We start from the raw sequence: 57,671 nt of genomic DNA on the forward strand, positions 1-57,671 counted from the left end.
CATCTGGCCTGAGTGCGAAGCCATCGTCACTCAACCGCCCACAGGCCGAACGCGGTTGTACTGCTCGAGTGCGTGTCGACAGAAGGCATACAGAAGACGCCGAAGTGGGAAGGAGGCGCCGTCACTTCCCGCCCCGCCGAAGGCTCGTAGGCGCTTCACGGTCCGGGATCCTTGGGCCGATGTACCGGAACTCCCTGCGCCGTTCGCAGCGCTTCAGCACCCGGTGTTCAGGCAGCACATTGTGCCCCGCCTCGCGGCCTGGTCTCGTGGGATCAATCCCTCGCCGATGGGGGCACGCGTTCTGGGGGCGAGGCCCGGTTCTCTGGGCGTGGTGTGGAGCCTTGTCTCGCCTGAACTCGCCACCCACGGAGGATCTATAAGTGATTCCTATCGAATGCTGATCGACGGTTCTCATCGTGCACGTGCCATAGCGCTAAGTTCCGTGGAGTCATTGCGTAGCGCGGCTCTTCGGGGGTATTGGCGCACACTGGCCGGCCTCGGAGCGAACTCCTGGGGGCGCTTCGGACAGCAGGCTTTGCCGTTGAGCTCGATGGCCCCTTCTGCGGCCCGCCATGGCGCAGCTAGAACTCTGACCAGTCCGATGTTTCTTGGGATACCTGCAATGAGCGGCCATGCTCGGCAACCTCACCGCGGGCTCCGAGGATGGATCCCGCTGCCATCGAGGACGACAGGAACTGCCTGGGCCATGCCGAGAGCGGATAGACCGCATTGGCCGCAGTCCAATCCGGTCGGCTGGCAACGTGGCCGGACTCAGGCTCGCACGCGGGGGAGGAAGGGTATGGGGGGTCACCGGAAGGCGTCGGTGCGCAAGCGGTCAGGGAGGAAGGGGAGGCAGTCCGGGTGACCCTCCACCTGACATGGCTGAGTACCGAGTACGGGTGCCCGTTCATGATCCGAATCGCCAGGGAAGTGAGGAGCACGAGCAGCCGTTCTGCCCAGCGCGTTTGCGACTGCCCAGCTTTCGCGCTTGCCGAGCTTCGGCGTGACTGGCTGAGAGCGAGCGTCATCCGGGAGACCCCGACCAAGATCTTCTCCCAGACTTCTCCCAAACGATCACCAGAGATACAGGAAGGGCCTGATCCTCACTGAGGATCAGGCCCTTGACCTGGTACTTCCCTGTCGGGGTGGCGGGATTTGAACCCACGACCTCTTCGTCCCGAACGAAGCGCGCTACCAAGCTGCGCTACACCCCGATGTCGCTGCTTGTCCTGCTTGTCGCGGCGACGTCGTTTACTTTAGCCCACTGGTGGCTGGAGACGAAATCCGGTTTTCGCGCGGTGGCGGGTGGGGTTCGGGCGGGTGTGGTCGAGGGCTACGAGCAGGATGGCGAGGGCGTAGAAGGCGAGGCCGAGCAGGAGGGCGTTGCCCAGGACGCCCCTGTAGCCGTGGAGGTCCACGTCCAGGAAGGGGTAGGGATAGCGGGCCGGAGTGCCGGGTGGCAGCAGTGCGCCGCGGGTCAGGGAGAACGCGAGGTAGGCCAGGGGGTAGAGGAGCCAAGGGGCGGCCTGGCGGAAATGCAGGCGGCCGGGGGACGTGAGGAGGAGCCAGTCCAGGAGGGCGGCGGCGGGGACCGCCGTGTGCAGGATCTGGTCGGAGAGGGTGAGCCAGCCCGTGGGAGCGGCGGTCCCGGTGGTGACGGAGCCTGTCATCGTGAACGGGCTCGCCTCGTTCGCCAGTAGCAGGTGGTACACCAGGCCCATGATCGTCACGTAGAGCAGTGCTGACCCGGTCAGCGCCGACGGCAGGGGGCGGCGAGCGCTCCACGCCCGGCGGGCCGAGAAGATCATGACCAGTGCCAGCAGGACGCTGCTCTGGATCGTGAAGTAGCTCAGGACCCGGGCCGGGCTACCGAGGCGCAGGTCGATCATCACGCCCGCGGCCGCCGCCAGGGCGACCAACAGGCGGTAGGCGGCGGCCAGGGGGCGGCGTACTGGGGTCACCACCGCCGTGGCGGGGACGGGCGAGGGCAGCAGCGGGTGCATACCGGGGAGGGCGGGCAGGTCCGGGATGTCCCTGGGTATCGGGGCGGTCATGCCCTCACGCTAAGCAGGACCGCCAAAAGGGGCGATACGGGCGGTCCGTGCGGGTTACTTCCTGCGCGGGCGCAGGGTTGGCCTGCGGGGTGGCACCCGGTTAAGGCCGGCGGAGTGCCACCCGGTTGGCCTGCGGGTGGCGACCGGGATGGCCGCCAGCTCGGTCAGTGTGATGGCGACCGGGTTGGCCGACGGGGGCGGCGACCGGGGAGGGCCGACGGGGCGGCGACCGGGGAGGGCCGGCGGGGCGGCGACCGGGTTGGCCGACAAGTCGGCGACCACGCCGCCCCCCGCGCTCACTCCCGTGGCGTCAGCGTCAGCAGCGTCGCCTCCGGTGGGCACGCGAACCGGACCGGGGTGTAGCGGTTCGTGCCGCAGCCCGCCGACACGTGGAGGTACGACGTACGCCCCTCTGCCGTGTGCGTGGACAGGCCCTTCACCCGGTCCGTGTCCAGGTCGCAGTTGGTGACGAAGGCACCGTAGAAGGGGAGGCACAGCTGCCCGCCGTGGGTGTGGCCGGCCAGGATGAGCGGATAGTCGTCCGCCGTGAAGGAGTCCAGGACCCGCAGGTACGGGGCATGGACGACGCCCATCGAGAAGTCGGCGCCGCCCGACGGGCCGCCGGCCACCTCCGCGTAGCGGTCCCGCTTGATGTGCGGGTCGTCCAGGCCCGTCAGCTCGATCGACATTCCCTCGATCTTCAGCGCGTTCCGGGTGTTCGTCAGGTTCAGCCAGCCTGCCGCGTCGAAGGAGTCCCGCAGGTCCTCCCACGGGTTGTGGATCGCGTTCACGGCGGGTGCGTTGCCGTTCAGGCCGTGGCTGCCCTGGGCTTTCTCGAACAGGTAGCGGGCTGGGTTACGGAGTTTGGGACCGTAGTAGTCGTTGGAGCCGAAGACGTACGCCCCCGGGAACTCCATCAGTGGTCCGAGCGCGTCCAGGACCTCCGGGACGCCCTCCGGGTCGGAGAGGTTGTCCCCGGTGTTGATCACGAAGTCCGGGCGCAGGCCCGCCAGCGAACGCAGCCAGCGCTGCTTCTTGCGCTGGCCGCCGACCATGTGGATGTCGGAGACCTGGAGCACGCGCAGCGGGCGCATTCCGGAAGGGAGGACGGGGACCGTCACTCGTCGGAGGCGGAAGGAGCGGGCTTCAAAACCCGCCGCGTACACCAGACCGGCGGCGCCAGCCGCCGCGATGGACAGAGGTACTCCGTATCGCGCGCGCATCCGTCCATCGTGTCAGACCCCGGAGGGGACCCGTCCCCACCGCCCCTTAAATGAAGGGGCGTCCGGACTCCGGCACCTGCGACAATCAAGCCATGACCACGCTCAAGTCGAAGCTGCAGGAAGACCTCAACGCCGCCATCAAGGAACGCGACGAGCTCCGCTCCTCGACGCTCCGGCTGACGCTCACCGCGATCACCATGGAGGAGGTCGCGGGCAAGCAGAAGCGCGAGCTCTCCGACGACGAGGTGCAGAAGGTGCTCACGCGTGAGGCGAAGAAGCGCCGCGAGGCCGCGGACGCTTTCGCGCAGGGTGGTCGCGCCGAGAGTGCCGAGCGGGAGAAGGCGGAGGGCGAGGTGCTCGCCGCCTACCTGCCCGAGCAGCTGTCCGACGAGGAGCTGCACCAGATCGTCGCCGAGGCCGTCGGGGAGGCGAAGGCGGCGGGCGCCGAGGGGCCGCGGGCCATGGGCGCGGTCATGAAGATCGTGAACCCCAAGGTGGCCGGCCGGGCCGAGGGCGGTCGCGTCGCTGCTGTGGTCAAGAAGCTGCTCGCGGGCTGAGAGACCTGTGTGCCGTCCGTACGGTTTATACGGACGGCTTATACCCACGGCTTATACGGATACGGACGACACGGACGACACGGACGGCTTAACGCCTGGCTTGTACGCCTGGCTTGTACGGCGGTGGGGGCGCCCCCTGTTGGATGACAAGGGGCGCCCCCACCGCCGTACAAGAACGCTGAACCCTCGGTCTACGGCCCGTTCCCGCCGTTGCCGTTGCCGCTGTTCCCGCCGTTCACGTTGCCCTGGAACCAGCCCTCCGGGAGGGAGAACGAGGGTGCCGGCCTGGTGCCGCCGTTGGTGCCGCCGTCGGCCAGACCGCCGAAGCCGCCGTTGGCGCCGGCGTTGTTCCCGTCGCCGTTCCCGTCGCTGTTCCCGTTCCCGTCGCCGTTGCCGTCACCTTTGCCTTTGCCGGGGTCCTTCTTCTTCTCGTCGGGGATGTTGACGAGGGTGAAGGTCTCCACGCTCTTGCCCTCCAGGGCGCCGGACATGGCGTCCCGCCAGATCGGGCCGGGAGTGTCACCGCCGAAGACCTTCTCGTGGTAGACACCGCCGATGGTGATCCCGGTCATCTTGAGCTTCTGGGTGGCGCTGCCGACCCAGACGGCGCCCGACATGTTCGGCGTGTAGCCGACGAACCAGGCGTTCTTCCGCTCGTCCGTCGTACCCGTCTTACCGGCGCTCTGGCGGCCCGACAGACCGGCCTCCTTACCCGTACCGGAGTCGACCACGCCGCGCAGCAGCGTGTTGACGGTGTCCGCGGTCTTCTCGCTCATCGCGCGCGAGCACGTCGACTTCGGCACCGCCAGCGACTTCTTCACGCCGCCGACGGTCCTGGTGATCGACTCGATCGCGATCGGCGTGCAGTACGTGCCCCGGCTGGCGAAGGCCGCGTACGCGCTCGCCATCGTCAGAGGGGAGAGGCCGGTGGAGCCGAGCGTCATCGACGAGGGAACTTCGGGAACCTTGGTGCCGTTGCCCTGGACCACGCCCAGCGCGTTGGTCATCTTCACCACCGGGCACATGCCGATGTCGGAAAGCATCTGCACGAAGTAGGTGTTGACCGACTTGGCCATGGCCTTCTTGAGCGGGTAGGGCCCGACCTCGGACTCGCTCTCGTTCTCCAGCTTGTACTTCGGCGTGCCGTCGTTGACCCACGGCTTGCCACTGCAGGTCTGGACCGTGTCCGGGTACTGCATCTCGTACGGCGCCGGGTACACCTGCGTCGGGGGCTTGCCCTCCTCCAGCGCCGCCGCGGCCAGGAACGGCTTGAACGTCGAACCCGTCGGGAAGCCGAAGTTCGAGCCGCCCATCGCATTGTCGACCGAGAAGTTGTACTCCGTCTCGTTCTTGCCGTAGCCGAACGGCTTCGACTGGCCCATCGCGAGGACCTTGCCGGTGCCGGGCTCGACCAGCGTGGAGGCCGCGGCGACCTTGTCGCTCTTGTAGACGTGGGCCTTGAGGGAATCCTGGACCGAGTTCTGCGACTGCGGGTCGAGCGTCGTACGTATGGTCAGGCCGCCCTGGTTCCAGAGCTTGACCCGGGCTTCCTTGGTCTTACCGAAGACCGGGCTGTTGACGAAGACCTTCCCGACGTACTTGCAGAAGAAGCTGGCGCCCCGGACGGCCGTGATGCAGCCGTTCTTGGGCCGGCTGACCTTCAGGGCCAGTGGCTGCTCCATCGCCTTGTCGGCCTCGGCCCGGGAGACGTCACCGACCTCGGCCATGCGCCGCAGTACGGTGTTGCGCCGCTTGGTGGCCTCGGCCTCGTCGTTGACCGGGTCGTACCGGCTGGGGGACTGCACGATGCCGGCCAGCAGGGCCGACTCGGACAGCGTCAGGTCCTTGGCGTGCTTGGAGAAGTAGCGCTGGGCCGCGGCTTCGACGCCGTATGCCTGCTGGCCGAAGAACGTGATGTTCAGGTAGTTCTCGAGGATCTTCTTCTTCCCGAGCTCCTCCTCGACCTGGATCGCGTACTTCAGTTCCTTGATCTTGCGGCCGAGGGTCTGCTGGGTGGCCTGCGCGACCTTCGTCGGGTCGTCGCCGGCCTCCTCCACGAAGACGTTCTTCACGTACTGCTGGGTGAGCGTCGAGGCGCCCTGCGAGACGCCGCCGCTCCGCGCGTTCTTGTTGAGCGCGCGCAGCACGCCCTTCAGGTCGACCGCCCCGTGCTGATAGAAGCGCGAGTCCTCGATCGCGACGAGCGCCTTCTGCATGTACGGCGAGACGTCCTTGAGGCCGACCACCGTGCGGTCGCGCGAGTAGACCGTGGCGATCTGGCCGCCGTTGGCGTCGAGGATCGTGGTGCGCTGGCTCAACGGGGGCGTCTTCAGGTTGACCGGGAGCTCGTCGAAGCTCTCCACCGACCCCTTGGCCGCGAGACCCAGCGCGCCGGCCGCGGGCAACGCGATACCGGCCAACACGGCTCCCGAGAGCACACTGATACCGAGGAACTTGGCGGCCTGCTGCGCGGAGGACAGCCCCCCGCCCGAGCGCTTGTTTGGCATGGGGGCAGCCTACGTTCTCATTTGCCGGACACACGTATAGGCATTGGCCTAAGCTGCTCTCAACTGTCACAGCTGTAGGGCTACGTATCAATACGTCCGGCGACCCCGAATCGTTCCGGAGATTCCTCAACTTTTTTGGTGAGGATGTGTCCGAATCCGCCTGGTGTGTCACCTGGCGCCCGTTGTGACGCAACATAACTGTCCTGGTTTGCCGGGATGGTCACGTATGTCGTCAGGTCACTCCCCCGGGTGATCTGCCGCTTACCCATAGTCCGTTCGGGCCATGCAAGATTGGGCACGAAGGGGCTGTTGCGCTGTGCCCGCCTTCCGTAACGTCCTCAACTGGCTGCGGTGAATATGCCGCTGCCGCCGTGGGGGAGCCTCGATTCGGGAGAGGACGGCGCCGGTATGGGCTGGGTAGTCGACTGGAGTGCGCAGGCGGCCTGCCGCACTACCGATCCAGATGAACTGTTCGTGCAGGGAGCTGCGCAGAACAGGGCCAAGGCGGTGTGCACCGGATGTCCGGTGCGCACGGAGTGCCTGGCCGACGCGCTCGACAACCGCGTCGAGTTCGGCGTGTGGGGAGGAATGACGGAGCGGGAACGCCGCGCACTGCTGCGCCGACGGCCGACCGTGACCTCTTGGCGCCGACTGCTGGAGACGGCGCGTACGGAGTACGAGCAGGGGGCGGGCATCCTGCCTCTCGATGACGACGAGGTCTACGAGAACTACGCGGCGGTGAGCTGATGGGGGACGGCGTGGGCTGAGCGGGCTGAGGGCTGAGGAGGGTTTCCTCAGACGCCGGCCTCAGTCAGGCGTCGGCCTCGATCCGTAGGGACTGGGTCTGTAGGGGACTCGGTCTGCAGGGGACTCCAGTCAGGCGCCGACCTCGGTGTCGGGCAGCTCCGGTCGTTTGGCGGCGAGCCGGTTTCCGATGTCCCGCAGCCCCGCGAGGTCGTGTACGTCGCCGGGCAGCGCGGCCACCTCTGCGACCGCCACCTCGGGGTGGCGCGCCGTGAAGCGGTCACGCGTGCGCTGCTCGCGGGAGAGCAGCTGCATGCGATCGGCGTGCAGCCTCAGCAGGCTTGCGGTGAGTTGTTCTACGGTCCGTTCCCGCTGTTCCTGCTGGACCTGCCGATCCTGCCGTCCTTGCTGCTCGGCGCCCTGGTCCAGGGCGGTGGCTTGCGTGGTGCCGGGGGACTCTGAACTGTCGTACGTGTCGGGAGAGTTACGAAGTACTGCTTTCCCGTCCACCTGATCGACAATGCGGGACTCGTCAAGATTTTCTGCGGCGGCTTCGGCGTCGATGGGTTCCGCCTCGATGAGTTCGGCGTCGGCGGGTTCCGCGTCGGCGGGGACATCGAGGTTCTCCGCGGCGGCGAGGGCCCGCTCGGCCGACAGCTGGGCGGCGCCGCTGCCATGGACACGGTTGAGCACCAGGCCGGCCAGCGGCATGTCCTCGGCGGCCAGCCGTTCCACGAAGTACGTGGCCTCCCGCAGCGCGTCCCGCTCCGGCGCCGCGACCACGAGGAACGCCGTGCCGGGCGCCTGGAGCAGCTTGTACGTGGCGTCCGCGCGCGTGCGGAAGCCGCCGAAGGTGGTGTCCATCGCGGCCACGAACGTCTGGACGTCCTTGAGCAGCTGACCGCCGAGCAGCTTGCCGAGGGTGCCGGTCATCATCGACATCCCGACGTTCAGGAACTTCATCCCGGCCCGGCCGCCGAGCTTCGCCGGGGCCGTCAGCAGCCGGATCAGCCGTCCGTCCAGGAAGGACCCCAGCCGCTTCGGCGCGTCCAGGAAGTCCAGCGCCGAACGGGACGGGGGCGTGTCGACGATGATGAGGTCCCACTGGTCCCTCGACCGGAGCTGTCCCAGCTTCTCCATCGCCATGTACTCCTGCGTGCCCGCGAAGCCCGCCGAAAGCGACTGGTAGAAGGGGTTGTTCAGGATCGTGGCCGCCCGCTCCTGATCCGCGTGCGCCTCGACGATCTCGTCGAAGGTGCGCTTCATGTCGAGCATCATCGCGTGCAGCTCACCGTTCGCGGAGTCGTCCACGCCCTTCACCCGGCGGGGGACGTTGTCGAGCGAGTCGATGCCCATCGACTGGGCGAGCCGGCGGGCCGGGTCGATGGTGAGCACGACGACCTTTCGGCCGCGTTCTGCCGCCCTGAGGCCGAGGGCGGCCGCGGTGGTGGTCTTGCCCACGCCGCCCGAGCCGCAGCACACGACGATGCGGGTCTCGGGGTCGTCGAGCAGGGGGTCGAGGTCCAGCAGGCGGGCGGGGGTGAGGCGGTGGCGGGCGGCTTGGTCTTGGGGATGGGGAGTGGGAGCGGAGTTGGGGGCGGGGTCGGGAGTGTCGTGGGGTTGCGTTCGGTTGGGTGTGGTGGCCGGGCTCATGACATCCCCTGTTCCCGCAGCTCGGTGGCCAGTTCGTACAGGCCCGCCAGGTCCATCCCGTCGGCGAGCAGCGGCAGTTCGTGCAGCGGCAGGCCCAGTTCGCCCAGTACGGCCCGCTGTTCGTGCTCCAGCGTGTACCGCTCGGTGTACTCACCGGCCTGGGTGACCAGCGGGTCGACCAGCCGCTCGGCGTTTCCGCCGCGTCGAGCTCCGCCCAGTCCCGCCGCCGACAAGGCGCGTGCGAACGCGGTGCGCGGGACCGTGCGTACGAGTTCCAGGTCGGCCGCGTCCAACACCTCGGGCCGCACCATGTTCACCATGATCCGTCCCACCGGCAGCCGGGCCGACCGCAGCTCGGCGATGCCGTCCACGGTCTCCTGGACGGGCATCTCCTCCAGCAGCGTCACCAGGTGAACGGAGGTTTCGGCCGACTTCAGTACCCGCATCACGGCCTGCGCCTGATTGTGTATCGGGCCGATCTTGGCGAGACCCGCGACCTCGTCGTTGACATTGAGGAAGCGGGCGATGCGGCCGGTGGGGGGTGCGTCCATGATGACGTAGTCGTAGGCGAACCGGCCGTTCTTGTCCTTGCGGCGGACCGCTTCGCAGGCCTTGCCCGTGAGGAGTACGTCTCTCAACCCGGGTGCGATGGTGGTCGCGAAGTCGATCGCGCCGAGCTTCTTCAGGGCTCGGCCCGCGCTGCCCAGTTTGTAGAACATCTGGAGGTAGTCCAGAAGGGCCAGTTCGGGGTCTATGGCGAGGGCGTACACCTCCCCGCCCCCGGGAGCGACGGCGATCTTTCGCTCCTCATAAGGCAGCGCTTCCGTCTCGAAGAGCTGCGCGATGCCCTGCCGGCCCTCGACCTCGACGAGAAGCGTCCGCTTCCCCTCGGTGGCGAGGGCCAACGCGAGGGCGGCGGCGACCGTGGTCTTTCCGGTCCCGCCCTTGCCGCTGACGACCTGGAGCCTGCTCACGTATTCGAGCCTAACCAGTCCGCGCGCGGGCTACGCCGGAGGCTGTGGACAACGTGGCTGCGGATGGGGGTGGGGCAGCGGCTAAAGTCGGCCGCATGACGAAATGGGAATACTCGACCGTGCCGCTGCTCGTCCACGCCACGAAGCAGATTCTGGACACCTGGGGTGAGGACGGCTGGGAGCTGGTCCAGGTCGTGCCCGGACCGAACAATCCCGAGCAGCTGGTGGCCTACCTGAAGCGGGAGAAGGCGTGAGCGCGGTCGAGGCGCGGTTGGCCGAGCTGGGCCTGAGCCTGCCGTCGGTCGTACCGCCGCTGGCCGCGTACCAGCCGGCCGTGCAGTCGGGGGTGTACGTGTACACGTCCGGGCAGCTGCCGATGGTGGACGGCAAGCTTCCGGTGACCGGGAAGGTGGGGGCGGAGGTCACGGCGGAGGAGGCCAAGGAGCTGGCGCGTACGTGTGCGCTGAACGCTCTCGCCGCGGTGAAGTCCGTGGCCGGTGATCTGGACCGTGTGGCGCGTGTGGTGAAGGTCGTCGGGTTCGTGGCCTCGGCGTCGGACTTCACGGGGCAGCCGGGCGTGGTGAACGGCGCGAGCGAGTTGCTCGGCGAGGTGCTGGGCGACAAGGGTGTGCACGCGCGGAGCGCGGTGGGGGTGGCGGTGCTGCCGCTGGACGCGCCGGTGGAGATCGAGATTCAGGTGGAGCTGACGGGGGCGGTGTAGGCCGGACGGGGACGGGGGCGGGGGCGGGGACGGGGGCGGTGTACGTCGGGTGCGGACGGGGCGGGGCCTGGGCGGTCTGTGCGGGATCGGGGCTCCGGTGATTCGGTCCCTCTCGAACATCTGGTCGCCACGAGATAGCCTCCGGCCATGGCAAACGGGCAGTGGTATCCCCGGGAATGGCCGGATCTCATCCGAGCCCTTGCGGACGGCACGCTCACTCCGGTCACCCCCAGACGCGCGGCCACCGTCATGCTCCTGAAGGACACCGGCACCGGCCCCGTCGTCCACATGCTGCGCAGACGCACCTCCATGGCTTTCGCCGGCGGCGCGTACGCCTATCCGGGCGGTGGTGTGGACCCGCGCGACGACGACCACCATGTTCACTGGGCGGGCCCCACGCGCGCGTGGTGGGCGAGCAGGCTCGGCGTGGGCGAGACCGAGGCTCAGGCGATCGTCTGCGCGGCCGTACGGGAGACGTACGAGGAGGCAGGCGTCCTTCTCGCGGGCCCGGCCCCCGATGCGGTGGTCGGAGACACGACGGGTCCGGAGTGGGAGGCCGACCGGGCCGCCCTGGTCGCGCGGGACCTGTCCTTCGCGGAGTTCCTGGAGCGCCGTGGTCTGGTCCTCCGGTCGGACCTGCTGGGTGCCTGGACCCGCTGGATCACCCCGGAGTTCGAGCCCCGTCGCTACGACACCTGGTTCTTCGTGGCCGCGCTCCCGAACGGACAGCGCACCCGGAACGCCTCCACGGAGGCGGACCGTACGGTGTGGATCCGGCCGGCCGAGGCGGCGTCGTCGTACGACAACGGCGAGCTGTTGATGATGCCGCCCACCATCGCGACCCTGCGCCAGCTGACGCCGTACGCCACGGCCGCCGAGGCGCTCGTCGCGGCGCCCGACCGTGACCTGACCCCCGTACTGGCCCAGGCCCGTCTGGAGGACGACGAGATCGTGCTGTCCTGGCCGGGGTACGACGAGTTCACCAAACACATCCCGACCGGTGGAGCCCCCGCATGACGGACGCAGCAGCCCTTCCCGGCCGGCCACGGGGCGGGATCCTGTCGGGCCCCGCCACCTTGCGGGCCGTCAACGTTCTGGCGCCCAACGCCTCCGCGATGACGCTGGACGGGACGAACACGTGGGTCGTGTCCGAGCCCGACTCCCGGTCGGCCGTGGTGATCGACCCCGGGCCGCTGGACGAAGGACATCTGCGCGCCGTCGTCGACGCCGCCGCGAAGGCCGGCAAGCGGGTCGCCCTCACCCTCCTCACCCACGGCCACCCGGACCACGCCGAGGGCGCCGCCCGCTTCGCCGAGCTGACCGGCACGAAGGTGCGGGCCCTGGACCCGGCGCTGCGGCTGGGGGACGAAGGGCTGGGCGCCGGGGACGTGGTCGAGGTCGGCGGACTGGAGCTGAGGGTCGTACCGACTCCGGGGCACACCGCGGACTCCCTGTGCTTCCATCTGCCGGCCGACCGGGCCGTTCTGACCGGCGACACGGTCCTGGGGCGGGGCACGAGTGTCGTGGCGCATCCGGACGGTCGCCTGGGGGACTATCTGGACTCCCTGCGGCGGCTGAGGTCGCTCACTGTGGACGACGGCGTGCACACCGTGCTCCCGGGCCACGGGCCGGTCCTGGAGGACGCCCAGGGTGCCGTCGAGTTCTATCTCGCCCACCGGGCCCACCGGCTCGCCCAGGTGGAGACGGCCGTGGAGGACGGCTATCGGACGCCTGGGGAGGTCGTGGGCCATGTGTACGCCGACGTGGACCGGTCCCTGTGGCCGGCGGCCGAGTTGTCCGTACGGGCCCAGCTGGAGTACCTGGAGGAGCACGGGCTCATCTAGGGCCTGGGTGCTTTGACGCCGTGCACGCGCGCGTACTCCCTGGCGAGCCAGGGGCCGAGATCGTCGACGTACGTCAGGAGGACGGCGCGGTCGGCGGTCGGCTGGTATCCGAGGACGGCTGCGGACCGTAGCTGCTCGGCCCGTTCGGGGTAGTACGCGGCGAACGCTTCGGCCATCTCCCGCAGGTCGCTCGTCCAGCCGTTCCAGCGGGGCATGACGAGCGTGAACGCCGCGCGGACGAGATGCCGGGACATGAAGCGGACGAGAGGGCGCAGGGCCGTCTCGGTGTCGTCGGCGGCCGCGATCCGTTCCCGCCAGCGGGGGAGGAGGAGGGCCAGGTCCCCGTTGGTCTCGCGGGCGAGGAGCGTGTCGGGGCGGTAGCGGGGGAGGTACTCGGCCAGGTCCTCGCCGAGGAGTGGGGTGCACAGGCAGGCGACGAACCAGCCCAGGTCGTGTCGCTCCGGTTCGCTCAGCAGGCGTGCCCGGCCGAACAGCAGTGGTGCGGCCCCGTCGATCTGCGGGAACTCCTGGTCCAGCGTCCGAGCGAGGGTCCGGGTGCCTTCGCGGTCCGCCTACGCCGGTTCCTCGTTGAGGGCCACCAGCAGGTCCAGGTCGCTGCGGCCCACGCGCGCGGTGCCGCGCGGAATCGACCCGTAGAGGTACGCGCTGTGCAGCCGTGACCCGAAGAGGTCGAGCACTCGGTCGCGGGCGGCGGCGACGACCGGGCGGAAGGCGTGCGGGATGCGTCCGAGGGAGCCCTCACGCGCGATGCAGCCCTGTGCGTCGAGTCCCTTGGACGGGGCGGTTTCGGCCATGGGGTCACTGTGCCCCGAGGGCACGGCACAGCGCCCGTGTTTTTCCTGGCCGGGCGGCCTCATTGGGTCTGTTCGGGCTGAGGACGGCGGTTGTCGGGGTGGTACTCCGAGGGGCGCCGGGTTGTCGGGGTGGTACTCCGAGGGGCGCGGCGACACGGATCAGGGCGCCCGCCTCCAAGAGACGGATCAGTGCCCCCGCCTCCAAGAGACGGGGGCCCACGAGACGTACGGGCATTCCAGTGTCAGCGCGACGCCAAGTCAGTGTCAGCGCGACGCCAAGTCCCAGTGTCAGCGCGACCGCTTCGCCAGTCGCTCCACGTCCAGCAGGATCACGGCCCGCGCCTCCAGGCGCAGCCACCCGCGCTGGGCGAAGTCGGCGAGCGCCTTGTTCACCGTCTCGCGGGACGCGCCGACCAGTTGGGCCAGTTCCTCCTGCGTGAGGTCGTGGACGACGTGGATGCCCTCCTCGGACTGCACGCCGAAGCGCCGGGAGAGGTCGAGCAGCGCGCGGGCCACGCGGCCGGGGACGTCCGAGAAGACCAGGTCGGACATCGCGTCGTTGGTGCGGCGCAGTCGGCGGGCCACGGCGCGCAGGAGGGCGCCGGCCACCTCGGGGCGCACGTTCAGCCAGGGCTGGAGGTCGCCGTGACCGAGACCCAGCAGCTTGACCTCGGTCAGCGCGGTGGCGGTCGCCGTGCGCGGGCCCGGGTCGAAGAGGGACAGTTCGCCGATGAGCTCGCCGGGTCCGACGACGGCCAGCATGTTCTCGCGGCCGTCGGGGGAAGTGCGGTGGAGCTTGACCTTGCCCTCGGTGACGACGTAGAGCCGGTCTCCGGGGTCGCCTTCGTGGAAGAGCGAGTCGCCGCGGGCGAGGGTCACCTCACTCATGGAGGCGCGGAGCTCGGCGGCCTGCTCGTCGTCGAGAGCCGCGAAGAGCGGGTTGCGCCGCAGAACGTCGTCCACGAGTTCTCTCCTTGTCGCCTGCTCGGGGGATCTTGCTCCCCCTTGGTACCAGGGGACCGTGTTCCCCATTCTGCCGGACAGTCCAAACAGTGTGATCTGTCACAAGAATGCAGCACGCGTGTCCCGGGATAAGCGGCAGGGGTCCAATTGGGGGCCGATCTTCGAGGTCGGGGGCGGATGTCAGTGTCGGGCTTTAGGCTGGCCGGGTGTCCAAAACGCGGTGAGAACACAGGCCAAGGGGGCTGGACGGGTGGCTGTACGTCGGGATTCCGCTGTGGGCGAACAGGACTCCGGCGACGGAAAGAAAACGGCAAAAGCGACAGAGAAGGCTCCGGTGAAGAAGGCGACGTCCAAGAAGGCTGCCCCGGCGAGGAAGGCTGCCCCGGCGAAGACGGCTGACCTGACGGAGGGTGCCGGTCTCGCGGAGGAGGGTGCTCCGGCGGAGGGTCGCGATCCGGCGCAGGGTGGCGATCCGGCGGAGAACGCCGCCGCCCCGGTGAAGGAAGCGGCTCCCCTGAAGAAGGCGACCGTCGCGCCCCGGAAGGCCGCCGTCGCCGTCAAGAGCGCTGCTCCCACGAAGGCCACCGCTCCCGTCACAAGCGCCGCTCCCGCGAAGGCCGTCGCGTCCCGGCCGCCGAAGAACGAGTCGCACACCGCCCTCGTTCGCCGCGCCCGCCGTGTCAACCGCGCGCTCGCCGAGGTCTATCCGTATGCCCACCCCGAACTGGACTTCGAGAACCCCTTCCAGCTGATCGTCGCCACGGTCCTGTCCGCCCAGACCACCGATCTGAGGGTCAATCAGACGACGCCCGGCCTCTTCGCCAAGTACCCCACCCCGGAGGACCTGGCCGCCGCCAACCCGGAGGAGGTCGAGGAGATCCTGCGGCCCACCGGGTTCTTCCGGGCCAAGACCAAGTCCGTCATAGGGCTGTCCAAGACCCTGGTGGAGGAGTTCGGGGGCGAGGTCCCCGGGCGACTGGAGGATCTCGTCAAGCTGCCCGGTGTGGGCCGTAAGACCGCCTTCGTGGTGTTGGGTAATGCCTTTGGGCGGCCCGGTATCACCGTGGACACGCACTTCCAGCGGCTGGTCCGGCGCTGGCAGTGGACCGCCGAGACCGACCCCGACAAGATCGAGGCCGCCGTCGGTGCGCTCTTCCCCAAGAGCGAGTGGACGATGCTCTCGCATCACGTGATCTTCCACGGCCGCCGCATCTGCCACGCCCGCAAGCCCGCCTGTGGCGCCTGTCCCATCGCCCCGCTCTGCCCGGCGTACGGCGAGGGCGAGACGGATCCGGAGAAGGCGGAGAAGCTGCTCAAGTACGAGAAGGGCGGCTTCCCGGGCCAGCGCCTGAAGCCCCCGCAGGCCTATCTGGATGCGGGCGGCACGCCCGCGCCGCCGTTGGGGGCCGGGTGACCCGCCGTACGACACCTCCTTGGGCACGTTCCCAGGAACGATCTCGGGGCCGGCGGGCGTTGGATCGATCAGGACGACGGGGGTGGCGATGACGCGCGCGAGCAACACACAAGGCGGTCCGGTGGCACTCAGCGGGGAGGGCCTGCCGAAATGGCTGGACCCGGTGGTGCACGCGGTGGAGACGGTCGAGCCGTTGCAGCTCAGCCGCTTCCTGCCGCCGGCGGACGGCGCGGGGCGGCAGTCCGCCGTCCTGGTCCTGTTCGGCGAGGGTGAGCGCGGGCCCGAACTGCTCCTCATGGAGCGGGCGAGCTCGCTGCGGTCGCACGCCGGACAACCGTCCTTCCCAGGAGGTGCGCTGGATCCGCAGGACGGCGATCCGAAGGGCGACGGGCCACTCAGGGCCGCCCTGCGCGAGGCCGAGGAGGAGACGGGACTCGATCCGACCGGCGTCCAGCTCTTCGGCGTGCTGCCCAGGGTGTACATCCCGGTCAGCAGCTTCGTCGTGACGCCCGTAGTGGGCTGGTGGCGCGAGCCGTCCCCGGTGGGAGTGGTCGACCCGAACGAGACGGCGAGGGTTTTCACCGTCCCCGTGGCGGATCTCACGGACCCCGGCAACCGCGCCACCACCGTTCACCCCAGGGGCCACATCGGTCCGGCATTTCTGGTCGAATCAACCCTGGTGTGGGGCTTCACCGCTGGGATCATCGACCGTCTGCTCCACTACTCGGGCTGGGAGCGCCCCTGGGACCGGGACAAGCAGGTCCCTCTCGACTGGCGTGCATGACACAGTGTCTGCCGTGTTGTGCAAAGTGATGAGGCGAGGCCTGAACCGGTGAACGTGCTGGACATCCTGTTGCTGGTCGCCGCGCTGTGGTTCGCGGTCGTCGGCTACCGCCAGGGCTTCGTCGTCGGCATCCTGTCAGTGATCGGGTTCCTGGGCGGCGGTCTCGTCGCGGTCTACCTGCTGCCCGTCATCTGGGACGCGCTGACCGACAACTCCGAGGTGAGCACCACCGCCGCCGTCGTCGCGGTCGTCGTCGTCATCGTCTGCGCCTCCGTCGGCCAGGCGCTGACCACCCACCTCGGCAACAAACTGCGCCGGTACATCACCTGGTCCCCGGCCCGCGCCCTGGACGCCACCGGCGGCGCCCTGGTCAACGTCGTCGCGATGCTCCTGGTGGCCTGGCTGATCGGCTCGGCCCTCGCCGGCACCACCCTGCCGACACTCGGCAAGGAGGTCCGCAGCTCCAATGTGCTCCTCGGTGTCTCCAGGGCGCTGCCCGACCAGGCCGACACCTGGTTCGCGGACTTCTCCTCGGTCCTCGCGCAGAACGGCTTCCCGCAGGTCTTCAGCCCCTTCGCGAACGAGCCGATCACCAACGTCCGTCCCCCCGACCCGGCCCTCGCCACCAGCCCGGTCACCACCCGCGCCCAGCGCTCCATCGTCAAGGTCATGGGTACCGCCCAGAGTTGCGGCAAGGTCCTGGAGGGTTCGGGCTTCGTCTTCGGCGACCGTCGCGTCATGACCAACGCGCACGTGGTCGGGGGCGTCGACGAGCCCACGGTCCAGATAGGCGGCGAGGGCAGGAAGTACGACGCCACGGTCGTCCTCTACGACTGGCAGCGTGACATCGCCGTACTGGACGTACCGGACCTGAGCGCGCCCGCGCTGAAGTTCACCTCGCAGGACGCGGCCGGCGGGGAGGGTGCGATCGTCGCGGGCTTCCCGGAGAACGGGGCGTACGACGTCCGCGCCGCGCGCGTGCGCGGGCGCATCACGGCCAACGGCCCGGACATCTACCACCGGGGCACCGTCCGCCGCGATGTCTACTCCCTGTACGCGATGGTCCGCCAGGGCAACTCCGGCGGCCCCCTGCTCACCCCTCAAGGGAAGGTGTACGGCGTGGTCTTCGCGAAGTCCCTCGACGACGCCGACACCGGGTACGCGCTCACCGCGGACGAGATCCAGGAGGACATCGCCCAGGGACGTGCCGCGAACCAGCAGGTGGACAGCGACAGCTGCGCACTGTGAGCCGGAGTTCGAAGAGCTCGGGGCGGAGAAAGGGTGTGCGTCAGCTTCGCGGGTGACGGAGTCGGACCGAGACCCAGCGGGCCCGGCGGCGCAGGATGTGCGGGATGCCCACCCGGAGGTCCGTGCCGCCCGGCATGTCGGGGGCACCGCCTCGCTGGTGGGAGCTCAGGCCAAAGGCCGAGCGGCGATTGCGTGCTACGTCACTGTAGTCGTGCGTCCAGCCCATACCCGGACGTGTGCCCCGCCCCAAGGTCGATAACCGCCCCCGGGCCCTCCAATCGGCCTATGCGCCAGGCAAATGGCCGTTCGTAGGACAGGTGTTCAGCGTCCGGATGCCGGGCCCATCGGCTCGGTCACCGATCACTCACCGATCACTCACCGATCACTCACCGATGAGACACCGATGAGTCACCGATCGGGTTCGGAGTCCTTCAGCCAGTTGACCAGTTCGGTGGAGAAGGCGGCCGGATCCTCTTCGTGCGGGAAGTGCCCCAGCCCGTCGAACAGCCGCCAGCGGTACGGCGCTTCGACGTACTCCCCGGAACCGGCCGCGCTCCGGGTGCGCATCACGGGATCGAGGGATCCGTGCAGATGCAGCGTCGGCACCCGCACCGGCCGCTTCATGCGCCGGTTGAACTGGATGCCGTCCGGGCGGGCCAGGGAACGGACCATCCAGCGGTACGGCTCGATCGAACAGTGCGCGGTCGACGGGATGCAGATCGCGCGACGGTACGTCTCCACCGCCTCGTCGTCCGGCAGCCGCGGGCCCGACCAGTCCCGGATGAGCCGGCCGACGAGCGCGGCGTCGTCCGCGGTCAGCTGTCTCTCGGGCACCCAGGGGCGCTGGAACCCCCAGATGTAGGAACCGGCGCGCGTCTGCTTGACGTCGGAGAGCATCGCCGAGCGCCAGCGCCGGGGGTGCGGCATCGAGGTGACCACGAGCCGCCGTACGAGCTTGGGGCGCATCGTGGCCGCCGTCCATGCCAGATAGCCGCCCAGGTCGTGGCCGACCAGCGCGGCGTCCGGTTCGCCGAGGGAGCGGATCACGCCGGTGATGTCGAGAGCGAGGTTGGCGGGGTCGTAGCCGCGCGGGGTGCGGTCGCTGCCGCCGACGCCCCTGAGGTCCATGGCGACGGCCCGGTAGCCCGCGTCGGCCAGCGCGGTGAGCTGGTGCCGCCAGGTCCACCAGAACTGGGGGAAGCCGTGCAGCAGCAGCACCAGGGGCCCGTCACCCAGCTCGGCGATGTGGAAGCGCGCGCCATTGGCAGCCACGTCCCGGTGCGTCACCTTTGCCCCGCCGGGAACGCCGACGCGTACGAGGGAAGCGGGTTGCGCCCAAGGGGCGGCGGGGTCCGTCATGACGATGAGCGTGCCACAGCCTCGATGGCCTTCGCGTCCGTAACCCCGCCCTCCAGCGTCGGCCGGGGGTGCGGCTTGGCGTTCTGCAGGACGCCCGCCGTCTCCTTCATCGACGCCGCGACCTTCTGCGGGCCCTTGCCCTTCTTGGCCTTCTTCGCGAACACCACGCCGATCAGGGCGAGGACACCGGCCACGAGCATGTTGGCCGCGAAGGACAGCACGAAACAGATCGCGAGGTTCCAGTCGCTCCAGGTCCGGATGCCGTACGCCAGCGCGAAGTTCAGCATCGGCAGCGAGAACACCGCCACCACGCCGGCCGCCATGAGTGCGCCGCCGCTGGTCGCGCCGCGCTTGACGTCGTGTTTGAGCTGCGCCTTCGCCAGCGCGATCTCGTCGTGCACCAACGCGGACATCTCAGTGGTCGCCGAGGCGAACAACTGGCCGATGCTGCGTTCGGCGCCGACCGGGCTGCCGTCGGGTGCGCTCATCGCGGTCTCCCTCTTCCTTCTGCGTACGGTTCCGTCTTCTGCCTGAGTGCGTACGGTTCCGTCATTTGTACCGTCTCGTCAGATCATGCCGGACGGCCGTTCTCCTCGCCTGCCCCGCCCGTCACTTCGGCAAGTCCGCGTCGTTCGGCGGCCGTCGTTCGGCGGCCTTCTGCTCGGCGATCCGGCGGTGCTCGGCGGCCTTGCGGTCGTAGATCCCGGCCATCCGCAGGTGGTAGGCCGGATCGTCCTCCTCGTAGATGTCGGGGATGCCGTCGAGGTCGTCGTCGCGCTCCTCGGCCTCCCACAACCTGCGGTGCTTGGCGTTCCGTATCTTCAGCAGCACCGTCGCGAGGCCCGCCGCGATGAGGGAGCCGGTCAGTACGGAGGCCTTGACCTCGTCCGTCATCGTCGCGTCGCCGGCGAAGGCCAGCTCGCCGATGAGCAGCGACACGGTGAAGCCGATGCCGGCCAGCGTCGCCACCGCGAACACGTCCGCCCACTCCAGGTCGTCGCTGAGCGAGGCGCGGGTGAAGCGGGCGGTCAGCCAGGTCCCGCCGAAGATGCCGATCGCCTTGCCGAGGACCAGCCCGAGAACGACACCGAGGGTCTCCGGCTGGGTGACGACCTCGCCGAGTGCCCCGCCGGAGATGGCGACACCAGCACTGAACAACGCGAACAGCGGCACGGCCAGGCCCGCCGACAACGGACGGACGAGATGTTCGATGCGCTCACCGGGCGAGCGCGCCTCGCCCTCACGCCGCGCGCAGCGCAGCATCAGGCCCATCGCTACGCCCGCGATGGTGGCGTGGACGCCGCTGTTGTACATCAGCGCCCAGATGACGAGCGCGAGCGGGATGTACACGTACCACCCGCGTACGCCCTTCCGCAGCAGCAGCCAGAAGACGGCGAGGCCGACGGCCGCGCCGCCGAGCGCGGCGAGGTTGATGTCCGCCGTGAAGAAGACCGCGATGATCAGGATCGCGAAGAGGTCGTCGACGACGGCGAGTGTCAGCAGGAAGGCGCGCAGGGCGCTCGGCAGGGACGTACCGATGACGGCGAGGACCGCCAGCGCGAAGGCGATGTCGGTGGCGGTGGGGACGGCCCAGCCCTGGAGCGAGCCGCCGCCGGTGACGGCGGTGAGCGTGTAGACCAGCGCCGGTACGGCCATCCCGCACAGGGCCGCGACCACGGGCAGCGCGGCCGCCTTGGGGTCTCGGAGGTCGCCGGCGACAAGTTCGCGTTTGAGTTCGATGCCGGCGACGAAGAAGAAGATCGCGAGCAGTCCGTCGGCGGCCCAGTGGGCGATCGACAGGTTCAGGCCGAGAGCCTCGGGGCCGAGGTGGAAATGGCTGACGCTCTCATAGCTGTCATGTAGGGCCGGGGTGTTCACCCAGATCAGCGCGGCTACGGCGGCGATCAGAAGCAGGACACCACCGACGGTCTCGGTGCGCAGCGCGTCCGCCACGAAGTTCCGCTCGGGCAGGGAGAGCCGTCCGAGGACCTTGCGGGCGGGGTCGGTGCGGGGCGCGGACACGGGGAGACCTCCGGTCGGTGGGCAGGACGGAGCACTTGCCGACCAGACTTCCCGGCGCACCTATGTGGTTAGTTTACCTAAGATGCGCGAGGAGGAATACGGTGATCCTCACATTAGGAGCGAAAGGGGCACCCGGCGCACTTGTGCCCGGGTGCCCCTCACTGCCGTACGTACTCTCAGTCCTCGTTCGGCGCCGCGGGGAGCTTGGCCTGGATGAGGTCCATGACCGACGAGTCGGTCAGCGTGGTCACGTCACCGAGTTGGCGGTTCTCGGCGACGTCCCGCAGCAGACGGCGCATGATCTTGCCGGAGCGGGTCTTCGGCAGTTCGGCCACCGGCAGGATCCGCTTCGGTTTGGCGATCGGGCCGAGCGTGGTGCCGACGTGGTTGCGCAGGTCGGAGACGAGGCCCTCGTCCTCGGCGTTCGCCGTGCTGCGCAGGATGACGAAGGCGACGATCGCCTGCCCGGTCGTCTCGTCCGCGGCGCCGACCACGGCCGCCTCGGCGACCGACGGGTGGGAGACGAGCGCCGACTCGACCTCGGTGGTGGAGATGTTGTGCCCGGACACGAGCATCACGTCGTCGACGCGGCCCAGCAGCCAGATGTCGCCGTCGTCGTCCTTCTTCGCGCCGTCACCGGCGAAGTACTTGCCCTCGAAGCGCGACCAGTACGTGTCGAGGAACCGCTGGTCGTCGCCCCAGATGGTGCGCAGCATCGACGGCCACGGCTCGGTGAGGACCAGGTAGCCACCGCCGCCGTTCGGCACCTCGTGCGCCTCGTCGTCGACGACGGTCGCGGAGATGCCGGGCAGCGCTGTCTGCGCGGAGCCGGGCTTGGCCGCGGTGACACCGGGCAGCGGCGAGATCATCATCGCGCCGGTCTCGGTCTGCCACCAGGTGTCGACGACCGGCGCGCGGTCGGCCCCGATGTGCTTGCGGTACCAGATCCACGCCTCGGGGTTGATGGGTTCACCGACCGAGCCCAGAACACGCAGGCTGCTGAGGTCGAACTTCGCGGGGATGTCGTCGCCCCACTTCATGAACGTACGGATCGCGGTGGGCGCGGTGTACAGGATGGTGACCCCGTACTTCTGCACGATCTCCCAGAAGCGGCCCTGGTGCGGGGTGTCCGGAGTGCCCTCGTACATGACCTGCGTCGCGCCGTTCGCCAGCGGCCCGTAGACGATGTACGAGTGACCGGTGACCCAGCCGACGTCGGCGGTGCACCAGTAGACGTCGGTCTCCGGCTTGAGGTCGAAGACGGCGTGGTGGGTGTACGCGGTCTGCGTGAGGTATCCGCCGGAGGTGTGCAGGATGCCCTTCGGCTTACCCGTCGTACCCGACGTGTACAGGATGAACAGCGGCTGCTCGGCGTCGAACGCCTCGGGAGCGTGCTCGGCGGACTGGCGCTCGACGATCTCGTGCCACCAGACGTCGTGGCTGTCGTCCCAGGCGACCTCCTGGCCGGTACGGCGGACCACCAGCACGTGCTCGACATTGCCCGCGCGTTCGACCGCCTCGTCGACGGCCGGCTTCAGCGCGGACGGCTTGCCGCGGCGCCAGCCGCCGTCGGAGGTGATGACGACCTTGGCGTCGGCGTCCTGGATCCGGGTCGCGAGAGCGTCCGCCGAGAAGCCGCCGAACACGACGGAGTGCGCGGCACCGATCCGGGCGCATGCGAGCATCGCGATCGCGGTCTCGGGAATCATCGGCATGTACACCGCGACCCGGTCGCCCTGCTGGACCCCCAGCTCCAGCAGGGCGTTGGCGGCCTTGGAGACCTCGTCCTTGAGCTCGGCGTAGGTGATGGCCCGGCTGTCCCCCGGCTCGCCCTCGAAGTGGATGGCGACCCGGTCGCCGTGCCCGGCCTCCACATGCCGGTCCACGCAGTTGTACGCCACATTGAGCTTGCCGTCCTTGAACCACTTGGCGAACGGCGGGTTCGACCAGTCCAGCGTCTCGGTGGGCTCCTTGGCCCAGGTCAGTCGGCGGGCCTGCTCGGCCCAGAAGCCGAGCCTGTCAGCCTTGGCCTGTTCATACGCCTCCGCGGTGACGTTGGCGTTGGCGGCCAGGTCGGCGGGGGGTGTGAACCTACGCTCTTCCTTCAACAGGTTGGAGAGGGAGGAAGTCTCGCTCATCGTCCCGTCTCCCCCTTCGTCAGGGTGGCCAGGCTTTCGTTGCTCACGGCATCTGCCTTTCCCAGGGTGTCCGTTGTGTCCCAGGCCACAGCTCATCAGACCCGAGGGGCCGGTGACAAGGTCGACGGGAAAAGTGGTTTAGACCTGTCTTCCGTCCTGGCCGTGCGGGGCCCCCGGGTCTCTTCGACGGCTCTGGCCGGGTCATTCGTACCCACGGACGCCGACCGGGGGTAGTGCAGCGGCTGTAACGCCTTTCACACGTGGCCCACTCGGCCTGTGGGGGGCGGGTCTCGGGGTGGCGGGAGGGGTGGGGTGGGGTGGGGCTTCGGGGGTGGGGGCGCGTCGGGCAGGAGCCGCGCAGCGGGCCGGGCCGAGGGGTGGATCCATGGATCGGGGCTGGGGCTGGGGCTGGGGCTGGGGCTGGGCGCGAGCCGGGAGCTGAGGGGCGGGCCGGGGTCGGGGCTCGAGGCGGATCGTGAGCCGGGGCGGGGCGGGGCGGGGCGGGAGCCGAGGTCCTGGGCCCGGACCCTGGGCCCGGACCCTGGGCCCGGACCCTGGCCCGGACCCAGGCCCGGACAGCTCACGCCGACAGGTCGGCCGCTCGTACGTGGTCGAAGACGTCGTCCCCGTCTGCTCCGGTGAGCAGGTACGCCTGGGCCTCGCCCACGTGGAAGTACATGCCGTGCAGCTCCAGCGCCCCTTCCCGCAGGGCCCGGGTTACCGACTCGTGGGCGCGCAGATGCTCCAGCTGTTGGACCACGTTGGTCAGGCAGAGCTGTTCCACCGCGTCGGCGGGTGTCCGAAGGGCCAGCCGGGCCCACGGCCGGCTGCCCTCGGACATGCGCTGCAGACTGGGCAGCCCGTGTCGCAGCCACCGCGTGAGCGGGGTCTGGGCGCCCTCAGGTTCGGCGTTGAGGAGCGCCTGCATGGCCCCGCACCCGGAGTGCCCGCACACCGTGATGGAGCGCACCTGCAGCACCTCCACCGCGTACTCGATCGCGGCAGCCACCGAGTCGTCCCCGCTCTCCTGGCCGGGCAGCGGAACGAGGTTGCCCACGTTGCGCACCACGAACAGATCACCGGGACCACTGGAAGTGATCATCGAGGTGACCAGCCGTGAGTCGGCGCAGGTGAGGAACAGCTGGGAGGGCCGCTGCCCCTCGCGCGCCAGCCGGGCCAGCTCACCCCGCACGAGCGGTGCCGTGTGACGCTGGAACGCGCTGATGCCACGCGCCAGTTCGTGCCCGCTCGGCACACCGGACGCGCCCGCCGCTCCCGGCTGTCCGTCGGAGGCCGGTGCGGCCGTGGACTGCGGGCCGTCGCACTGGTGGTTGCGCCAGGGCGTCCACGGGCTGCAACGGCAGCCCGCGGTGCCGGAAGCCGCCCCGGCGTTCGTGTCCCCGGCCGGGTGGTCGGCCGCGCTCCCGGGCTCGCCGATCCGGATCCCGGCGCGGCGACCGGTGAGTTCGACGGAGCCGCCCTGTGCGGTGTGCGTCTTCTGCCAGTCCTGCAGGGCCTCGTATGTCGCGTGGTCCATGAACGAACCGTCCAACTCCACGACGGCATGGGTGCCCTGGGGCACAAGATGCAGGGATCGGCTGAGCCGGGGCACCGCCAGGAACGTCAACTGGCCGCGTACATGGACGTGATGGACCCCCTCCTTCTCGTCGTGCGTGATGCGGGTGCGGGTGAGGCGGTGCAGGGCGACCGCTACGGCGACGGCGATGCCGAGCGACACGCCCTCCAGGACACCCAGCAGGACGACACCGAGTGTGGTGACGGCGTACACCAGCACTTCTCGGTGGCGCGTCACCGTGCGGATGTGGTGGAGGGACACCATCTGGATGCCGACGGCCATCACCAGGGTGGCGAGCGAGGAGAGCGGGATGAGCTCCAGGATCGGGACCATCAGCAGCGCGGCGACTACTACGAGAACGCCGTGCAGCATCGTGGAGTTCCGGCTGACGGCACCGGCCCGGACATTCGACGAACTGCGTACGGCCACACCGGCGACGGGCAGCCCGCCGAGCGAACCGGAGACGATGTTGGCGGCGCCCTGGCCGAGCAACTCGCGGTCCAGACGGGAGCGTCCGACACGGGCGGAAAGGCCCGGCCGGCCGGCCACCAGCTTGTCCACGGCGACCGCGCCGAGCAGCGACTGAACGCTGCATACCAACGTGGTGGTGAGGACGGCGGCGACCAGACCGACTGCCGGGCCCTCGGGAAGTCCGGCCAGGGCGTGGCTGCTCCAGGACGGCAGGTCGACCTTGGGCAGGGTCAGTCCGGCGAGCGAGGCGGTCACGGTGGCCCCGGCGACGGCGACGAGCGCGGCGGGAAGCTTGCGCAGCAGACGCCCCGCCCGGCCGGGAATCCGCGGCCAGAGCAGCAGCAGGGTCAGGGTCAGCGCGCTCACCGACACCGCGGCCGGGTGCAGGCCCGCCAACTGGGCCGGCAGGGCACGGAGGTTGTCGAGGACGGCGCTCTGCGGGGTGCCGCCGAGGACGATGCGCAGCTGGGCAACGGCGATGGTGACACCGATGCCGGCGAGCATGCCGTGCACGATGGCGGGGCTGACGGCGAGCGCCGTGCGGGCCACGCGCAGGCAGCCGAGGGCCAGTTGCGCGAGACCGGCCAGAACGGTGATGGCGCAGGTCGTCCGCCAGCCGTAGCGGTGGATGAGGTCGGCGGTGACGACGGTGAGTCCGGCGGCGGGCCCGCTGACCTGGAGCGGGGAGCCGCCGAGCCGTCCGGCGACGAGACCGCCGACCGCGGCGGCGACGAGGCCGGCCTGGAGCGGCGCGCCGGTGGCGAGTGCGATGCCGAGGGACAGGGGGAGGGCGATCAGGAAGACCGCGATGGAAGCCGACACATCGGCTCCCGCGATACGGAAGCGGCGGGGCTCGGTCGGCGGGGGGCTGTGGGGCGGGTGGACGTGCTGGGCCCGACTCGGGTCGGTGGTGCGGGTGGGGACGCAGGCTGACATGTTCCCGTCTCCTCCGGGGCAGCGCGGTCGCGGAATGGCGGCCGTGGGTCACGGCGTACAGCGGCGGGATGGATCAACTCTCGGTAAATGAATCGTAATGCAAAGTAAAGCCTCAGCATGGACTTTACCGGCAAATGGGCGATCAAGTCACTCCGATGAGTGAACTGAGCTTTTTATCGGCTTGTCGTATTAATTCATTCCCGGTCCCATGCGACCTTGGCGGCGCATTACCCGCACACGCCGTCATCGGCGTCGTCCGAGAGAAGGAAGAAGGTGGGCGGACATGGCCGCCACCCAGAGGGTCATCGCGGGCACCGTGGCTGCCGCGGCGTGCGCCGTGTCGCTCGCCGGCTGCTCGATCGGTGCCGACGGTGCCGAGGCAGGGGCCCTGGGCCCGCAGAAGGCGAAGCCGGCTGAGGCGCCGGCCAAGAGCGTGGTCCGTCTGATCGGCGACGGCTCCACCGCGTACACCGGAGCGCAGCCGCACCTGCGCAGCCCCGAACGCCTCAAGCCGGGCCAGAAGCCCCCGCAGTTCGTGGTCTTCTCCTGGGACGGCGCGGGTGAGGACGGCCAGAAGCTGTTCTCCCACTTCCGCAAGGTCGCCAAGGCGAACAACGCGACGATGACGTACTTCCTGAGCGGCGTGTACATGCTGCCGGAGGACAAGCGTGACCTCTACCGGCCACCGCAGCACTCTCCGGGCCGCTCGGACATCGGCTTCAACGACGAGCAGGGCATCGCCGACACCGTGAAGCAGCTGCGTCTGGCGTGGCTGGAGGGCAACGAGATCGGCACCCACTTCAACGGCCACTTCTGCGGCAGCGGCGGCGGGGTCGGCGAGTGGACGGTCGAAGATTGGAAGGACGAGATCGCCCAGGCGAAGGAGTTCGTGAAGTCCTGGAAGACCAACAGCGGCATGAAGAACGCCTCCTCGCTGCCCTTCGACTACGACAAGGAACTCGTCGGCGCCCGCACACCCTGCCTGGAGGGCCAGGAGAACTTCATGAGGGCGGCCGGTGAACTGGGCTTCCGCTATGACAGCAGCGGCGTCAACGACCAGGTCTGGCCGAGGAAGAGGGAGGGTCTGTGGGACCTGTCGATGCAGCTCGTGCCCTTCCCTGGACACTCCTACGAGCAGCTCACCATGGACTACAACTTCATGGTCAACCAGTCCGGCACCAAGACCCAGGGCAACCCCGCCAAGTACGACTTCTGGGGTGACCAGATGCGCGACGGCCTGCTCACGGGCTTCCGTCGGGCCTACGACGGCAACCGCGCGCCCCTGATCATCGGCAACCACTTCGAGTCCTGGAACGGCGGCACCTACATGCGAGCCGTCCAGGACGTCGTCGAGGAAGTCTGCAACAAGCCGGACGTGCGCTGTGTGTCCTTCCGGCAGCTCGCCGACTGGCTGGACGCCCAGGATCCGAAGACCCTGCACAAGCTGCGTGACCTGGCCGTCGGTGAGGCCCCGAAGCAGGGCTGGGAGTCCCTCCTGTCGGGACGCCCGGCCCCGGCCCCGAAGGGTGTGCCCGGGACGCCGACGGCCAAGCGGTAGCCGAGGCTGACCGGTGGCTCCGGTAGTCCCGGCAGCCCCGGCAGTCCCGGTAGTCCCGGTAGTCCCGGTAGTCCCGGTAGTCCCGGTAGTCCCGGCAGTCCCGGCAGTCCCGGTCAGGCGGGGGCGGTGACGCCCTCACCGAGCACGAAGGAGGGGTCGACCTGTGCCGCCAGGTCGGCTCCGGTGCGCTCGTTGCCCCAGGACTGGGCGTTCTTCAGGTGGAAGTGCACCATCTGGCGCATGTAGCGCTCCCGGTCACGCGATGCGTACGTCGCGTCGGCGGTCGTCCCCAGCCGGTGCAGGGCGCGGCGGTTGGCGTCCTCCAGGAGCTCGAACCGGGGCGGGCGGCCCTTCTCCAGTGCACGCACCCAGTCGGAGTGTCCGACCGTCACGAGCAGGTCGTCCCCGACCTCGGCGCGGAGGAAGTCGAGGTCGTCCTGCCCTTGCACCTTGTTGCCGACGACCTTCAGGGCGACGCCGAAGTCGCGGGCGTACTCCTTGTACTGGCGATAGACGGAGACCCCCTTCCGGGTCGGCTCGGCGACGAGGAACGTGATGTCGAAACGGGTGAACATGCCGGAGGCGAAGGAGTCCGAGCCGGCTGTCATGTCGACCACGACGTACTCGTCGGGGCCGTCCACCAGGTGGTTCAGGTACAGCTCCACCGCTCCCGTCTTGGAGTGGTAGCAGGCGACCCCCAGGTCGGCGTCCGTGAAGGGGCCCGTGACCATCAAACGGACGGCGCCACCGTCGAGTTCCACCGGCCGGGCGCAGGCGTCGTACACCGGGTTGTCCTCGCGCACCCGCAGCAGCCGGGATCCCTCGCCGGGCGGGGTCGTCTTGATCATCGTGTCGGCGGAGGCGATGCGGGGGTTCGAGCCGCGCAGGTAGTCCTTGATCAGCGGCAGCCGCTCGCCCATCGCGGGCAGCGCGGCCGCCTCCGCCTCGTGCAGACCGAGGGCCGGACCCAGGTGCTGGTTGATGTCGGCGTCGACGGCGACGACCGGCGCGCCGACGGCCGCGAGGTGTCGGACGAAGAGGGAGGACAGCGTGGTCTTGCCGCTGCCGCCCTTCCCGACGAAAGCAATTTTCATGTTCACCAAGCGTAGTGGTGTCATGGCTGTACGTGGCAGGTGCGCGTGAAGAAGACCACTCCTTCGTGGGGTGTGCGCCCGGGCTGCGTAGGGTTCGTACTTATGAGTACGACAGGCGCGAACGCCGATCCGCTCGCGGCCCTGGGCTCTCTGCCCGGTGTGGCCGAGTCCGTGGAATCCGTCCGCAAGTCCGTGGACCGGGTCTACGGACACCGCGTCATGCGGCGTCGCAGCAACGAGATCACTTCCGAGGCGGCCCTGCGCGGCGCTCGCGGCTCGGGGGCGCTGTCCGGTGCGGACTGGGCCCTTGAGGAAGTGCGTCGGCGCTCCGACTTCAGCGGCGACGAAGAGGCGCGCGTCATCGGTGCGGCCCTGCGGCTGACCGCCGAGGCGGGCCAACTGCTGTCCGTCTGGCGGCAGTCGCCGCTGCGGGTGCTGGCCCGGCTGCACCTGGTGGCGGCCGCGACCAGCGGTGACGAGGTCGGGCGTCCGCGTCAGGAGGGCGAGCCGGTCGACGAGCCGCTCATCGAACTGCCGCTGCCCAGCGCGGCGGAGGTCTCCGGCCGCCTCGAAGGGCTCGCCGAACTGATCATCGCGGGCAGTTCGGCCCCCGCGCTGGTCACGGCAGCCGTGGTGCACGGGGAACTCCTCGCCCTACGGCCCTTCGCTTCCCGCAACGGCCTCATCGCGCGCGCGGCCGAGCGCATCGTCCTGGTCGGCAGCGGGCTGGACCCCAAGTCCGTCTGTCCGGCGGAGGTGGGTCACGCCGAACTGGGCCGCGCGTCCTGTCTGGCGGCCCTGGACGGCTACGTCTCCGGTACCCCCGAGGGCATGGCCGCCTGGATCGGCCACTGCGGCCGGGCGATCGAGCTGGGCGCACGCGAGTCCACGGCGGTGTGTGAGGCGTTGCAGCGCGGGGCGGCGTAGCGAACCTCGCGTAGCGACCTCGGCGCGGGAAGACTCGCACCGGGAGCTTGGCGCTGGGCGGAGTCGTGGGTTCCGGAAAAGGGTTGCGGCGGTACGAGGATTCGTACCGCCGCTGGCATGTTCACCGGGGTACCAAGCGTCCTCGAAATATTGCCCATCAGGTCGGGAACGTTGCCCGTCTCCTGGTGCGGCTGGCCCGTAATCGACGGGTCGACGTCGCGTGGGTGCCCGGTGTTCATGCTCGGTCCGTGGGGCCAAATGCGTTTCTAAGGTGATCCTCTCGGATGTCCTTGGTCTCGCGGGCCGTTAACCCCTTTGTACTCCAGGATCAGAGTAAGCGGAAGCCCTGCTTGCACTTCTTTGCTTTTGGGGTAAATGGGGTCCAGGCGGGCGTCGGGATGTCGGATCCGCCCCGTTCCGTGGCGAAGGGGCAGGTCAGGCGGGAGCCGAGCGGTGGCGGTTCGCGTACCAGACGAGGCCCGCGGTGGCCGCCGCGGCACCTATGGCGGCGAACGCGACGAGCGCTGGGCGGGGCGGTACGGAGAACGCGGGGATCCGCTGCTTGAGTCGAACAGGCCGATGGAAATCGAGAATCGGCCACCCGCGCCCGAGGGCCTCGCGGCGCAGCGCACGGTCCGGGTTCACGGCATGGGGGTGGCCGACGACCTCCAGCATCGGCAGGTCGGTCGCCGAGTCGCTGTAGGCGTAGCAGCGCTCGAGGTCGTAACCCTCGGACTGGGCCAGCTCCTTGACCGCCTCGGCCTTGGTCGGGCCGTACGCGTAGTACTCCACCTCGCCGGTGAAGCAGCCGTCCTCGCCCACCACCATGCGGGTCGCCACCACGCGGTCCGCGCCGAGCAGTTCACCGATCGGCTCGACCACCTCGGCGCCCGACGTGGACACGATCACGACGTCCCGGCCGGCCGTGTGGTGCTCCTCGATGAGGGAAGCAGCCTCGTCGTAGATGATCGGGTCGATGAGGTCGTGCAGGGTCTCGGCGACGATCTCCTTGACCTGCTGGACGTTCCAGCCGCGCACGAGCGCGGACAGGTACTCGCGGGTGCGCTCCATCTGGTCGTGGTCCAAGCCGCCCACGAGGAAGACGAACTGGGCGTAGGCCGTGCGCAAGGCGGCCCTGCGGTTGATCAGCCCCCCTTGGTAGAACGACTTGCTGAAGGTGAGCGTGCTCGACTTCGCAATGACCGTCTTGTCCAGGTCAAAGAAGGCCGCTGTGCGGGGCAACGAGTGGTTTTCCACAAGCCCGAGCATAGGCGCAGCCCATTCGGCGTAAGGTCGGCGTGTGGGTTTGCCTGAGAGGGCTGTCGGGTACACCATGGAAGTCACGGATCGTTCGCGACCGTGCTAACGCGGCCCGACTCCTCCCCCCCCCGAGTCGGCCGTGAAGGCGACCCCCGCTCTCCCCCCCGGCGGGGGTCGTCGCATGTCCGGACGGGTTTTTCGTCTTCTCTCCTTTTCTCCCCCTGGCCATGAGGCCGGACCGAGGCGGCTGCGGCCGCCTCTTTCGCATGCCCATGATCCGTCACCGTGTGTAGCTGACGCGGTGCTCTGAGGAAGTTGCACCGGGGGTGGCGCACGGGTCACCGGTATGGCTGAAGGCGATATCCACAACCACCGAGTTGTCCACAGTTTTCCACCAAGATCCACACGAATTCCGGGATCACTGCACCTTGATTCCAACGCGTCCCGCTCGCGCCGAGTTCATGGCCGGATCCGGTGGGACGGGCGGGTTCGGCCGGTTCGTATCGGCCGTTCACATGGAGGCCGCTTGCCGGTTCTCCACACGTTTGGGAATCGCGGAGCCGTAGGGGCTGCGCGACAGAGGTGGCTCCCGGGTCCTCGACGGTCGCGGGAGACGCAGTGAAGGGGGATGGAGACCGTGGCCGCAGCCGTCACACATGATCCACCGCCCACCGCCGGAGGGCGGCAGGGCAAACCGTTGATCGTCACGGAGGACGCCGATCTTCTCGATGACCTGCTGCGCCTGTGCGCGGCGGCCGGTGCCACACCGGAGGTCCATCACGGGGTACCGGGGGGCCGAGGCGGCTGGGAGTCCGCGCCACTGGTCCTGGTCGGCGACGACGCCGTACGGCGGGTGCGTGGGGCCGCCCGCAGAAACGGCGTGGTGCTGGTCGGCCGCGACCAGGACGACTCCGGGGTCTGGCGGCGGGCCGTCGAGATCGGCGCCGATCACGTCCTGATGCTGCCCGACGGCGAGCAGTGGCTGGTCGACCGCATCGCCGACGTGGCCGAAGGGGTCGGCCGGCCCGCCCTCACCGTCGGCGTCATCGGCGGCCGGGGCGGGGCGGGAGCGTCCACGCTCGCGTGCGCCCTCGCCGTCACCTCCGCGCGTGAGGGACTGCGCACGCTCCTGGTGGACGCCGATCCGCTGGGCGGCGGACTCGACGTCCTCCTCGGAGGCGAGACGGCCGAGGGGCTGCGCTGGCCCGCGTTCGCCGCCTCACGCGGGCGGGTCGGCGGCGGCGCCCTGGAGGAGTCGCTGCCCGAACTGCACTCGCTACGGGTGCTCAGCTGGGACCGCGGTGACTGCGTCGCCGTTCCGCCTCCGGCAGTACGGGCGGTGCTCGCCGCGGCCCGGCGCAGGGGCGGCACGGTAGTCGTGGATCTGCCCCGCCGTATGGACAACGGGGTCGCCGAGGTCCTCGCCCAGCTCGACATGGGGCTCCTCGTGGTTCCCGCCGAACTGCGGGCCGTCGCTGCGGCCGGACGGGTGACTGCCGCCGTCGGCATGGTCCTGCACGACCTCAGGGTCGCCGTACGCGGCCCGTACGCCCCCGGACTCGACGACCGCGAGGTGGCCCGACTGCTGGGGCTCCCCCTGGCCGGAGAGGTGCCGGTGGAGTCCCAGCTGCTGCGCCCGCACGGAGGCAGGACGCCTCCCGGCGCGGCCGGACGGGGGCCGCTGGCCCGCTTCTGCAAGGAGTTCTGGGAGCGGGTATTGCTGGAAACGGGGGCGGCATGAGTACGCCGCTGGAGCTTGCGGAAGGTCGTGGGGCTTCCTGGGCGGGGTCGCTCGGCGGCGCGCGGGGGGCGGTGCCCTCGGGGTTGTCGGATGGTGCGCGGGGGGCAGGGCCGTCGGGGTTGTCGGATGGTGCGCGGCAGTCGATTCCGCTGGGGTCGCGGGGTGACGTGCGGGGGGCGATGCCCTTGGGGTTGCACGGTGGCGTGCCCGGGGCGATGCCGCCGGGGTTGCACGATGGCGTGCCCAGGCCGACGCCGCCGGGGCTGCTCGACGGTGTCCGGCAGTGGCTTGCCGAAAGTGGGGGCGAACCGACGCCCGCGCGCGTGGCGCAGGCGCTGCGTGAGCAGGGGCGGGTGCTCGGGGACGCCGAAGTGCTGGGCGCGGCCGAGCAGTTGCGTTCCGAGCTGATCGGCAGCGGGCCGCTGGAACCACTGCTCGCGGACCCGTCGGTGACCGATGTGCTGGTGTCCGCCCCGGACCGGGTCTGGGTGGACCGGGGCGGCGGACTGGAGCTGACCGCCGTCTCCTTCCCGGACGCCGCCGCCGTGCGACGGCTTGCGCAGCGTCTGGCCGCGGTGGCCGGACGCCGGCTCGACGATGCACGGCCCTGGGTGGATGCCCGGCTGCCTGATGGGACCCGGCTGCACGCGGTGCTGTCCCCGGTGGCCGTCGGCTGTGCCTGTCTGTCCCTGCGGGTCGTACGGCCACGCGCGTTCACACTCGACGAGCTGGTGGCGGCGGGCACGGTGCCACCGGGCGGGGACCTGGTGCTGCGTGCGCTGATCGAGGCGCGGCTGTCCTTCCTCATCAGCGGCGGTACGGGCAGCGGGAAGACGACTTTGCTGAGCGCCCTGTTGGGGCGCGTGGGCCCGGACGAGCGGATCGTGCTCGCCGAGGACTCCGCGGAGCTCAGGCCGGACCATCCGCACGTCGTACGGCTGGAGAGCCGCCCCGCCAACCAGGAGGGCGCCGGACTCGTCACCCTTCAGGACCTGGTGCGACAGACGCTGCGGATGCGGCCGGACCGGCTGGTCGTGGGTGAGGTGCGCGGGCCCGAAGTGGTCCATCTGCTGGCCGCGTTGAACACCGGCCACGCCGGTTGCGGAACGGTGCACGCGAACGCGGCGGCCGACGTGCCGGCCCGGCTGGAGGCGCTGGGCACGGCTGCGGGTCTGGACCGGGCTGCCCTGCACAGTCAGGTGGCGGCTGCCCTGTCGGTCGTCCTCCACCTCGTCCGCGACCGGGCCGGACGACGCCGGATCGCCGAGGTACATGTGCTGGAACGGGACCCGTCGGGCCTGGTGCGGACGGTGCCTGCGCTGCGGTGGGGCGCGGAGGCCTTCGCGTACGAGCGGGGGTGGGAGCGGCTGCGTGGGTTGCTTCGCTCCGAGGCTTTTGGAGAAGGGGCGGGGCGGTGATCGGGCGCGTGAGGTGCTGGTGGGGGTGGCGTGGTGATCAGGGTGAGGGTGATGTCGACGGGGGTGGCGTGGTGATCGGGGTGAGGGTGATGTCGACGGGGGCGGCGTGGTGACCGGGAGGAGTGCGGTGTCTGTAGTGGCGGCTGCAGGGTGTGTGGGGGCGGCTGTGTGGCTGTTGGTTGGGCGGCACTGCGGGGCGCGGCGAGCGCAGTTGTTGCTTGCCAGTGGGGCAGTGGTGGGGGGCGGGCCGCCCTCCTGGCGGCAACGGGCGGTCGAGCTGCGGCGGATCCGTGAGCGGCTGCGGGCCGAGTGGTGGTCGGCGGTCGGCGGGCTGACGCTGGCGGTGCTGGGTGTCTCGGTGTTGCCGGCCGTCGCGGGGCTGGCCGGGGTGCCCCTGCTCCGGCGGATCCGGCTGGTCAGGGAGGAGAGGCGCGCCCGGGAGCGACGGGGAGACGCGGTGATCGCGCTGTGCGGGGCGCTCGCCGGGGAGGTCCGCTCGGGGCGTCAGCCGGGTGAGGCGCTGTTGCGGGCCGCCCACGACTCCGGTGGGCTCGGTGACAGGCAGGCGGCGGTGCTGGCGGCGGCACGGTTCGGCGGAGACGTTCCGGACGCGCTCGCGTCGGCGGCCCGGCAACCGGGTGCCGAGGGGCTGCGGGGGCTGGCCGCGTGCTGGCGGGTGGCCGTGGACCAGGGCGCCGGTCTCGCGGCCGGACTTGACCGGCTCGAAGCGGCATTGCGTGCCGATCGAGACCAACGAGCGGACCTGCGCGCCCAGCTGGCCGGTGCCCGGTCGACAGCGATGATGCTCGCCGGTCTGCCCGCCCTGGGTCTCCTCCTCGGCGCCGCTCTCGGGGCTGACCCCCTCCATGTGCTGCTGCACACCGGGGCCGGCCTGGGGTGCCTGTTCGTCGGGGCTGTGCTGGAGGGACTGGGGATGTGGTGGGCGACCCGGATCGTGCGGGGAGCGGAGGCGACGTGAGCGCGGAAGTTGTCCACAGGTTGGGGGTTGTCATGGGGGCGGCACTCGCCCTGGAGTGCCTGCTGCGGTGGGCGGGGGCGTTACGGCGCGAACGACGGATGCGCCGACGGCTGACTGCGATGCTGCCCGTCGCCCAGGAGACCTCCGTCGGATCACGTTTCGACGTGCGGGAGTTCGCACGGCGCTGGCTTCCGGCGACGGGCATGGCGTGCGCCGCGTGGCTGCTGGTCGGCGGTGTGGTTGGTGCCGTGGCCGGGCTGGTTGTGGGAGCCGGGCTGTGGTGGTGGCGTCGTCGGCAGGTGTCCGGGACCGTTGCCGGCGCCGGTACCAGGTTGGTTGTCGCCGGTACCGGGCCGGACGCCGACATCCGGGCGGCGGCACGACAACTACCGCTAGCTGCTGATCTGTTGGCGGCCTGCATCGCGGCGGGTGCTGGGCCGGTGATCGCGGCGCAGGCCGTGGGCGAGGCTCTCGGCGGTCCGGTCGGGGAGGTGTTGGGGCGTGGCGCGGCGGAGGTACGGCTCGGCGGTGAACCGGGCGAGGCCTGGAGACGGCTCGCCGGGATGCCGGGCGCGGGCGCCCTGGCGCGGCTGTTGGAACGGGCCGATGTCTCCGGGCTTCCTGCGGCTGCACCGGTCGCCAGGCTCGCCGCCGACGCCCGCGCAGACTGGACGCGCACCGCCACGGCACGGGCACGCCGGGCGGGAGTGCTGGTCACCGCGCCGGTCGGGCTGTGTTTCCTGCCCGCGTTCATCACGGTCGGCGTCCTGCCCGTGGTGATCGGGCTGGCGGGCGGGGCTCTGGGAGGGGGTGGTGAGTGACGGGACATGGGAGTGCCGGCGGGCAGCCGGCGACGAGCAGCAAGCAGCGGTCAGAGCCAAGAGGCGGCAGTTAGCGATCGTAGGCGGACAGCGGACAGCGGACAGCGGACAGCAGACAGCAGACAACAGACAACAGACAACAGACAACAGACAACGAAGCGGATCCTCACGGGGGTTGAGATGTGCAAGGTGGTACGGGCGCGGCTGCGTGTCCTGGTGTGCAGGGCGCGTGCGGCGCGGAGCGACGCGGGAATGGTCACGTCGGAGTACGCGATGGGCATCGTGGCGGCGGTGGCGTTCGCGGTGGTTCTCTACAAGGTGCTTTCCAGCGGAGAGGTCAGTGCGGAGTTGCAAGGCATCGTGAAGCGGGCTCTCGATGCACGGATGTGAGCAGGAGCCGGACAGGAAGGCGACGAGCACGTCGACGAGCGGGTCGACGAAGGCATCGACGAATAAGTCCGCCAGGGGCTCGGACCATGGGTTCGTCACCGCAGAGGCGGCCGTGGTGCTGCCCGTGCTGGTGATGTTCGCGATGGCGCTGGTGTGGGCGCTGCTGGTCGTGGCCGCGCAGATCCAGTGCGTGGACGCGGCCCGCACCGGCGCCCGCGCGGCGGCCCGCCAGGACCCGGCCGACGCGGTCGTCGAGGTGGCCCGAGGAGCGGCACCGCGAGACGCGAAGATCACGGTCAGCAGGCAGGGCGATCAGGTCCGTGTCTCTGTCGTGGCGGAGCCGCCGGTACTGCGCGGCCTGCCCTTCGAAGTACGGGAGGAGGCCGTGGCATCGGTGGAGGGGACCGCGGGGGAGGGGAGGTGAACGGCGGCTGCTCGGACCGCCTTCGAGCGGCGGTCCGGCATACGGCTGACAAGCCTGCGGCGGCTTGTCGTGCGGTTGCCCGGCATACGGCGGTCCGGCGGTTGGTCGGCCGCAGCGGGGACCGGGGCTCCGCCACCGTCTGGAGCCTCGCCGGGATCGCCGTCCTGTGTGTCGTGTTCGGTGTGGTGTTGGCCATGGGGCAGGCCATGGTGGCCCGGCACCGCGCCGCCGGCAGCGCGGATCTCGCGGCCCTCGCGGCGGCGGACCACTGGGCGGACGGCGGCACGGCGGCCTGCGCCCGGGCCGGCCGCGTGGCGCGGGCCCAGAGCGCGCGGCTGGTGCGGTGCGTGCTCGTGGGCGAGATCTCGGACGTGACGGCGGCGTCCGGACAGGGGCCGTTCGAGGCGGAGGTCAGGGCGCGGGCCGGCCCCGCGGAGCAGGACCAGGGCCAGGACCAGGGCCAGGCGCAGGAGCATGCGCAGGACCAGGCCTCGGAGCCGGTTCCGGTTCCGGTGGCGCCCCCTGCGGATGCATCACGGCCGCCCCCTCCTTCCGCTCCGCCGGCGCCTCCCGCAACAGCACGGTGAGCAGCCGTACCGCACCCTTCTTGTGCAGCGGATCGTTGCCGTTGCCGCACTTGGGGGACTGGACGCATGAGGGGCAGCCGGCCTCGCACTCGCAGGAGGCGATGGCCTGGCGGGTGGCGGTGAGCCAGGCCCGGGCGGTGTGGAAGGCGCGCTCCGCGAAGCCCGCGCCGCCGGGGTGGCCGTCGTAGACGAAGACGGTCGGCAGGAGCGTGTCGGGGTGCAGGGGGATCGACACGCCGCCGATGTCCCAGCGGTCGCAGGTCGCGAAGAGGGGCAGCATGCCGATCGACGCGTGCTCGGCGGCGTGCAGGGCGCCGCCGAGGATCTCCGGGTTGATCCGGGCCTCGTCCAGCTGGTCCTCGGTGACCGTCCACCACACCGCGCGCGTGCGCAGCGTACGAGGAGGGAGGTCGAGTTTCGTCTCGCCGAGTACTTCACCGGTGATGAGCCGTCGACGCAGGAAGGAGACCACTTGGTTGGTGACCTCGACGGAGCCGTAGCACAGGCGTCCGTCGCCCCAGGGGACCTCGGTGTCGGTCTCCAGGACGGAGATGGACGTGGTGTCGCGGGCGACCGTCGCGTACGGAGGGTTGGCCTGCTCGACCAGAGCGACCGAGTCCTCCAGGGACAGGGAGCGGACGAGGTAGGTGCGGCCCTGGTGCAGGTGGACCGCGCCCTCGTGCACGGTCGAGTGCGCGGCGCCCTCGTCGACCGTGCCCAGCAGGCGGCCCGTCCCGGCCTCGACGACCTGGACCGGTCGGCCGCCTTCGCCGCGGATGTCGGTGAGGTCGGCGGCCCGCTCCCGGCGGGTCCAGTGCCAGGCCTTCGTACGGCGACGCAGCAGCTTCGCGGCCTCCAACTGCGGAAGCAGGTCCTCGCACGCCGGACCGAACAGCTCCAGGTCCTCGTCCGTCAACGGGAGTTCCGCGGCGGCCGCGCACAGGTGCGGGGCGAGGACGTAGGGGTTGTCGGGATCGAGGACGGTGGACTCCACCGGCTGGTCGAACAGGGCCTCGGGGTGGTGGACGAGGAAAGTGTCCAGGGGATCGTCGCGGGCGACCAGGATGGCGAGGGCGCCCTGGCCGGAGCGGCCGGCGCGGCCCGCCTGCTGCCACAGGGAAGCCCGCGTGCCGGGGTAGCCGGCGATCAGCACGGCGTCGAGGCCGGAGACGTCGATGCCGAGTTCCAGGGCTGTCGTCGCGGCGAGCCCGAGAAGCTCGCCGGAGTGGAGCGCCTGTTCGAGGGCGCGGCGCTCCTCGGGGAGGTAACCGCCGCGGTACGCCGCGACACGCCGGGCCAGGGAGCGGTCGACCTGGGCAAGACGTTCCTGGGCGATCACCGCGATCAGCTCGGCGCCACGCCGGGAGCGTACGAAGGCGACCGTACGGATGCCCTGGACGGCGAGGTCGGTCAGCAGGTCGGCCGTCTCGGCGGTGGCCGTGCGGCGGACCGGTGCGCCCTTCTCGCCCTGCATCTCCGTGAGCGGGGGCTCCCAGAGGGCGAACACCAGTTCGCCTCGTGGGGAGGCGTCGTCGGCGACCTCGACCACGGGGAGGCCGGTGAGGCGGCCGGCGGCCACCGAGGGCTCCGCGGCGGTCGCCGAGGCCAGCAGGAACACGGGAGAGGCGCCGTAGCGGGCGCAGAGGCGGCGCAGGCGACGCAGTACCTGGGCGACGTGCGAGCCGAACACGCCCCGGTAGGTGTGGCACTCGTCGATGACGACGTACTTCAGGGACCGCAGGAAGGAGGACCAGCGGGGGTGGGACGGGAGTATGCCCCGGTGCAGCATGTCCGGGTTGGTCAGCACGTAGTTGGCGTACTGACGGACCCATTCGCGTTCTTCCACCGGCGTGTCGCCGTCGTAGACCGCGGGGCGGACCGAATGGCCCAAGGATTGTGAAAATTCCTTCACCGATCGGCACTGATCCGCTGCGAGCGCCTTCGTGGGGGCCAGGTAGAGGGCGGTGGCGCCGCGCCCGTTCGGGGCCTCGGAGCCGTCCAGGAGGGTCGACATGACCGGCACGAGGTAGGCCAGGGACTTGCCGGAGGCCGTCCCGGTGGCGACGACCACCGACTCGCCGTCCAGGGCGTGCTCGGCCGCACGGGCCTGGTGGGCCCAGGGATGCGCGATGCCGCAGGCCTGCACGGCGGCGATGACCTCGGAACGGATCCGATCCGGCCAGATGGCATGCCGGCCCTCGCGAGGGGGCAAGTGCTCCGTATGAGTGATGCGCGAAGCCCGGCTCGGCCCCGCGGCGAGCCGGTCCAGGATGGTGCCCGGCGGGAGCCGGGAGGCGGGCTGCGCCGAGGGTCGATCGGATCGGTGATTCTTGGCCATCGGCACCGAGTGTGTCACTGGCGTGACGGACAATGGGACCAAGGCGTCGTACACGCCTGCCGGTAAGTGATTGAATGCCATCGCGGCTGGCGAACCGTTCTGGGGGCCTCAAGCCGAGGTGTCCCGACGGGCGACCGCTCGATAGCAAGGTGCTGGAGGATCCGTGGACCTGTCCCTGTCGACCGAGACCATCGGCGATCGCACGATCGTCAGGGTCGGTGGCGAAATCGACGTATATACCGCGCCCAAGCTGCGCGAGCAGCTGGTCGAGCTGGTGAATGACGGCAGTTTCCACCTTGTCGTCGACATGGAGGGCGTGGACTTCCTCGACTCCACCGGTCTCGGCGTGCTGGTCGGCGGACTGAAGCGGGTGCGGGCTCATGAGGGCTCGCTGCGCCTGGTCTGCAACCAGGAGCGCATTCTCAAGATTTTCCGTATCACCGGCCTCACCAAGGTGTTCCCGATCCACACCTCGGTCGAGGAAGCGGTGGCGGCGACCGACTGACCACCGGACCGGGCGCGGCACAAGTGACCGCGCCCGGGACGGCCGACGTTGAAACCCGGGTCCGGGCTGTTGGCAGCCCGGACCCACCGCACGCCCGTAGTTCCGAGGGGGATGCATGGCCACCGTTGAACTCCGCTTCAGCGCGCTGCCCGAGCACGTCAGGACCGCCCGACTGGTGGCGGCAGCGGTGGCGCGCAGGTCCGGGGTGGACGAGGCCGTTCTCGACGAGGTCAGACTCGCCGTCGGCGAGGCCTGCTCCCGTGCCGTCGGACTGCACCAGAACGGCGGTATCACGGCGCCGGTCAAGGTGCTGCTGATCGAGGAGGAGAAACAGTTCTCCATCGAGGTCGGCGACGAGGCGCCGCACCACGCTCCCGGTGACCGGGCGTCCGGTGCCGTCGGCGAGGATCTCGACGCCGAGGCGGAGGAGGACGAGATGGGCCTCGCGGTCATCAGCGGCCTCGTCGACGACGTGGAGGTCACCGCCGGAGAAAACGGCGGCTCGATCCGTATGACCTGGCCGACCGTCCTGCCCGACGCGGTGCTTCCCTGACACCACACGTCAGCCGACGTCACTGACGCACCTCGAATCTCTTCGGAGGGCCCTGCTGAGCAGGGCCCTCCGCTGTTTTTTCAAGAGCGTTCCGAATTCGTGAAGCAATTCACGAGCAATTTCCGATCATTGGATCGGCTGAAAATGCTTTCGGCGCATTACCGGGGTGTTGGCAGGGTGCAGCAGATTCCGGTTGCCGCATACTGTTTTGATCAGGAACAGATCTCTAGAATCCGTCCACATCTTGAGCTCAGCCCAAGCGTCAAGGAGGACGAATGGCGGGGCTTTCTTCCCCAGATCAGCTGGACCACTCAACCGCCCTCGCGGCAGCGGTCCTGACCGACAGCAATCGAGTCCTGGTGTCGGTCATCGGCGCCGTGGCCCTCGCCGCCCTCGTGGTGGCGGGCGTCCTGGTGCGCCAGGTACTCGCGGCGGGCGAGGGAACCGACAGCATGAAGGAGATCGCAACCGCGATCCAGGAGGGCGCGAACGCCTATCTGGCCCGCCAGTTGCGCACGCTCGGCGTATTCGCCGTCGTCGTGTTCTTCCTGCTCATGCTGCTGCCCGCGGACGACTGGAATCAGCGTGCCGGACGGTCGGTGTTCTTCTTGATCGGCGCGGCGTTCTCGGCGGTCACCGGCTATATCGGTATGTGGCTCGCCGTACGGAGCAATGTGCGCGTCGCGGCCGCCGCGCGCGAGGCCACCCCGGCGGAGGGCGAACCGGAAAAGGATCTCACTGCCGTCTCTCACAAAGCCATGAAGATCGCTTTCCGTACGGGCGGCGTCGTCGGCATGTTCACGGTGGGGCTCGGCCTGCTGGGTGCCTCCTGTGTGGTGCTGGTGTACGCGGCCGACGCGCCGAAGGTCCTCGAGGGCTTCGGTCTCGGCGCGGCCCTCATCGCCATGTTCATGAGGGTCGGCGGCGGCATCTTCACCAAGGCCGCCGATGTCGGCGCCGACCTGGTCGGCAAGGTCGAGCAGGGCATTCCGGAGGACGACCCGCGCAATGCCGCGACCATCGCCGACAACGTGGGCGACAACGTCGGCGACTGCGCGGGCATGGCGGCCGACCTCTTCGAGTCGTACGCCGTGACCCTGGTCGCCGCGCTGATCCTCGGCAAGGCGGCCTTCGGCGACGCCGGGCTCGCGTTCCCGCTGCTCGTCCCCGCGATCGGTGTGATCACCGCGATGATCGGCATCTTCGCCGTGGCCCCGCGGCGCACCGACCGCAGTGGCATGTCCGCTATCAACCGCGGCTTCTTCATCTCCGCGGTGATCTCCCTGGTGTTGGTGGCGGTGGCCGTCTTCGTCTACCTCCCCGGCACGTACGCCGACCTCGACGGCGTCACCGACGCGGCGGTCCAGGGCCGGGGCGGCGACCCGCGGATCTTCGCGCTGGTCGCGGTGGCGATCGGCATCCTGCTCGCGGCCGTGATCCAGCAGCTGACGGGCTACTTCACCGAGACCAGCCGCCGCCCCGTCAAGGACATCGGCAAGTCCGCACTGACCGGCCCGGCCACCGTCGTCCTCGCCGGCATCTCGGTCGGCCTCGAATCGGCCGTCTATACCGCCCTGCTGATCGGCCTCGGCGTCTACGGGGCTTTCCTGCTCGGCGGTACGTCCATCACGCTGGCGCTGTTCGCGGTGGCGCTGGCCGGCACCGGCCTGCTCACCACGGTCGGCGTGATCGTCGCCATGGACACCTTCGGGCCGGTCTCCGACAACGCCCAGGGCATCGCCGAGATGTCCGGCGACGTCCAAGGGGCCGGCGCCCAGGTGCTCACCAACCTGGACGCGGTCGGCAACACCACCAAGGCCATCACCAAGGGCATCGCCATCGCCACCGCGGTCCTGGCGGCGTCGGCGCTCTTCGGGTCGTACCGCGACGCCATCACCACCGGCGCGCAGGACGTGGGAGAGAAGCTGTCCGGTGAGGGCGCGCCGATGAGCCTGATGATGGACATCTCCCAGCCCAACAACCTCGTCGGCCTCATCGCCGGCGCGGCGGTCGTCTTCCTCTTCTCGGGGCTGGCGATCAACGCCGTGTCGCGGTCGGCGGGTTCCGTGGTCTACGAGGTGCGGCGGCAGTTCCGCGAGCATCCCGGGATCATGGACTACAGCGAGAAACCGGAGTACGGCAAGGTCGTCGACATCTGCACCAGGGACGCCCTGCGCGAACTCACCACGCCCGGGCTGCTCGCCGTGCTGGCGCCCGTCTTCATCGGGTTCACACTCGGCGTCGGCGCTCTCGGCTCGTTCCTGGCGGGCGCGATCGGGACGGGCACACTGATGGCGGTGTTCCTCGCCAACTCCGGTGGCGCGTGGGACAACGCCAAGAAACTCGTCGAGGACGGCCACCACGGCGGCAAGGGCAGCGAGGCCCACGCCGCCACGGTGATCGGCGACACGGTCGGCGATCCCTTCAAGGACACCGCCGGCCCGGCGATCAACCCCCTGCTGAAGGTGATGAACCTGGTGGCGCTGCTCATCGCACCGGCGGTCATCAAGTTCGGCTACGGCGAGGACAAGAGCATCGGCGTACGGATCGTGGTCGCGGTCCTGGCGTTCCTGGTGATCGCGGGCGCGGTCTATGTCTCCAAGCGGCGCGGGATCGCCGTGGGTGACGAAGACAGCGCCGATCAGGAGTCCAAGTCGGCTGATCCGGCGGTGGTTTCCTAGCAGGGCCGGCCGGGGCCCAGATCACAGGGCGGGTGGGAGGCGCGTTGAGTCGCGCCTCCCGCCCGCCCTGTTGTGTTCACGCCCTCATCGTGAGCCTTCTCTCGCCTGACACAAATCACTACAAGACATGACGAATGCGTCAGTAGACATGCGGATGCCGTTCGCATGCCGTGTATGTTCCGGGGCCGAGAGCCATGGAAGGGACCAATCCGGTGAACAAGAAGCTCGCGGCCGCACTGTCCGGCGGTGCGGTACTGGTACTCGCGCTGACGGGATGCAGTAGCGACGAGGGGAACAAGGAACTGGACGCCTGGGCCAAGAAGGTCTGCGACCCGGTACCGGCTCAGAACACGAAGATCTCCGCGGCCTACGCCGCGATCACGAAGGCGGCCAAGGACACCACCAGCACGCCCGAGGAGCTTCAGAAGGCCGACTCCCAGGCCTTCCAGGACCTCGCCGACGGCCACAAGGCGCGTGCGGACGTCATCGACACGGCCGGGGCGCCTCCGGGCGTCGAGGGCGGCGCGACGAGGCAGCAGGACGTCGTCAAGAAGCTCAGCACGCTCTCCACGGCGTATGCCGACCTGAAGAAGCAGGTGGACGAGCTCGACACCAAGAACCAGGGGAAGTTCGCGACCGGTCTGAAGACGGTGTCGGCCGAGATGAAGAAGATGGAGAGCCAGCGCAAGAGCGCGCTCACCGCGTTGAAGAACCTGGAGAAGGGCGACACCAAGCAGGCGCTGACCAAGCAGACGGGCTGCAAGGCGGCCTCGTCGGCCCCGGCCAGCAACAGCTGAGTCACTCCGAACGGGGGCGTGCGGGTCACAATGGGGTCGTGAGTACCTCCAGCCTGCCCGCGTCCGACCGTTCCGACGTCACCGCCCGGTTGCGGGACGCCCTGCTCGGGGCCTCCTTCACCGCCGATGGGCTGCTCGAACTCCTCGGTGCGCCCGCGTACGTGGCGCTCGCCCGCAGCGAGACCGTGCCCGCACTCCGGGCGACACGCGGCGACACGCCGCTGGATACGCTCGTACGGCTGTTCCTGTTGCAGCAGCCCGTGCCGCACTCGCGCGTGGCGGACGTTCTGCCCGTGGCCGCGTGCCTTGAGAGCGGGTGGCTGGTTCCCGTCGGCGCTGACCCCGAGGGCGACCTCGCCGCCACCGTGGACGTACGGCCGTACGGCGGACCCGGTGGCGAGGACTGGTTCATCGTGTCCGATCTGGGGCGCGCGGTCGGCGGGGCCGGCGGCATCGGCAGCCGAGGCCGCCAGGCGGACACAGCCGTCGTCCTCGGCGTGGGCGGCGCGTCCACGACTCTGGCGGGCATCACCGTCCGTACGCCCGTCTCCGCCGCCCTCGACCTCGGCACCGGCTCCGGGATCCAGGCGCTGCACGCCGTACAGCACGCCACGCGCGTGACGGCGACCGACCTCAACCCGCGCGCGCTGCACATCACCGCTCTCACGCTGGCCCTGTCCGGAGCCCCGGCGGCCGAACTGCGCGAGGGCTCGCTGTTCGAGCCGGTCCGGGGCGACGAGACCTTCGACCTGATCGTCTCCAACCCGCCCTTCGTGATCTCACCGGGCGCCCGGCTGACGTACCGCGACGGCGGGATGGGCGGGGACGATCTGTGCCGATCGCTCGTTCAAGGGGCGGGGGAACGGCTGAACCAGGGCGGGTTCGCGCAGTTCCTCGCCAACTGGCAGCACGTGGAGGGGGAGGACTGGCAGGACAGGCTCAGGGCGTGGGTGCCGCGCGGGTGCGATGCCTGGATCGTGCAGCGCGAGGTGCAGGACGTCACGCAGTACGCCGAGTTGTGGCTCAGGGACGCCGGTGACCACCAAGGCGACGCGTCCGCGTACGAGGCGCGATACAACGCCTGGCTGGACGAGTTCGAGGCGCGCAAGGTGAAGGCCGTGGGCTTCGGCTGGATCACCCTGCGGAAGACTGGGGCCGCGGTGCCCTCGGTCACCGTGGAGGAATGGCCGCATCCGATCGAACAACCGCTCGGCGAAGCGATCCGGGCCCACTTCGAACGCCTCGACTTCCTGCGGTCACATGACGACGCGGCCCTGCTCGCGGGGCACTTCAAGCTCGCCGCCGAGATCATTCAGGAGCAGGTGGGACCGCCCGGCGCCGAGGATCCCGAGCATGTCGTACTGCGGCAGAACCGCGGGATGCGCCGGGCCACCAAGGTGGACACGGTCGGCGCGGGCTTCGCCGGCGTGTGCGACGGCTCGCTGAGCGCGGGCCGCATTCTGGACGCCATCGCCCAACTGGTGCACGAGGACCCGGTCTTGCTGCGCGACCGCACGCCAGCCCAGATCCGGCTGCTGGTGGAACAGGGGTTCATCGAACCCGCGTGAGCAGCCGTGTGCCGTGCGAGTGAACCGGCGCGAGTGACGGATGGTGCGTGAGTGAACCGGGGTGCGCGTCGGTGCGGGCGGAGTGGCCCGCGTCGGCCGAGGCGGGGTGGGCCCGCGGCACACAGGTGGCGGGTGGGGCAGCCGAGCATCGGCAGACTGCTGGGAGCCGGGTGCACGGCGGGCCGACCCGGCGGGAACCGGCGGCAACCCGAGGACAAGAACCGGCGGCAATCCGACGACGGGAACGGCGGCAATCCGACGGCAAGAACCGACGGCACCCGACAACAGCCCGACACAAGAAGACGACCGGAAAAATACCCTCGCCCGGCGCGGCCCGAGGCGGCCGAGGGGAGCGGAACGGAGGAGTCCGCAGTCGCGTCGGCCCCGCGTTAACCCGGGGTTCGTCTGTGCGCCGGCCCCGCGTGTCAGCCTCCACGGGCTGGACACTCGCGGACTGGGAAAAGGGGCACGGGGAGCCATGGAGAGCGGATCGGCGATCTTCGCGGGAGGGGTGTTCGCCCTGTTCGGAGGCGGGCTGCTGACGTGGACCGTGGCCCGGGTGCGGCGCCGCGAACCGGTCGCCCACGGTGTGAGCTCTGTCGCGTCGGCGACCATCGCGAGCCTTGCCGCGGTGATCGCGCTGGCCGTCGGAACATGGTGCTTCACGCGCGCGTAGACAGTGCACCGGAACTGCGACTCCGGTAACGGGGAGGTCATCCTCCGGACAGGCTCGAAAGAGGCGGTGGACACTCCGGGCGGCAGGAATGGCGGTAGTCGGGTTACCGTTCGAGTGGCCGTTGTGGGCTTTTCCCGTTTGACACGGGGGCGGGATGTACCGTCACACTCCGCAGCGTCAGCATGACCCGACCCCGGGACCAAGGCCTCGGGTGAGCCCCCAGCGTCGACCGGAGAGAAGAGCGAAGTTGTCCCCGACCAGCGAGACCGCACAGGGCGGCCGCCGACTCGTCATCGTCGAGTCACCTGCCAAGGCGAAGACGATCAAGGGCTATCTGGGCCCCGGATACGTCGTCGAAGCGAGCGTCGGGCACATCCGCGACCTCCCCAACGGCGCCGCGGAGGTGCCCGAGAAGTACACCGGCGAGGTCCGCCGCCTCGGCGTGGACGTCGATCATGACTTCCAGCCCATCTATGTCGTCAACGCCGACAAGAAGGCCCAGGTCAAGAAGCTCAAGGAGCTGCTGAAGGACTCCGACGAGCTCTTCCTCGCCACCGATGAGGACCGCGAGGGCGAGGCGATCGCCTGGCACCTCCAGGAGGTGCTCAAGCCCAAGGTCCCGGTCAAGAGGATGGTCTTCCACGAGATCACCAAGGCCGCGATCCAGGCTGCCGTCGCCAACCCCCGCGAGCTGAACCAGAAGCTGGTCGACGCCCAGGAGACCCGCCGCATCCTCGACCGTCTCTACGGCTACGAGGTCTCGCCGGTCCTGTGGAAGAAGGTCATGCCGCGTCTGTCGGCCGGCCGTGTCCAGTCGGTAGCGACCCGACTCGTGGTGGAGCGGGAACGCGAACGCATCGCGTTTCGTTCTGCTGAGTACTGGGACCTGACGGGAACCTTCGAGACCGGCCGCGCAGGGGATTCGTCGGACCCGTCGTCGCTGGTCGCCCGCCTCCAGACCATCGACGGCAGGCGGGTCGCGCAGGGCCGCGACTTCGACTCGCTGGGACAGATCAAGAGCGCGAACACCCTCCACCTCGACGAAGCCAACGCCCGCGCGCTGGCCACCGCCCTGGAGAACACCCAGTTCTCCGTGCGGTCCGTCGAGTCGAAGCCGTACCGCCGCTCGCCGTACGCCCCGTTCCGTACGACGACGCTCCAGCAGGAAGCCTCGCGCAAGCTCGGCTTCGGCGCGAAGTCGACCATGCAGGTGGCCCAGAAGCTGTACGAGAACGGCTTCATCACCTACATGCGTACGGACTCCACGACGTTGTCCGACACGGCGATCACCGCCGCCCGTGCCCAGGTCACGCAGCTGTACGGCGCCGACTACCTGCCGGCCTCGCCGCGGACGTACGCCGGGAAGGTCAAGAACGCGCAGGAGGCGCACGAGGCGATCCGCCCCTCGGGCGATCGTTTCCGCACCCCGGCCGAGACGGGCCTGACCGGCGACCAGTTCAGGCTCTACGAGCTCATCTGGAAGCGGACCGTCGCCTCCCAGATGAAGGACGCGACCGGCAACTCCGTCACGGTGAAGATCGGTGGCGCCGCCGCCGACGGCCGGGACGTCGAGTTCAGCGCCTCCGGCAAGACGATCACCTTCCACGGCTTCCTGAAGGCGTACGTCGAGGGCGCCGACGACCCGAACGCCGAGCTGGACGACCGCGAGCGTCGGCTGCCCCAGGTCAACGAGGGCGACCCGCTGCGCGCCGAGGAGATCACGGTCGACGGGCACGCCACCAAGCCCCCGGCCCGCTACACCGAGGCCAGCCTGGTCAAGGAGCTCGAAGAGCGCGAGATCGGCCGCCCGTCGACGTACGCGTCGATCATCGGCACGATCCTCGACCGCGGCTATGTGTTCAAGAAGGGCACGGCCCTGGTGCCGTCCTTCCTGTCCTTCGCCGTGGTCAACCTCCTGGAGAAGCACTTCGGGCGGCTCGTCGACTACGACTTCACCGCCAGGATGGAGGACGACCTCGACCGCATCGCCCGTGGTGAGGCGCGGTCCGTGCCCTGGCTCAGGCGCTTCTACTTCGGCGACGGGTCGGGCGGGGGCGGGGGCGGTGCCGCCGACGCCGGCAACGGCGACGGGGACCACCTCGGCGGCCTCAAGGAGCTGGTGACCGACCTGGGAGCGATCGACGCGCGCGAGGTGTCGTCGTTCCCGGTGGGCAACGACATCATGCTGCGGGTCGGGCGTTACGGCCCGTACGTCGAGCGCGGCGAGAAGGACTCCGAGAACCACCAGCGTGCGGACGTGCCCGAGGATCTCCCCCCGGACGAGCTGTCCGTCGAGCTCGCGGAGGAGCTGCTCGCCAAGCCGAGCGGTGACTTCGAACTCGGCGCCGACCCGTTGTCCGGCCACCAGATCATCGCCAGGGACGGCCGCTACGGCCCGTACGTCACCGAGGTGCTCCCCGAGGGCACCCCGAAGACCGGCAAGAACGCCGTCAAGCCGCGTACGGCCTCACTGTTCAAGTCGATGTCCCTCGACACGGTGACGCTTCAGGACGCCCTCAAGTTGATGTCGCTGCCGCGCGTCGTCGGCAAGGACGCCGAGGGTGTGGAGATCACCGCACAGAACGGCCGCTACGGCCCGTATCTGAAGAAGGGCACGGACTCCCGGTCACTCCAGACCGAGGACCAGCTCTTCACGATCACCATCGAAGAGGCGCTGGAGATCTACTCTCAGCCCAAGCAGCGTGGCCGGGCCGCCGCCAAGCCGCCGCTGAAGGAGCTCGGCGAGGACCCGGTCAGCAAGAAGCCGGTCGTAGTGAAGGACGGTCGCTTCGGGCCGTATGTCACCGACGGCGAGACCAACGCGACCCTGCGCTCCGACGACAGTGTCGAGGAGATCACCCCGGAGCGCGGCTTCGAACTGCTCGCCGAGAAGCGTGCGAAGGGGCCCGTCAAGAAGACGGCGAAGAGGGCACCCGCGAAGAAGGCACCGGCCAAGAAGGCGACGGTCGCGAAGACCGCGGCCAAGAAGACGACGACGGCCGCGAAGAAGGCGACCGCCAAGAAGACCACGGCGGGCGTCAAGAAGGCATCGGCGGCCGTCAAGAAGGCGACGGCGTCGAAGACGGCGTCCGACGACTGATCCGGGCCCACCGCGCCCGGCTCGTTTTCCCCGCCATATCTTCTTCCCCGCCATATCTTCACGGCGGGTTCGCAAAACGAACGCCCCGACATCACACTGGTGTCGGGGCGTGCGCACGTGCGGACGGGCGCTTCGGGCTGTCGGCGCGTCCCGATAGGCTGAAAGCATGACCCCAGCCGAGCAGCCAACGGCCCCTGACCCGGCCCCCGACGACGCCCTGGTCGCGGACTCCCGCGAGCGCGCCGTCCGCGCCTTGCTGCGCCGCCCGCAGCTGAAACGGCTGTGGAGCGCGCAACTCGTGGGCGGTGTCGGCGACACCCTCGCGCTTTTGGTTCTCGTCGTTCTCGCCCTCCAGGCGGCCGTCGCCGAGGGCTCCTTCGGCGGTGGCTACCGGGGCGCGGCGTTCGCGGTGGCGACCGTTTTCGGGGTGCGTGTCCTCGCGACGCTGCTCTTCGGAGCCGTGCTCCTAGGCCCGCTCACTTCGCTCACCTCCCAGGACGGCCCTCTCGACCGCCGCTGGACGATGGTCGGCGCGGACGGGCTGCGGGCCGCGGTGCTCATCGTGGCGCCCCTGTGGATCGACTGGACGCCCGATGACGCGCCGGCCGTCCTCCTGGTCACCGTCTTCGTGACCGGAGTCGCCGAGCGCTTCTGGACGGTGTGCCGGGAGAGCGCGGCGCCCGCCCTGCTGCCGGCCCCGCCGCCGGAGGGCGCGACGGTACGACCGCTGCCGGACCACCTGGACGCGCTGCGCCGCCTGTCGCTGCGTACGAGCTTCGTGGTGATCCCGCTCGCGGCCGCCACGCTCGTCGTCGCCGGTCTGCTCAACAACCTGTTGGGTTCGGGGATCGCCTGGTTCGGCCAGCACCAGGCCGCCCTCGCGTCGTACGTCGCGGCCGGGCTGTTCGCCGCGTCGCTGTCCGTGCTGACTTTCCTGGAACTGCCCGACATGCGCACCCCGCGCGCGCGTTCGCCGTTGGAGGGGCTGCGCCGCCCCAAGACGGGCACGGGCGTCGACAAGGGCCGTACCGGCGCGATCCCGCTGCTGGTGCCGGCCTGCGCCGCCGTCGCGGGAGCGGTCGCGGCCGCCGTGGCCGTCGCCGTGCTGCACGCCAAGGACCTGGGCGGCGGCCCGGTGCTGTACGGCCTGCTGGTGGCAGCGCTGACCGGCGGTGTCGGCATCGGTGTCCGTACGGCACCCTCGCTGCTGGTGACGCTGTCGCGGCGCCGGTTGCTGGCGCTGGCGATCGCGTTCACCGGGGTCGCGCTGCTGGCCGCCGGGCTCGTCCCGGACGTCACCAGTGTGCTGCTGATCATGGCGCTGGCCGGGGTCGGCGCGGGCGTGGCCGCCAACACCGGGCACATCCTGCTGGATCAGGAGACCGAGGAGTTCCGGCGGGCCAGGATGACCGAGCATCTGCATGCGGTCGTCCGGGTGTGCGTGGCGCTCGGCGCGGTCATCGCGCCCGTGGTGGCGTCGGCGATCGGCCCGCACCGCCTGCGGAACGGCAAGTTCGAGTTCGCACACGGCGGCGCGGCCTTCACCCTGATACTGGTCGGCGCGCTGCTTCTGCCGGTGGCCGCGCTGGTGCTCGCCAAAGTCGACGACCGGTCCGGCGTACCGCTGCGGCACGACCTGCGCGACGCGCTGCTCGGCGGCGACGACCCCGTGACCACTCCGCTCCCGACCGGTTTCTTCATCGCCCTGGAGGGCGGCGACGGGGCCGGCAAGTCCACCCAGGCCGAGGCGCTCGCCGAGTGGATCCGGGCGAAGGGCCACGAGGTCGTCCTCACCCGTGAACCGGGCGCGACGCCGGTCGGAAAGCGACTGCGGTCCATCCTGCTGGACGTGTCGAGCGCCGGACTCTCGCACCGCGCGGAGGCGCTGCTGTACGCGGCGGACCGCGCGGAGCACGTGGACACGGTGGTGCGGCCCGCGCTGGAGCGCGGCGCGGTGGTCGTCTCCGACCGCTACATCGACTCGTCCGTGGCCTACCAGGGGGCGGGCCGTGATCTGTCCCCGACCGAGATCGCCCGGATCAACCGGTGGGCGACGGACGGGCTCGTGCCGCATCTGACGGTGCTGCTGGACGTCCCGCCGGAGACCGCGCGCGAGCGGTTCACCGAGGCGCCGGACCGCCTGGAGTCGGAGCCGGCCGAGTTCCACGCGCGCGTGCGGTCCGGTTTCCTGACGCTGGCCGCCGCCGACCCCGGGCGCTACCTGGTGGTGGACGCGGGCCAGGAGCCCGAGGCCGTCACGACGGTGGTCCGCCACCGGCTCGACCAGCTGCTGCCCTTGTCCGCGGCCGAGGTGAAGGCCCAGGAGGAGGCGCGGAAGAAGGCCGAGGAGGAGGCCCGCCGCAAGGCCGAGGAAGAGGCCGCCCGCAAGGCCGAGGAGGAGCGCCTGGAGCGCGAGCGCCAGGAGCAGCTCGAACGGCTGCGCGCGGAGGAGGAGGAGCGCAAGCGGCGCGAGCTGGAGGAGGCGCAGCGGCGCGAGGCCGAACGGCAGGCGGAGGAGGCCCGGCTGCGGGCCGAGGAAGCACATCGCCGGGCCGAGGAGGAGCGTCGGCGGCTCCTCGCCGAGGAGAAGGTCCGGGCGGAGGAAGAAGCCCGTCGGAAGGCCGAGGAAGAACGGCGCCGGAAGCAGGCCGAAGAGGAGGCCCGGCTGCATGCCGAGGCCGAGGCGCGGCGCCTGGAGAAGCAGCGCAAGGCCGAAGAGGCGCTGCTGCGGGCAGAGGAGGCGCGTCGGCTGGCCGAGCAGGCGGCGGCCGCGGCGGAGGCGAGGACCCGGCCGACGGCACCTCAGGGGACGGCTCCCGGCGCGTCCGGGGGGCCGACGGCTCCTGGTGCGACGCCGGAAGCGGTGACCGTGCCGACGCCGGTGGTGACCCCGACGAACGCGTCGGGCGGGCCGGCGGACGAGACGGCGGTGCTGCCGCGCGTGGGTGACGACGAAGGGGCGGGTGAACGGGGCGCCCACAGCGGCTCCGGTGCCGGCTCTGGCACCGGTTCCGGTGGGCCAGGGTCCGACTCCGACGTGACGGCCGAGCTGCCGGTTCCTCCGGGGGCCTCGGACGAGACCGCGGTCCTGCCGCCGGTGGCTCCTGGCGCTGCGGACGAGACTGCTGTGCTCCCGGCGGTCGCGCCGCCCGGCGCCGCGGACGAGACGGCCGTACTGCCTCCGGTACGGGACGAGGCTCCCTCGGACCGGGTCCCGCCGGGGTTCTTCAGGAAAGAGCCGGCGGAGCCGCGGCCGGACGGGCGCGAGGACCGCACGCGTGAGCTGCCGCAGGTGGACGAGCAGGGGGCGCCGCGGCGGCGGGAGCGGTCGGACTGGGCCGAGGAGACGCCGCTGGACGATCTGCCCACGTTGGCGGACGAGCTGCTCGGACCGCACGAGGGTGAGACGCCCGACGAGGGGCGCCGCCGACGCGGCCGGGGCCGGCGGGGCTGAACCGGGTCACCGGGGGCCTGCGTCGGTGCCCGGGGGCAGGGCGGGCTTGCCTGGCGCGGTGTTCGGGGGCGGGGCGGGCTCGCCTGCGGGGTGCTCGGGCTGATTCCGGCTTGCCTGCGGGGTTGGGTGACCGCTGCGGCCACCGCACCGCACCCCACCCTCGGCGGCACATGAGGGGGACTCCATACGGTACGAGGCGGCCCGTAGCCGCCCGTGCGGATCCGTTGCCCGCTGCTGGGGGCCGTCTGTCGGCAGCGGGGGCCTCGTTGTCAGTGCCGGCCGCCACAATGGATCCCGCAACACGAAACGTGACGAAAGCGCGGGGTGACGCATGTCCGTCTGGGACGACCTGGTCGGCCAGGAGAAGGTGAGCGAGCAGCTCGCTGCCGCTGCCCGGGATGCCGACGCCCTGGTCACCGCGGCCGCAGCGGACACGCCGCCGCCCGAGGCGTCGAAGATGACGCACGCCTGGCTGTTCACGGGACCGCCCGGTGCGGGGCGGAACCAGGCGGCCCGGGCCTTCGCCGCCGCGCTGCAGTGCGTCAGCCCCGACCGCGCTCTCGGCGGATCCCCCGGCTGCGGCTTCTGCGACGGCTGCCATACGGCGCTCATCGGCACCCACGCCGACGTCACCACCGTCGCCGCCGTCGGCACGCAGATCCTGGCCGACGACATGCGGGACACCGTCCGCAAGTCGTTCACCTCTCCGGCCACCGGCCGCTGGCAGGTCATCCTCGTCGAGGATGCCGAGCGACTGAACGAGAAGTCGGCCAACGCGGTCCTCAAGGCGGTGGAGGAGCCCGCCCCTCGTACGGTGTGGCTGCTGTGCGCCCCCTCCATCGAGGACGTCCTGCCGACCATCCGCTCCCGCTGCCGCCACCTGAATCTGAGCACGCCCTCGGTTGACGCCGTCGCCGACATGCTCGTACGCCGTGAGGGCGTCGAACCGGCCGCCGCGATGGCCGCCGCCCGTGCCACCCAGGGCCATGTCGACCGGGCTCGCCGCCTGGCCACGGACCCGGCCGCGCGGGAGCGCCGGGCCTCCGTGCTCAAGCTGCCGCTCCGCGTCGACGACATCGGGGGGTGTCTCAGGGCGGCCCAGGAACTCGTCGACGCTGCGGCGGAGGACGCCAAGCAGCTCGCCGAGGACATGGACGGCAAGGAGACCGAAGAGCTGAGGGCCGCGATGGGCGCATCCCAGGGCGGCCGGATGCCGCGTGGCACCGCGGGCGTGATGAAGGACCTGGAGGACATGCAGAAGCGCCGCAGGACCCGCACGCAGCGCGACAGCCTCGACCTCGCACTCACCGACCTCACCGCCTTCTACCGCGACGTCCTGGCCCTCCAGCTCGGCTCCAGGGTGGCGATCGCCAACGCGGACGCCGAGGACACCCTGGAGCGACTAGCCCGCGCCGGCTCCCCGGAGTCCACGCTCCGCCGCATCGAGGCGATCGGTGCGTGTCGCGAGGCCCTCGACCGCAATGTGGCTCCGCTCCTGGCGGTGGAGGCGCTGACGATGGCGCTCAGAGCGGGCTGACGGTTGACCACGTCACTCGTCCGAGGCAAGCCGGGCACGGAACGCGTTCGAGTCGCTGCTCAGAGTTACGCTCGGTCGATGTACATCAGGCGCAGCTCACGCCCCAGCACGACAGCAGACCGGACCGGCCAGGGCGGCGGCCCGAGCCCCCGAGGAGACGGCGCCTCCGCCCGCGCGCGCAGAGCCCGTACCGGCGGCGCCCTCCTCGCCGCCACCGTGCTGCTCCTCACTGCCTGCTCCTCGGGAAGCGCGACGACATCCGCCGGCACGGTTGCCGAGGCGGCGCTCGCCGCGCTGCCGCGGGCCACGCCCACCGCCCTCGCGTCGTACTACGGGCAGAGGCCGCACTGGCACTCGTGCGGAGCCCCCGGCTTCGAGTGCGCCACCCTGAAGGCTCCGCTCGACTACGCGAGGCCGGCCAGCGGCGACGTCCGGCTCGCGGTCGCCCGCAAGAAGGCCACGGGGCGGGGCAAGCGCCTGGGTTCGCTGCTCGTCAACCCGGGCGGGCCGGGCGGCTCCGCGATCGGCTACCTCCAGGCGTACGCCGGAATCGGCTACCCGGCGCAGGTCCGCGCCCGCTACGACATGGTCGCGGTGGATCCGCGCGGGGTCGCCCGCAGCGAGCCCGTGGAATGCCTCAGCGGACGGGACATGGACACGTACACACAGACGGATATCACGCCCGACGACGGGCGGGAGACCACCGGACTCGTCGACGCGTACAAGAAGTTCGCCGAGGGCTGCGGGGCGGACGCGCCGAAGCTGCTGCGGCACGTGTCCACCGTCGAGGCGGCCCGGGACATGGACATCGTGCGGGCGGCACTGGGCGACCCGAAACTGAACTACGTGGGGGCGTCGTACGGGACGTTCCTCGGGGCGACGTACGCGGGCCTCTTCCCGAAGCGGACGGGCCGACTGGTCCTGGACGGCGCGATGGACCCCTCGCTGCCCGCCCGGCGGATGAACCTCGACCAGACCGCAGGCTTCGAAACAGCGTTCCAGTCGTTCGCCAAGGACTGCGTGCGGCAGCCGGACTGCCCGCTCGGCAGGAAGGGCACCACGACCACCCAGGTCGGCCGGAACCTCAAGGCATTCTTCGAGAAGCTGGACTCCCGTCCGACCCCCGCCGGCGACCCGGACGGCCGCCGCCTCGGCGAGTCCCTCGCCACCACCGGCGTGATCGCGGCGATGTACGACGAGGGGGCCTGGGCACAGCTGCGTGAGGCGCTGACCTCGGCGATGAAGGAGAACGACGGCGCCGGTCTGCTGGCCCTCTCCGACAGCTACTACGAGCGGGACACCGACGGCAGCTACGCGAACCTGATGTTCGCCAACGCCGCCGTGAACTGCCTCGACCTCCCGGCGGCCTTCGACACCCCCGAGGAGGTCGCGAAGTCGCTCCCCGCCTTCGAGAAGGCGTCCCCGGTCTTCGGCGAGGGCCTCGCCTGGGCCTCCCTGAACTGCGCGTACTGGCCGGTTCGGGCCACCGGTGAACCGCACCGCATCGAGGCGAAGGGCGCCGCCCCGATCGTTGTGGTCGGCACCACCCGCGACCCGGCGACCCCGTACCGCTGGGCCCGCGCCCTGGCCGCCCAGCTCTCCTCGGCCCGCCTCCTGACCTACGAGGGCGACGGCCACACCGCCTACGGCCGCGGCAGCGCCTGCATCGACTCCACGATCAACGCCTACCTGCTCCGCGGCACCCCTCCCACGGACGGAAAGCGCTGCTCATAGCCACCGCGAGCGGCCCCGCCAGCCCCTCCAGCGGCCCCCACCGGCCCCGGCGCCCCCACCTCGGGGCGGTACGGAGCACCCCCGGAAACTGTGTAGACTTACCGGCGTTGCTGATCGCACCATGGTGCGGACAGCGCGCCGCCTTAGCTCAGATGGCCAGAGCAACGCACTCGTAATGCGTAGGTCTCGGGTTCGAATCCCGAAGGCGGCTCCACCCTCTGACCAGGGAAAACAGTTCGAACAGAAGGCTCCCGCGAAGATCGCGGGAGCCTTCTGCGTGAGCGGATGGGAACGACCTGGGAACATGCCGTCAGGCAGCGTCCTCGGTGGGAACATCCGGGGCGTCGCCCGGGGCCTGCTCGCCCTTCTCCTCAGGTCTGCTCTACCTGCGCCTCGGCCTCGCCCTTGGGCTGCGGAATGACGCGCTTACGGGAGCGCGGCACAACGGAGACGGTCGCTTCTGCTGCTTCGCGCTCGACCTCGGCGAGCACAGTCGTGTAGATGTCCGAGGTGACGCGGATCGAGGAGTGCCCGAGCCTGCGTTGTACGGCGACCATGGCCACACCTGCGCGCAGGGCGAGCGTCGCAGATCCGTGGCGCAGGTCGTGCAGCCGGATCGGCGGCACGTCGGCCTTCTTGTAGAGGCGCTCGAAGCGGTCGGAGAAGTACTGAGGGTGGTACTCCGTGCCGTCCTCAAGGGTGAACACGCGGCCCGTGTCGTTCCGTTCGCCAGTGGCTTCGAGCCACTGCTCCTTCTCGTCCTGCTGGCGTTCGCGCCACCAGCGCAGAAGAGCAATCGTGTCCTCGTCCAGGGCGATGTCGCGGATGTTGTCCGACTTGGGGGTGTCTTCGTGCGGCTCGTAGGCGATGGTGACGATCTCCTCGGTGATGTGGATGACGCCTGCGTCCAGGTCGACCTCGGACCAGGACAGTGCGCACGCTTCGCCGCGACGCAGGCCGAGGAAGGCGATGACGACCCATAGGGGGTAGAGCCGGTCGTAGACAACAGAGTCGAGGAATGTGCCGGTCTGCTGGGGTGTCCAGACCATGACGGGTGAGGGCTTCTTACCGGTCGTGCGCCAGGCTTCGACGCGGGCAGGCGTCCACTCCAGTGCCTTGGGCTTGCGGATGCGGGGAGTCTGGGTCATGGCCGCCCAGTTGTCGGTGATCATGCGGCGCTTACGGGCGTCTTCGAGGGCGGAGCTGAGGGCCATCTTGATGCGGTGCTGCGTCGCGGGGCCAGTGTCCCGGCGGGGGAGAGCGTTGGCGGCCTTCAGGGCTTCCTTGGCTTCGGTCCAGGTCTTTCGGAGCTGCGGGTCACGCGGGGCGGTGGCGTCGCGCCAGGCGACGTGTGCGTTCTTCTCGGCCTCGCGGGCCAACTGGGCCTTCTCTCGGTTCTTGGCCTTCACCTGGTTCTCGGCTTGGATGGCGGCGAACATCTCCTCGATGTGGCGCGGGCGCAGCTCGCGGAGCTTGATGTGCCCGAGGTACGGCGTGAAGAAGAGGCGCAGGTAGTCCTCGTATCC

42 protein-coding genes, 2 tRNA genes and 3 pseudogenes (1 of these 47 only partly in view) are annotated in these 57,671 nt (G+C 70.2%); 29 read left to right on the plus strand and 18 right to left on the minus strand.

The genetic code is table 11. From position 1 onward, the window contains the following. Positions 1 to 1,140: 1,140 nt before the first annotated feature. From M2271_RS10390 to M2271_RS10400, 3 genes are all read right to left on the minus strand, one after another. Positions 1,141 to 1,214, minus strand: a tRNA-Pro gene (locus M2271_RS10390). Between the two features lie 42 nt (positions 1,215 to 1,256). After that, positions 1,257 to 2,054 carry a Pr6Pr family membrane protein gene (locus tag M2271_RS10395; protein ID WP_280886838.1) on the minus strand — a complete coding sequence of 266 codons (798 nt, stop codon included), beginning with the start codon at positions 2,052 to 2,054 and terminating at the stop codon, positions 1,257 to 1,259. Between the two features lie 296 nt (positions 2,055 to 2,350). Further along, complete coding sequence (locus tag M2271_RS10400) at positions 2,351 to 3,277, minus strand: metallophosphoesterase (protein ID WP_280886839.1); 927 nt, start codon at positions 3,275 to 3,277, stop codon at positions 2,351 to 2,353. A gap of 92 nt (positions 3,278 to 3,369) precedes the next feature. Here M2271_RS10400 and M2271_RS10405 point away from each other — a divergent pair, with 92 nt between their 5' ends. Beyond that, positions 3,370 to 3,834, plus strand: coding sequence for a GatB/YqeY domain-containing protein (locus M2271_RS10405; protein WP_280886840.1), 465 nt, complete (start codon positions 3,370 to 3,372; stop codon positions 3,832 to 3,834). A 191-nt stretch (positions 3,835 to 4,025) separates the two neighbouring features. On the opposite strand, the gene M2271_RS10410 is transcribed toward M2271_RS10405, so the two are convergent. Continuing rightward, complete coding sequence (locus tag M2271_RS10410) at positions 4,026 to 6,341, minus strand: transglycosylase domain-containing protein (RefSeq protein WP_280886841.1); 2,316 nt, start codon at positions 6,339 to 6,341, stop codon at positions 4,026 to 4,028. 408 nt (positions 6,342 to 6,749) lie between these two features. Here M2271_RS10410 and wblA point away from each other — a divergent pair, with 408 nt between their 5' ends. Further along, entirely contained in the window at positions 6,750 to 7,088 is a 339-nt protein-coding gene (gene wblA / locus M2271_RS10415) for a transcriptional regulator WblA (RefSeq protein WP_280886842.1), read from the plus strand. 129 nt (positions 7,089 to 7,217) lie between these two features. Here wblA and M2271_RS10420 read toward each other — a convergent pair whose 3' ends face one another. Together M2271_RS10420 and M2271_RS10425 are read right to left on the minus strand one after the other, a co-directional pair. After that, positions 7,218 to 8,738 carry an ArsA family ATPase gene (locus M2271_RS10420; RefSeq protein WP_280886843.1) on the minus strand — a complete coding sequence of 507 codons (1,521 nt, stop codon included), beginning with the start codon at positions 8,736 to 8,738 and terminating at the stop codon, positions 7,218 to 7,220. Continuing rightward, complete coding sequence (locus M2271_RS10425; protein WP_280886844.1) at positions 8,735 to 9,712, minus strand: ArsA-related P-loop ATPase; 978 nt, start codon at positions 9,710 to 9,712, stop codon at positions 8,735 to 8,737. The genes M2271_RS10420 and M2271_RS10425 overlap by 4 nt, the downstream gene beginning before the upstream one ends. 95 nt (positions 9,713 to 9,807) lie before the next feature. On the opposite strand from M2271_RS10425, the gene M2271_RS10430 reads away from it, so the two are divergent. From M2271_RS10430 to M2271_RS10445, 4 genes are all read left to right on the plus strand, one after another. Beyond that, positions 9,808 to 9,966 carry a DUF4177 domain-containing protein gene (locus M2271_RS10430; protein ID WP_019063748.1) on the plus strand — a complete coding sequence of 53 codons (159 nt, stop codon included), beginning with the start codon at positions 9,808 to 9,810 and terminating at the stop codon, positions 9,964 to 9,966. Then, positions 9,963 to 10,433 (plus strand): RidA family protein, encoded by a 471-nt coding sequence (locus M2271_RS10435; RefSeq protein WP_280886845.1) that lies wholly within the window; start codon positions 9,963 to 9,965, stop codon positions 10,431 to 10,433. Before M2271_RS10430 ends, M2271_RS10435 begins: the two co-directional genes overlap by 4 nt. A gap of 147 nt (positions 10,434 to 10,580) precedes the next feature. Next, complete coding sequence (locus M2271_RS10440; protein WP_280886846.1) at positions 10,581 to 11,450, plus strand: NUDIX hydrolase; 870 nt, start codon at positions 10,581 to 10,583, stop codon at positions 11,448 to 11,450. Continuing rightward, entirely contained in the window at positions 11,447 to 12,277 is an 831-nt protein-coding gene (locus tag M2271_RS10445; RefSeq protein ID WP_280886847.1) for an MBL fold metallo-hydrolase, read from the plus strand. Before M2271_RS10440 ends, M2271_RS10445 begins: the two co-directional genes overlap by 4 nt. Here M2271_RS10445 and M2271_RS10450 read toward each other — a convergent pair. Beyond that, positions 12,274 to 13,092: pseudogene (locus M2271_RS10450) on the minus strand (nucleotidyltransferase domain-containing protein). The gene M2271_RS10445 and the pseudogene M2271_RS10450 overlap by 4 nt on opposite strands. A 288-nt stretch (positions 13,093 to 13,380) precedes the next feature. Next, entirely contained in the window at positions 13,381 to 14,055 is a 675-nt protein-coding gene (locus M2271_RS10455; protein ID WP_280886848.1) for a Crp/Fnr family transcriptional regulator, read from the minus strand. 274 nt (positions 14,056 to 14,329) lie between these two features. Here M2271_RS10455 and nth point away from each other — a divergent pair, with 274 nt between their 5' ends. The 3 genes from nth (at position 14,330) to M2271_RS10470 (ending at position 17,501) form a co-directional block, all read left to right on the plus strand. Continuing rightward, positions 14,330 to 15,469 (plus strand): endonuclease III, encoded by a 1,140-nt coding sequence (gene nth / locus M2271_RS10460; RefSeq protein WP_280886849.1) that lies wholly within the window; start codon positions 14,330 to 14,332, stop codon positions 15,467 to 15,469. 88 nt (positions 15,470 to 15,557) lie between these two features. Beyond that, positions 15,558 to 16,253, plus strand: a complete 696-nt coding sequence (locus M2271_RS10465; protein WP_280886850.1) for a CoA pyrophosphatase — start codon at positions 15,558 to 15,560, stop codon at positions 16,251 to 16,253. Positions 16,254 to 16,301: 48 nt separating this feature from the next. Beyond that, complete coding sequence (locus M2271_RS10470; protein WP_280886851.1) at positions 16,302 to 17,501, plus strand: MarP family serine protease; 1,200 nt, start codon at positions 16,302 to 16,304, stop codon at positions 17,499 to 17,501. A gap of 40 nt (positions 17,502 to 17,541) precedes the next feature. On the opposite strand, the gene M2271_RS10475 is transcribed toward M2271_RS10470, so the two are convergent. The 6 genes and pseudogenes from M2271_RS10475 to M2271_RS10500 form a co-directional block, all read right to left on the minus strand. After that, a complete protein-coding gene (locus M2271_RS10475) occupies positions 17,542 to 17,727 on the minus strand; it encodes a hypothetical protein (protein ID WP_280886852.1) in 186 nt (61 codons plus the stop codon). Positions 17,728 to 17,909: 182 nt separating this feature from the next. Then, positions 17,910 to 18,860 carry an alpha/beta hydrolase gene (locus M2271_RS10480; RefSeq protein WP_280886853.1) on the minus strand — a complete coding sequence of 317 codons (951 nt, stop codon included), beginning with the start codon at positions 18,858 to 18,860 and terminating at the stop codon, positions 17,910 to 17,912. Then, entirely contained in the window at positions 18,857 to 19,348 is a 492-nt protein-coding gene (locus tag M2271_RS10485) for a phage holin family protein (RefSeq protein WP_280886854.1), read from the minus strand. Before M2271_RS10485 ends, M2271_RS10480 begins: the two co-directional genes overlap by 4 nt. An 83-nt stretch (positions 19,349 to 19,431) precedes the next feature. Continuing rightward, positions 19,432 to 20,882: pseudogene (nhaA, locus tag M2271_RS10490) on the minus strand (Na+/H+ antiporter NhaA). A gap of 176 nt (positions 20,883 to 21,058) precedes the next feature. Beyond that, positions 21,059 to 23,020 (minus strand): acetate--CoA ligase, encoded by a 1,962-nt coding sequence (acs, locus tag M2271_RS10495; protein ID WP_280886855.1) that lies wholly within the window; start codon positions 23,018 to 23,020, stop codon positions 21,059 to 21,061. A gap of 580 nt (positions 23,021 to 23,600) precedes the next feature. Continuing rightward, on the minus strand, positions 23,601 to 26,003 hold the full coding sequence (locus M2271_RS10500) for a SulP family inorganic anion transporter (RefSeq protein WP_280886856.1): 2,403 nt from the start codon (positions 26,001 to 26,003) through the stop codon (positions 23,601 to 23,603). A 283-nt stretch (positions 26,004 to 26,286) separates the two neighbouring features. Here M2271_RS10500 and M2271_RS10505 point away from each other — a divergent pair, with 283 nt between their 5' ends. After that, complete coding sequence (locus M2271_RS10505; RefSeq protein ID WP_280886857.1) at positions 26,287 to 27,561, plus strand: hypothetical protein; 1,275 nt, start codon at positions 26,287 to 26,289, stop codon at positions 27,559 to 27,561. Between the two features lie 113 nt (positions 27,562 to 27,674). On the opposite strand, the gene M2271_RS10510 is transcribed toward M2271_RS10505, so the two are convergent. Next, entirely contained in the window at positions 27,675 to 28,655 is a 981-nt protein-coding gene (locus tag M2271_RS10510) for an ATP-binding protein (protein ID WP_280886858.1), read from the minus strand. Between the two features lie 102 nt (positions 28,656 to 28,757). Here M2271_RS10510 and M2271_RS10515 point away from each other — a divergent pair, with 102 nt between their 5' ends. Then, positions 28,758 to 29,582 (plus strand): Fic family protein, encoded by an 825-nt coding sequence (locus tag M2271_RS10515; protein WP_280886859.1) that lies wholly within the window; start codon positions 28,758 to 28,760, stop codon positions 29,580 to 29,582. A gap of 435 nt (positions 29,583 to 30,017) precedes the next feature. Here the strand turns inward: M2271_RS10515 and M2271_RS10520 are convergent, their stop codons facing one another. After that, positions 30,018 to 30,851 carry an HAD-IB family hydrolase gene (locus M2271_RS10520; RefSeq protein ID WP_280886860.1) on the minus strand — a complete coding sequence of 278 codons (834 nt, stop codon included), beginning with the start codon at positions 30,849 to 30,851 and terminating at the stop codon, positions 30,018 to 30,020. A gap of 619 nt (positions 30,852 to 31,470) precedes the next feature. On the opposite strand from M2271_RS10520, the gene ssd reads away from it, so the two are divergent. From ssd to M2271_RS42485, 7 genes and pseudogenes are all read left to right on the plus strand, one after another. Then, positions 31,471 to 32,583, plus strand: a complete 1,113-nt coding sequence (gene ssd, locus M2271_RS10525) for a septum site-determining protein Ssd (protein WP_280886861.1) — start codon at positions 31,471 to 31,473, stop codon at positions 32,581 to 32,583. Positions 32,584 to 32,798: 215 nt separating this feature from the next. Beyond that, positions 32,799 to 34,001 carry a TadA family conjugal transfer-associated ATPase gene (locus M2271_RS10530; protein WP_280887033.1) on the plus strand — a complete coding sequence of 401 codons (1,203 nt, stop codon included), beginning with the start codon at positions 32,799 to 32,801 and terminating at the stop codon, positions 33,999 to 34,001. A gap of 109 nt (positions 34,002 to 34,110) precedes the next feature. Next, complete coding sequence (locus M2271_RS10535; RefSeq protein WP_280886862.1) at positions 34,111 to 34,980, plus strand: type II secretion system F family protein; 870 nt, start codon at positions 34,111 to 34,113, stop codon at positions 34,978 to 34,980. Continuing rightward, a complete protein-coding gene (locus tag M2271_RS10540) occupies positions 34,977 to 35,801 on the plus strand; it encodes a type II secretion system F family protein (protein WP_280886863.1) in 825 nt (274 codons plus the stop codon). The genes M2271_RS10535 and M2271_RS10540 overlap by 4 nt, the downstream gene beginning before the upstream one ends. 180 nt (positions 35,802 to 35,981) lie before the next feature. After that, complete coding sequence (locus tag M2271_RS10545) at positions 35,982 to 36,191, plus strand: DUF4244 domain-containing protein (protein WP_280886864.1); 210 nt, start codon at positions 35,982 to 35,984, stop codon at positions 36,189 to 36,191. Then, positions 36,178 to 36,615: a TadE family type IV pilus minor pilin gene (locus tag M2271_RS10550; RefSeq protein ID WP_280886865.1), complete on the plus strand. Its 438-nt coding sequence runs from the start codon at positions 36,178 to 36,180 to the stop codon at positions 36,613 to 36,615. The genes M2271_RS10545 and M2271_RS10550 overlap by 14 nt, the downstream gene beginning before the upstream one ends. Before the next feature lie 101 nt (positions 36,616 to 36,716). Further along, positions 36,717 to 37,049: pseudogene (locus M2271_RS42485) on the plus strand (Rv3654c family TadE-like protein); the annotation flags it as partial. Here the strand turns inward: M2271_RS42485 and M2271_RS10560 are convergent. Further along, a complete protein-coding gene (locus tag M2271_RS10560) occupies positions 37,027 to 39,621 on the minus strand; it encodes a DEAD/DEAH box helicase (protein WP_280886866.1) in 2,595 nt (864 codons plus the stop codon). The pseudogene M2271_RS42485 and the gene M2271_RS10560 sit on opposite strands and share 23 nt — an antisense overlap. A gap of 82 nt (positions 39,622 to 39,703) precedes the next feature. On the opposite strand from M2271_RS10560, the gene bldG reads away from it, so the two are divergent. The 11 genes from bldG to M2271_RS10615 all read left to right on the plus strand — a co-directional run bounded on the left by bldG (position 39,704) and on the right by M2271_RS10615 (position 56,359). After that, positions 39,704 to 40,045, plus strand: a complete 342-nt coding sequence (bldG, locus tag M2271_RS10565) for an anti-sigma factor antagonist BldG (RefSeq protein ID WP_024885807.1) — start codon at positions 39,704 to 39,706, stop codon at positions 40,043 to 40,045. Between the two features lie 115 nt (positions 40,046 to 40,160). Next, positions 40,161 to 40,598, plus strand: a complete 438-nt coding sequence (locus M2271_RS10570) for an ATP-binding protein (RefSeq protein ID WP_280886867.1) — start codon at positions 40,161 to 40,163, stop codon at positions 40,596 to 40,598. Between the two features lie 275 nt (positions 40,599 to 40,873). Further along, a complete protein-coding gene (locus tag M2271_RS10575; protein ID WP_280886868.1) occupies positions 40,874 to 43,279 on the plus strand; it encodes a sodium-translocating pyrophosphatase in 2,406 nt (801 codons plus the stop codon). A 194-nt stretch (positions 43,280 to 43,473) separates the two neighbouring features. After that, complete coding sequence (locus M2271_RS10580; protein ID WP_280886869.1) at positions 43,474 to 44,076, plus strand: small secreted protein; 603 nt, start codon at positions 43,474 to 43,476, stop codon at positions 44,074 to 44,076. Positions 44,077 to 44,114: 38 nt separating this feature from the next. Beyond that, entirely contained in the window at positions 44,115 to 45,644 is a 1,530-nt protein-coding gene (locus tag M2271_RS10585; protein ID WP_280886870.1) for a class I SAM-dependent methyltransferase, read from the plus strand. 478 nt (positions 45,645 to 46,122) lie between these two features. Further along, complete coding sequence (locus tag M2271_RS10590) at positions 46,123 to 46,320, plus strand: hypothetical protein (RefSeq protein ID WP_280886871.1); 198 nt, start codon at positions 46,123 to 46,125, stop codon at positions 46,318 to 46,320. 247 nt (positions 46,321 to 46,567) lie between these two features. Next, positions 46,568 to 49,420: a type I DNA topoisomerase gene (topA, locus tag M2271_RS10595; RefSeq protein ID WP_280886872.1), complete on the plus strand. Its 2,853-nt coding sequence runs from the start codon at positions 46,568 to 46,570 to the stop codon at positions 49,418 to 49,420. A 166-nt stretch (positions 49,421 to 49,586) separates the two neighbouring features. Then, positions 49,587 to 52,874, plus strand: coding sequence for a dTMP kinase (gene tmk / locus M2271_RS10600; RefSeq protein WP_280886873.1), 3,288 nt, complete (start codon positions 49,587 to 49,589; stop codon positions 52,872 to 52,874). Between the two features lie 331 nt (positions 52,875 to 53,205). Beyond that, a complete protein-coding gene (locus M2271_RS10605) occupies positions 53,206 to 54,411 on the plus strand; it encodes a DNA polymerase III subunit delta' (protein WP_280886874.1) in 1,206 nt (401 codons plus the stop codon). Between the two features lie 78 nt (positions 54,412 to 54,489). Next, positions 54,490 to 56,145, plus strand: coding sequence for an alpha/beta hydrolase (locus tag M2271_RS10610; protein ID WP_280886875.1), 1,656 nt, complete (start codon positions 54,490 to 54,492; stop codon positions 56,143 to 56,145). Positions 56,146 to 56,282: 137 nt separating this feature from the next. Next, positions 56,283 to 56,359 (plus strand) — tRNA-Thr (locus M2271_RS10615). A gap of 157 nt (positions 56,360 to 56,516) precedes the next feature. On the opposite strand, the gene M2271_RS10620 is transcribed toward M2271_RS10615, so the two are convergent. Continuing rightward, positions 56,517 to 57,671, minus strand: partial view of a site-specific integrase gene (locus tag M2271_RS10620; RefSeq protein ID WP_280886876.1) — the 3' portion only. 366 nt of this gene lie beyond the right edge of the window; the window shows 1,155 of its 1,521 coding nt (coding positions 367–1,521); its start codon lies off the right edge, out of view; the stop codon is at positions 56,517 to 56,519.

This window comes from Streptomyces sp. LBL, assembly GCF_029893585.1.
Classification (GTDB): domain Bacteria; phylum Actinomycetota; class Actinomycetes; order Streptomycetales; family Streptomycetaceae; genus Streptomyces.

Excerpts from the sequence above, each read along its gene's own strand:
- M2271_RS10395 (WP_280886838.1), bottom strand. The coding sequence starts at position 2,054 with ATGACCGCCCCGATACCCAGGGACATCCCGGACCTGCCCGCCCTCCCC.
- M2271_RS10400 (WP_280886839.1), bottom strand. The coding sequence starts at position 3,277 with ATGCGCGCGCGATACGGAGTACCTCTGTCCATCGCGGCGGCTGGCGCC.
- M2271_RS10405 (WP_280886840.1), top strand. The coding sequence starts at position 3,370 with ATGACCACGCTCAAGTCGAAGCTGCAGGAAGACCTCAACGCCGCCATC.
- M2271_RS10410 (WP_280886841.1), bottom strand. The coding sequence starts at position 6,341 with ATGCCAAACAAGCGCTCGGGCGGGGGGCTGTCCTCCGCGCAGCAGGCC.
- wblA (WP_280886842.1), top strand. The coding sequence starts at position 6,750 with ATGGGCTGGGTAGTCGACTGGAGTGCGCAGGCGGCCTGCCGCACTACC.
- M2271_RS10420 (WP_280886843.1), bottom strand. The coding sequence starts at position 8,738 with ATGAGCCCGGCCACCACACCCAACCGAACGCAACCCCACGACACTCCC.
- M2271_RS10430 (WP_019063748.1), top strand. The coding sequence starts at position 9,808 with ATGACGAAATGGGAATACTCGACCGTGCCGCTGCTCGTCCACGCCACG.
- M2271_RS10440 (WP_280886846.1), top strand. The coding sequence starts at position 10,581 with ATGGCAAACGGGCAGTGGTATCCCCGGGAATGGCCGGATCTCATCCGA.
- M2271_RS10445 (WP_280886847.1), top strand. The coding sequence starts at position 11,447 with ATGACGGACGCAGCAGCCCTTCCCGGCCGGCCACGGGGCGGGATCCTG.
- M2271_RS10465 (WP_280886850.1), top strand. The coding sequence starts at position 15,558 with ATGACGCGCGCGAGCAACACACAAGGCGGTCCGGTGGCACTCAGCGGG.
- M2271_RS10475 (WP_280886852.1), bottom strand. The coding sequence starts at position 17,727 with ATGGGCTGGACGCACGACTACAGTGACGTAGCACGCAATCGCCGCTCG.
- M2271_RS10480 (WP_280886853.1), bottom strand. The coding sequence starts at position 18,860 with ATGACGGACCCCGCCGCCCCTTGGGCGCAACCCGCTTCCCTCGTACGC.
- M2271_RS10485 (WP_280886854.1), bottom strand. The coding sequence starts at position 19,348 with ATGAGCGCACCCGACGGCAGCCCGGTCGGCGCCGAACGCAGCATCGGC.
- acs (WP_280886855.1), bottom strand. The coding sequence starts at position 23,020 with ATGAGCGAGACTTCCTCCCTCTCCAACCTGTTGAAGGAAGAGCGTAGG.
- M2271_RS10500 (WP_280886856.1), bottom strand. The coding sequence starts at position 26,003 with ATGTCAGCCTGCGTCCCCACCCGCACCACCGACCCGAGTCGGGCCCAG.
- M2271_RS10505 (WP_280886857.1), top strand. The coding sequence starts at position 26,287 with ATGGCCGCCACCCAGAGGGTCATCGCGGGCACCGTGGCTGCCGCGGCG.
- M2271_RS10510 (WP_280886858.1), bottom strand. The coding sequence starts at position 28,655 with ATGAAAATTGCTTTCGTCGGGAAGGGCGGCAGCGGCAAGACCACGCTG.
- M2271_RS10515 (WP_280886859.1), top strand. The coding sequence starts at position 28,758 with ATGAGTACGACAGGCGCGAACGCCGATCCGCTCGCGGCCCTGGGCTCT.
- M2271_RS10520 (WP_280886860.1), bottom strand. The coding sequence starts at position 30,851 with ATGCTCGGGCTTGTGGAAAACCACTCGTTGCCCCGCACAGCGGCCTTC.
- ssd (WP_280886861.1), top strand. The coding sequence starts at position 31,471 with ATGGAGACCGTGGCCGCAGCCGTCACACATGATCCACCGCCCACCGCC.
- M2271_RS10530 (WP_280887033.1), top strand. The coding sequence starts at position 32,799 with ATGCCGCCGGGGTTGCACGATGGCGTGCCCAGGCCGACGCCGCCGGGG.
- M2271_RS10545 (WP_280886864.1), top strand. The coding sequence starts at position 35,982 with ATGTGCAAGGTGGTACGGGCGCGGCTGCGTGTCCTGGTGTGCAGGGCG.
- M2271_RS10550 (WP_280886865.1), top strand. The coding sequence starts at position 36,178 with ATGCACGGATGTGAGCAGGAGCCGGACAGGAAGGCGACGAGCACGTCG.
- M2271_RS10560 (WP_280886866.1), bottom strand. The coding sequence starts at position 39,621 with ATGGCATTCAATCACTTACCGGCAGGCGTGTACGACGCCTTGGTCCCA.
- M2271_RS10570 (WP_280886867.1), top strand. The coding sequence starts at position 40,161 with ATGGCCACCGTTGAACTCCGCTTCAGCGCGCTGCCCGAGCACGTCAGG.
- M2271_RS10575 (WP_280886868.1), top strand. The coding sequence starts at position 40,874 with ATGGCGGGGCTTTCTTCCCCAGATCAGCTGGACCACTCAACCGCCCTC.
- M2271_RS10580 (WP_280886869.1), top strand. The coding sequence starts at position 43,474 with ATGGAAGGGACCAATCCGGTGAACAAGAAGCTCGCGGCCGCACTGTCC.
- M2271_RS10590 (WP_280886871.1), top strand. The coding sequence starts at position 46,123 with ATGGAGAGCGGATCGGCGATCTTCGCGGGAGGGGTGTTCGCCCTGTTC.
- tmk (WP_280886873.1), top strand. The coding sequence starts at position 49,587 with ATGACCCCAGCCGAGCAGCCAACGGCCCCTGACCCGGCCCCCGACGAC.
- M2271_RS10605 (WP_280886874.1), top strand. The coding sequence starts at position 53,206 with ATGTCCGTCTGGGACGACCTGGTCGGCCAGGAGAAGGTGAGCGAGCAG.
- M2271_RS10610 (WP_280886875.1), top strand. The coding sequence starts at position 54,490 with ATGTACATCAGGCGCAGCTCACGCCCCAGCACGACAGCAGACCGGACC.